Raw genomic sequence first — 57,002 nt, 5'->3', positions numbered from 1 at the left:
TTGCGCCGCCTGCCGCTCGGCCGATCCGGTGATCGGCGACCTCGCCCGCCAGCCCGGCATCCTCGCGCTGACGCTTCCCGTGACCTACTGGGACTATCTCGGCTGGAAGGACACCCTGGCCCAGCGCCCGTTCGGCGAGCGGCAGCATGCCTATTCCGGCGTGCACGGCGCGCGCCAGATGTTCACCCCCCAGGCCGTGATCAACGGCTCCGCCTCGACCGTCGCCTCGGACAGGGCCGCCCTGGAGAAGCTGCTGCGCGAGGCGAACGCCCGCGGCGGTCTCCCCGTGCCGGTCCGCGGCGAGGAGCGCGACGAGCGGATCGTGATCGAGATCGGGGCCGAGCCGGTACCGAAGGCGGATCTGAAGGGCGACGTCTGGCTGGTTCCGGTCCTGCGCAGCCGCCCGGTCGCGATCGGCGGTGGCGAGAACCGCGGCCGAACCGCCACCTACGTCAACGTCGTGCGCGGCCTGCAGCGCCTCGGGCCCTGGACCGGCCAGGCGGTGCGGTTCGAGGTGCCCCGAACGGCGGCCCGCGTCGCGGAAGCGGATGCCTGGGTCGTGGTGGTTCAGGGGACGGTCGGCGGTCGGCCGGCCAGGATATTCGGCGCCGCCAAAGGACCCGGTCTCTGAGGGACCCGGTCGCTGCGGCACGGAGCCTCGAACCGGAGCAAGCCCCGCCCGGGATCCTCAAAATCGAGCCTCACCCGCAGCCGGGTCATGCCCCGTCGTCGTCGACGCCCGGCGTCGCGGCTCGGTCCTACGGGTCGAGCCCTTCGGCGATGCGGCGGCGGGCGCGCAGCGTCTCCATGCGCGACACCGAGAACACCGAGGCCTCGTAGAGCAGCAGCATCGGCAGCGCGAGGGAGAGCTGCGAGATCACGTCGGGCGGCGTCAGCACGGCGGCGGCGACGAAGACGAGGACGATCGCGTAGCGCCGCTTCTCGCGCAGGAACTTGGCGTCGATGATGCCGATCTGCCCGAGCAGCGTGAGGATCACCGGCAGCTGGAAGGCGATGCCGAAGGCGAAGATCAGCGTCATGATCAGGGAGAGGTACTCGTCGACCTTCGGCAGCAGCGCGATCGTCGGCTCGCCGGCGACGCCGACCTGCTGCAGCGACACCGAGAACTTGATGAGCAGCGGCATCGCCAGGAAGAACACGACCAGCGCGCCGAGCACGAAGAACACCGGCGTGGCGACGAGGTAGGGCATGAACGCCTTGCGCTCGTTGCGGTACAGGCCCGGGGCGACGAAGGCGTAGATCTGCGTCGCGATCACCGGGAAGGCGAGGAACGCCGCGCCGAAGACGCTGAGCTTGATGTTGGTGAAGACCTGCTCGAGGAAGTGCGTCGCGATCAGCTTGGCGTTCTCGACCCCGACGATCGAGACGTAGGGGTGGACGAGGATGTTGTAGATCTCGCGCGAGAAGAAGAAGCACCCGAAGAACATGATCACGAACGCGATCAGCGACTTGATCAGCCGTGCGCGCAATTCGATCAGGTGGTCGAGGAGCGGCGCCCGCGACGCCTCGATCTCGGCCTCGTCCGTCTGGTCGATCATCGCTTAATGGCCTGCGGCCGGTGCGGAGGGGGCCGGGCCGTGTGGCGCGGGCGTCGGGTCCGGGGCCGGCCCGTAGGGGTCGTCGACGGAGCCCGGGACGGGAAGCGGCTCGGGGGCGGCCTGCACTTCCGCGACGGGCTGGGCGACGGGCTGTTCCAGGGCCTTCGGCACGTCGTAGGCGCCGCCGGTCGTCGGGGCCGCGCTCTCGGCCGCCTTCAGCTGCGCGGTCGCGTCGGCCAGCGTCGCCGAGCTCGGCTTCGGCGCGCGGGCCTCGACGGCGCCCTTGAGCTCGTCGCGGATGGTCTGGACCGGGTTGAAGCCGCCGCTCGCGCCCCGCACCGTGTCGCGGATGCCGTCGACCTCCTTGCGGACGTCGTCGAGCTCCGCCTCGCGGATCGCTTCGTTGAACTGCATCTGGAACTCGCCCGCCATGCGGCGGACCTTCCGCGTCACCTGCCCGACGGTGCGCAGCGCCTTCGGCAGGTCCTTCGGCCCGATGACGATGAGGGCGACGCCGCCGATCAGCATCACCTCCCCCCAGCTCATGTCCAGCATGTCGTCGACGGTCCTGCAGCCTCGGGCCCGTCGCCACGGCGCCGACGGGCCTCGGGAAATGAGCCGTGCCCCCAACGCGGGGGCGCGGGCCCGGGCCTCCTCAGACGGGCTTGCGCTCGCCCTGCGGCAGGTGGCTCGCCGGGATCGCGGTGCCGGGGCTGGTCTCGCCCGCGTGCGGGATGGTGCGGACGGGCTCGGCCGGGGCGACGGGCGGGGTCGCCGCCTGCGTCGGCGCCTCGTCCTCGGCCATGCCCTTCTTGAACGCCTTGATGCCCTTGGCGACGTCGCCCATCAGGTCCGAGACCTTGCCGCGGCCGAACAGCAGCATCACGATGACGGCGACGACGACCCAGTGCCAGATACTCATGCTGCCCATGGCAACCTCCTGCGCCACGGGTCACGCATCGTGAGAGACGTGTCCGCGTCGGCACGTGTCCGCGGTTGAATTTCGGGCAGAACCTAGGGACCGCGCCGGGTTAACACAAGCGGTCAAACCCGGATCGCCCCGGCAATCCCATGCGGGGACCGCGCCCCGTCAGGCGGCCTGCGCCAGGGCCGCGGCGAATTGCGCACGGGCCAGCGGCAGGTCGAGGCCGTCGCGGGCGCCCCCGAGCCGGGCGAGCGCCGCCTCCGCGCGGCGCAGGGCGGCACCGGCCAGCGACGGCGTGCCCTCCGCGACGGCGCGCATCTCGTCCGCGTCGCCGTTGCAGTGGAGCGCCACGTCGATGCCGGCGGCGAAGGCCGCCTCGGCCCGGGCGCGGAACGGCCCGGTCAGGGCATGCATCGACAGGTCGTCGGTCATCAGCAGGCCGTCGAAGCCGATCGCGCCGCGGATCACGTCGGCGATCACGGGCGCCGACTGGGTCGCCGGCCGGTCGGGATCGATCTGCGTGAACACCACGTGGGCGCTCATCGCCATCGGCAGGTCGGCGAGGGCGCGGAAGGGCCGGAAATCCTGAGCCGCGAGGGATTCGAGGCTCGCCTCGACCACCGGCAGGCCGTGGTGGCTGTCGCAGGCGGCGCGGCCGTGCCCGGGGATGTGCTTCATCACCGGCAGCACCCCGCCGGCCATCAGGCCCTCGGCCACCGCCCGGCCGATCTCGGCCACCTGCTGCGGCGTCGTGGCGTAGGCGCGGTCGCCGATGATGTCGTGGGCGCCGGGCTCGGGCACGTCGAGGACGGGCGCGCAGTCGACGTTGATGCCGACGTCGGCGAGGTCGTGCGCCATCAGGCGCGCGCCGAGCCGCGCCATCGCGGCGGCCGCCCCGTCGAGCCGGCGGAAGCGCCCGCCGGCCGGGTAGGCCGGCCAGTGCGGCGGCCCCATGCGCTGAACCCGACCGCCCTCCTGGTCGATCAGGATCGGCGCGTCGTCCCGGCCGATCGTGGCGCGCAGCGACGCGGTCAGCGCCCGGACCTCGTCCGGCGTGCCGATGTTGCGCTTGAACAGGATGAAGCCCCAGGGCCGCACGTCGCGGAAGAACGCGGTCTCGTCTGGCGACAGGGTCTTGCCGGCGCAGCCGAGGATCAGGGCACGGGAGGTCATCGGGGACGGTCTTCCCGGGAGGGTTGGGTTGCGGGCATCGCCTGCCCGGACGAAGAATACGAATCCGTGGCGAGCGTCCGACAGGAGATGCCCGCGCCGCAAGGCCAAACCGCGACGTCGGCCGGACCATCGGTCCGCGCACGCTCGGGTGTTGCGCCGGCGACTCAGACGCGGCCCCGGCGGATCGCCGATCTCAGGCGATCCGCCGACGCGGGTTTTGTGGAGGCGGGCTCAGTTCTTGGCGACGAAGCACTGTCCGCCGGCGCCCTGAAGCTCGGTGCAGAGGCTTGTGGCTTCCGCCTTGGCCAGCGGCCCGACGCGGACCCGGAAGATCGTCTTGCCGTTGACCTCGGCCTGGCGGATCAGCTCCGGCTTGCCGGCGAGCTGGCTGTACTTGCCCTGCATCTCGCGGAAGGCGGTCTGGGCTTCCTTGGCGCTGGTGCGGACGCCGAGCTGGACCGAGAACCCGCCGACGGCGGCGTTGCTCACGGTCGCCGTCGTGGCCGGGGCCTCGACCGGGACGGCGGCCTCGGGCGCGACGGCGGCGACGCGCTGCGGTGCCTTCGGCTTGGCCGGCGGCGGGACCGCTGCAGCGGGCGTGCGCTCGGGCGCCGGCGGCGCCTGCGTTGCGGCGGGCTGCGAGGGCGGCTGCGCGGTCGCGGTCTGGCTCGGCATCTGCGGCGTCGAAGCCGCCGCCATCCGGCCGGGCTTGGGGCGTGCGGCGGATGCATCGTCGCCCGGCAGCGTCATGGTCGGGACCGGCGAGATCGGGGACGATTCCGCCTGGGCCTCGCGCTGGACCGCCGGGGGCGGGGTGTCCGGCCGGACCACGACGGTGCGGACCTTGCGCGGCTGGCCGAACACGTCGAACGAGGCCGAGCCCGGCGTGAGGTTGGCCGTCTCGCCGCGATCCTGTGTAGGCCGATCCTGCCCTTGCGCCGCGCGGGCGGCCTGGGCCACGTCGAGGGGCTGCTCCTCGCGGTTGACGATGCGGATCTGGCTGTCCTTGGCCTTGGGCTCGTAGATCTGGCGGTTCTGGTCCGGGATCTCGACGCCGTCGGCGACCTTCGGCGCGACCTTCACCGGCGAGGTGTCGGCCTGGATCACCGGCACGCCGCCGCCGCTGCCGCCGCGGCTCAGGCCCTTGTAGGTCAGTGCGCCGGTCACCGCGACGACGACGACGGCGACGCCCGCGCCGACCGTGACCAGCCGCCGGCGCGGCTTCACCCGCTTCAGGCTGCGCTGGTCGTAGGCCTCGGAACCGCCGTCCTGGTAGGTCTGCGCGTCGCCGTAGGCCACCGGTTGGTCGGAGCCGTGGTCGACCGAGGCGAGATACTGGTCGAACGCGTCGGCCGGGGTGTTGCGCTGCGGCTCGGCGTAATCGTTCGGATGATGGGCGGCCTCGTTGCCGAAGCTCGGCTCCTGGCGGCCGCGATGGGCGGACGCCTGGGGCGCGGGCTCGCGCCGGTCGTCGCGGGCGGCGAGGAGGGCGCGGAAAGGATCGTCCTGGCCGACGATGCGGGCGAGTTCCGCCAGCGGGTCGGGCTTCTGGGCGGCAGGTTCGACGGCCCGCGGGGCCGGCGAAGGCTGCTGCAGATCGCGCGCGAAGGCGTCGAAATCGACAGGCGCACGCGAAGCGTTCGTCATAGCAGCATCCTTATCCTACGCCGACTTAGGGGGCGCACTCATCGCATCGCGTCCGGAGCGCTCACGCCAAGCACGGCGAGACCGGATGCCAGGACGCCTCGCAGCGCTTCGATCAGCGCCAGCCTCGCCCGAGTCGACTTTCGGTCGGTTGGATTAACAAACCGTAATTGCGGCAAGTCTTTGCCCTTGTTCCAGAAACTATGCAGGCTGCTCGCCGTTTCATAGAGGTGGAACGCGATCCGGTGCGGTTCGTGGGCGGCGGCGGCCGCCTCCAGCACGCGGGGGTATTGCGCGATCAGCCGCAGCATCTCGGCCTCGCCCGCATCGGACAGCAGCGCGAAGTCCGCATCACCCAGCGCCGCCGCATCGGCGGGATCGAAGTCGGGGAACGCCTCGCGTGCCTGCCGCTGCACCGAGCGGATGCGGGCATGGGCGTACTGGACGTAGAAGACCGGGTTGTCCTTCGACTGCTCGACCACCTTGGCGAGGTCGAAATCGAGGGTCGCGTCGTTCTTGCGGTAGAGCATCATGAAGCGGATCGCGTCGCGGCCGACCTCGTCGATGACCTCGCGGAGCGTCACGAACTCGCCCGAGCGCTTGCTCATCTTCACGGGCTCGCCCGCGCGCAACAGCCGCACCAGCTGGCACAGCTTCACGTCGAGGCTCGCCCGCCCGTCGGTGACCGCCTTCACCGCCGCCTGCATGCGCTTGACGTAGCCGCCGTGGTCGGCGCCGAGGACGTCGATCAGCTCGGTGGCGCCGGCGAGGTACTTCGCCCGGTGGTAGGCGATGTCGGAGGCGAAGTAGGTGTAGGAGCCGTCCGACTTCAGCAGCGGCCGGTCGGTGTCGTCGCCGAAATCCTTGGTGCGGAACAGGGTCTGCTCGCGGTCCTCCCAATCCTCCGGCACCTGCCCCTTGGGCGGCGGCAGGCGTCCCTCGTAGACGAGGCCCTTCTCGCGCAGCTCCGCGAGCAGCGCGGCGACCGCGCCGCCGCCCTCCCCCTGCAGGGTGCGCTCGGAGAAGAACACGTCGTGGTGGATGCCGATCGCGGCGAGGTCCCCGCGGATCATCGCCATCATCGCGGCGATGGCGGTCTCGCGCACCACCGGCAGCCATTCGGCCTCCGGCCGTCCGAGCAGCGCGCGGCCGTGGGTCTCGGCCAGAGCCTGGCCGACCGGGACGAGGTAGTCGCCGGGATAGAGACCCTCGGGGATCGCCCCGACCTCCTCGCCCAGCGCCTCGCGGTAGCGCAGGTAGGCGGAGCGGGCGAGCACGTCGACCTGGGCGCCGGCGTCGTTGATGTAGTACTCGCGCGTCACCTGCCGGCCGGCGGCGACGAGGAGGTTGGCCAGCGCGTCGCCGAACACCGCCCCGCGGCCGTGCCCGACATGCATCGGGCCGGTCGGGTTGGCCGAGACGTACTCGATGTTGACCGGGCCGCCCGCCATCCGTCCGCGCCCATAGCCGGCGGGATCGGCCAGCACGCCGCGCAGAACGCCGTGGAACACGGTGGGCGCGAGGCGCAGATTGATGAAGCCGGGGCCGGCGACCTCGGCTCCGATCACGCGCGGGTCCGTGCGCAGCTCGGCGGCCAGCGCCTCGCCCAACGCCTTCGGGTTGGTCTTGGCCTCCTTGGCGAGCACCAGGGCGGCGTTGGTGGCGAGGTCGCCGTGGCTCGCGTCGCGCGGCGGCTCGACCACGACCCGGGCGAGGTCGAGGCCTTCGGGCAGCGTCCCGCCGCGGACCAGCGCCTCGACGGCCTCGCGCACGCGCGCCTCGAACAGGGCGAAGATGTTCATGATCGTGTCAAATCCGCTCGCACCGGCGCCCGACGATGCGACGGTGTCTCATCCCCGCGCCATAGCAAGGGGGGGCGGAGGTGTCACGGCAGGGACGGCTCCGCGGCGCTGGTCCACCCTTGCAGGACCGTGCGCAGCGGCTCCGGCAACGCGACGGGCCGGCGGGTGGCGCGGTCGACGTAGACATGCACGAAGAAGCCCTCGGCCGCGGCCTCGTCGGCGTCGCCGCGGAACAGCCCGATCTCGTAGCGCACGCTCGACCGGCCGATCCGCGCGACGCGCACGCCGGCGGTGACCACGTCCGGGAAGGCGATCGGCGCGTGGTAGCGGCAGCCGGTCTCGACGACGAGGCCGATCACCGGGGATCGCGCGATGTCGAGCACGCCGGCCTCGACCAGCAGGCCGTTCACCGCGGTGTCGAAGAACGCGTAGTAGACCACGTTGTTGACGTGCCCGTAGACGTCGTTGTCGGCCCAGCGCGTGCCAATCGAGACGTGGCGCGGATAGGACGCCCGGTTCGTGGCGGCGCGGAGTGAGGTGGCGGCGTTCGGGGCAGGCGTCTCGCGCATCGCGGCGTCCATCGGGCAGGGCACGTGATGCCCGGTCTACCAGATCGCGGGCGGCGTTTCGCGCATCCGGGCGGCTCGATCCGCACCCAGGATCGCTTCCCGGCTAGGCGGATCGCGCGCATCGCCTGAGCAACCCGCGGAGATTTTGTGCAGAGCCGCGTCCGCGATTTGACGGGCTGGTTCGAGCGGTTACCGTTCCCCGTCTCGGGCCCGCCGCGAGCGGGTCGGGTCGCGTTCGGAAGAGGTGGCCGATGGACGAACCCGCCGCAGCGATGAATGTCGGGGTCTTCATCCCGATCGGCAACAACGGCTGGTTGCTCTCCGAGAATGCTCCGCAATACAAGCCGAGCTTCGCCCTCAACAAGGCGGTGACGTTGAAGGCCGAGGGCTACGGCCTCGACTTCGCCCTGTCGATGATCAAGCTGCGCGGCTTCGGCGGCAAGACCGAGTTCTGGGACCACAACCTCGAATCGTTCACGCTGATGGCCGGGCTCGCCGCCGTCACCTCGCGGATCAAGCTCTACGCCACCGCGCCGACCCTGTGCTTCCCGCCCGCGATCACGGCGCGGATGGCCGCGACGATCGACTCGATCTCCGAGGGACGCTTCGGCCTCAACCTGATCACGGGCTGGCAGAAGCCGGAATATTCGCAGATGGGCCTTTGGCCCGGCGACGCCTTCTTCGCCGACCGGTACCGGTACCTCTCGGAATACGCGCAGATCCTGCGCGAGCTCTGGGAGACCGGGCGCAGCGACCTCAAGGGCCAATACTTCCAGATGGACGATTGCCGCCTGAGCCCGCGGCCGCAAGGTGCGATGAAGGTGATCTGCGCCGGCCAGAGCGAGGCCGGCATGGCCTTCACCGCAACCTACGCCGACTACAATTTCTGCTTCGGCAAGGGCGTGAACACCCCTACCGCCTTCGCGCCGACGGTTGCGCGCCTCGAGGCCGCCAAGGCGAAGACCGGCCGCGACGTCTCCTCCTACGTGCTGTTCATGGTGATCTCCGACGAGACCGATGCCGCCGCCCACGCCAAGTGGGAGCACTACAAGGCGGGCGCGGACCAGGAGGCGATCGCCTGGCTCGGCGTGCAGGGCGCGGCCGACACGAAGTCCGGCGCCGACACCAACGTGCGCCAGATGGCCGACCCGACCTCGGCGGTGAACATCAACATGGGCACCCTCGTCGGCTCGTTCGAGAGCGTGGCGCGGATGCTCGACGCGGTGATGACCGTGCCCGGCACCGGCGGGGTGCTGCTGGTGTTCGACGATTTTCTGAAGGGGCTCGACGATTTCGGGCAGAAGATCCAACCGCTGATGCTGACCCGCCGGCACGTCGCCGCGGCTGCGGCGCCGCTCTCCGAGGTCGCGTGATGGAGGCGCCCGCCGGATACCGCGACGCCGCCGGCCGCTTCGGCGGCGTGACGCTGCCCGCGCGGCCCGAGCCGATCGCCTTCGCGCCCGAGGCCACCGCGCTCATCGTCGTCGACATGCAGAACGCCTACGCGACGAAGGGCGGCTACCTCGATCTGGCCGGCTTCGACGTGTCGCAGACCGGGCCGGTGATCGGCCGCATCGCCGCCGCCGTCGCGGCCGCGCGGGCGGCCGGCATCGTCGTGCTGTGGTTCCAGAACGGATGGGACGCCGACTACGTCGAGGCCGGGGGGCCGGGCTCGCCGAACTGGCACAAGTCCAACGCGCTGAAGACCATGCGCCGGCAGCCGGGGCTGAACAGCCGGCTGCTGACCCGCGGCACCTGGGACTACGACCTCGTCGACCTGCTGAAGCCGCAGCCCGGCGACATCGTGATGGGCAAGCCGCGCTACAGCGGCTTCTACAACACGGCGCTCGACAGCACCCTGCGGGCGCGCGGCATCCGCACCCTGGTCTTCACCGGAATCGCCACCAACGTCTGCGTGGAATCGACCCTGCGCGACGGGTTCTTCCTCGAATATTTCGGCATCGTGCTGGCCGACGCCACCCACCAGGCCGGCCCGCCGAGCCTGCAGGAGGGCGCGCTCCTCAACATCGAGACGTTCTTCGGCTGGGTCTCGGACGTGGCGGCCTTCGAGAGGGCCCTCTGTGCCGAGCCGCGTCGCACCGAAGCTGCCGAGTGATCGCCAACGGAAAGTCCCGAACACAATGCCCAAGACCGTCGTGATCCCGCCCGGCACCGGCAAGCCCCTGGCGCCCTACGTGCCCGGAACCCTGGCCGACGGCGTGCTCTACGTCTCGGGCACGCTGCCGCTCGACGCCGACGCCAACGTCGTCCATGTCGGAGACGCCTCGGCCCAGACCCGCCACGTGCTCGAGACGATCAAGGGCGTCGTCGCGGCCGCCGGCGGGACCATGGACGACGTGACCTTCAACCACGTCTTCCTGAAGGACTGGGCCAACTACGCGGCGATCAACGCGGTCTATGCCGAATACTTCCCCGGTGAGAAGCCGGCGCGCTACTGCATCCAGTGCGGGCTGGTGAAGCCGGACGCGCTGGTCGAGATCGCCTCTGTGGCGCATGTCGGCAGGCCGGTCGGCGCGCTTGCCGTCGACACCTCGGTCTGATGCCGGTCCATCACGACGTCGCCGGCGACGGCGCGCGGACCGTCCTGCTCTCGCCGGGGCTCGGCGGGATGGCGGGCTACTTCGCGCCGCAGATGCCCGCGCTGGTTCCGCACTTCCGCGTCCTGACCTACGACCATCGCGGCACCGGCCGCTCGAAGGGCCCGCTCGAGCCCGGCCACGACACCGCGGCGATGGCGGAGGACGCGCTGTCGGTCCTCGACGCCACCGGCACCACGAGGGCGGACGTCGTCGGGCACGCGCTCGGCGGGCTGATCGCGCTGCAATTGGCGCTCAACCACCCGACGCGCGTCGGGCGCATCGTCGTGATCAACGGCTGGGACGCGATCGATTCCGCGACGCTGCGGTGTTTTTCCGCCCGCAAGGCGCTCCTGAACCATGCCGGCCCCGAGGCCTTCGTCCGCGCGCAGGCGATCTTCCTCTATCCCGCCCCGTGGCTGTCCGAGAATGCCGCGCGGGTGGCGGCGGACGAGGCGCATGCACTGGCGCATTTCCCCGGGCCCGAGACGGTGCTCGCGCGGATCGGCGGGCTGGAGCGCTTCACCCTGGCCGGTCGGCTCGGCGCGATCCCGCACGAGACCCTGGTGATGGCCGCCCGCGACGACGTGCTGGTGCCCTACACCGCGTCCGAACGCCTCGCCGCCGGCCTCGCCAAGGCCCGCCTCGACTTGGTGTCCGAGGGCGGCCACGCCCACAGCGTCACGCGGGCGGAAGCCTTCAACCGGACGCTGCTCGACTTCCTGCTCTGATTGGGCGGAAACTCTCCGAGGCCGGCTCGAACAGCGGCACCTGGCGCATCTCCGGCACCAGCACCAGGCCCCTGTCGGTGATGCGGATCTGCGGGATCACCGAGAGCGGGATCAGGTTGAAGCCCATGTAGGGGATGGTGCAGCCGGCCCGCTCCCAGGCGACCTTCAGGGCGCGGACCTCCTCGGCGACCGCGCCGACGCGCTTGTCCGAGAGCAGGCCCGCCACCGGCAGCGGCACCATCGCGACGACCGCGCCGTCCTCGACCACGCAGACCCCGCCCTGATGCGCCGCGATGGCGTCGACCGCGACCCGCATGTCGGCCTCGTTCAGCCCGGCGACGATGAGGTTGTGCGAATCGTGGCCGACGCTGCTCGCCACCGCGCCGCGCTTCAGCCCGAAGGCGCGCAGCAGCCCGTGCGCGGCGTGGCCGCCGAGCCCATGCCGCTCCACCACGGCGACGTGGCACAGATCGTTCTCGGCGAGCGTCGTCGGCCAGTCCGCGGAAGGCGTCAGGGCCACGCGCTCGTGGACGAGCTCGATGCCGGGCAGCGTCGTGCGGATCGCGTTGACGGTGCAGGGGGCTTCCGGCAGCGTCGGGATCAGCGACGGCACCGGCACCGGCAGGTGGACGGTGGCGTAGGCGCGCGCCGGGTAGCGGTAGGGGCGCGACAGGGCCGCGTCGAGGCGCGGCGTGATCGTGCGGTTCTCGACCACCAGCTCGCCGCCGTACCAGGTCGATTGCGGCACGAGGTCGTCGTCGAGCAGCACGAGGTCGGCCCGCCGGCCGCCGCCGAGGCCGCCGACCTCCCCGTCGAGGCCGTAGCGCGTCGCGGGGTGCAGCGAGCCCATCGACCAGGCCGCCGGCTTCGGGATGCCCATCCGCACCGCTTCGCGCACCACCCAGTCGAGCCCGTAGGCGAGGAGGTCCTCGGCGTCGCGGTCGTCGGTGCAGCAGCAGACTCGCTTCCAGGCGGCGCCGTAATCGACCACCGTGCCGATCGCCTTCGGCAGCGAGTGCCACGGCGTCGTCGGCGGCCCGCCGCGCAGGAAGATCCAGATGCCGGCGTCGAGCAGGTCGTCGGCGATGTCGCGGTCGATCGCCTCGTGGGTGTCGGTGACGCCGGACGCGGCGTAGGCGGCGACGAAGTCGCGGCCGTAGATGTGGCCCGAGACCGGGCGCCCGCGCGACAGCGAAGCCGCGATGATCGCGTGGGCGCGGGGATCGCCCTCGGCGACCGCGACGAAATCCATCTTCTCGCCCAGGCCCAAGGCCTCGGGCCAGGCGTCGAACAGGGCGGCGATCTTCTCGGCGGTGAGGTCGCCGCCGGCGGTCTCCAGCTCCGGCGTCGTCGCCGGCACCGTGCTCGGCACGGTGAGGTAGATGTTGAGCGCCGCCGCGCGGGCATCCTCCAGCATCCAGGCGACGCCGTCGGCATCGAGCACGTTGCCGATCTCGTGGCTGTCGCAGACGATCGTCGTCGTGCCGTTCAGAAGTGCCGCCTCGGCGTAGGCGCAGGCGGTGATCATGCTGCTTTCGATGTGCAGGTGCGGGTCGACGAGGCCCGGCGCGATCAGCCCGCCGGCGGCATCGAACCGCGCCGCGCCGCCGCGATGGCTGCCGGCGGGTTTCACCGCGGCGATCCGGCCGCCCGCGATCCAGACCTCGCGCTCGGGCAGGATGCGGTCGGAATAAGTCGAGAGCACCCGCGCGCCGGCGATCACGAGGTCCGGCTCGGCCCGGCCCGACGCCACGTCGGCGAGGCGGCGCGTCATCTGCGCGAGCGGCGCGACGGAGAAGCGGTTGAGCGGCGCTGGGGACATCGGGTCGGACACTCTCGCGGGCGGATGGAGGCGATCCGGGCACGCATCGTGCCAGGGCGGCCGGACCGGTCGACAGGACCGAGGTTCCACCCGAGAGGCGGCGAAACCATGCCCGACTTCGATCTCGCGATCCGCGGCGGCACCGTCGTCACCGCCGCCGACACGCTGCGTGCCGAGATCGGCATCCGCGACGGCCGCATCGTCGCGGTGGCCGAGCGGGTGGCGGACGCGGCCCGGACCATCGACGCGTCCGGGCTGCTGGTGCTGCCGGGCGGCATCGACAGCCACGTCCACATCGCGCAGCCCTCGGGGCCCGGCATCGTCATGGCCGACGACTTCGCCTCGGCGACGCGGGCGGCCGCCGCCGGCGGCAACACCTGCGTGATGCCGTTCGCGTTGCAGCCGCGCGGCGGCTCCCTGCGCGCGGCGGCCGAGGCCTATCGCGGTCTGGCCGAGGGGCAATGCCACGTCGACGCGGCGATCCACCTGATCGTCTCGGACCCGACCGAGGCGGTGCTCGGGCAGGAGCTGCCGGCGCTGATCGCCGCCGGCTACACCTCGTTCAAGGTCTTCATGACGTACGACGACTTGGTCCTGAACGACCGGCAGATCCTCGACGTGTTCGACGTCGCCCGGCGCGAGGGCGCCCGCGTGATGGTCCATGCCGAGGGCTACGACGCGATCCGCTACCTCGGCGAGCGCCTGGAGAAGGCCGGGGAGACCCGGCCCTTCGGCCATGCGCTGTCGCGGCCGCAACCGGTCGAGCGCGAGGCGGCGCATCGGGCGATCAGCCATGCCGAGCTGGTCGACCTGCCGATCGTCATCGTCCACGTCTCGGGCGAGCAGGCGATGGAGCAGATCGCGTGGGCGCAGGCGCGCGGCCTGAAGATCCATGCCGAGACCTGCCCGCAATACCTGACGCTGACGGCCGAAGACATGAAGGGGATCGGCGACGACCCGATGTCGGGCGCGAAGTACGTCTGCTCGCCGCCGCCGCGGGATGCCGCGAGCCAAGCGGCGATCTGGTCCGGCCTGCAGCGCGGGATCTTCGACGTGGTCTCCTCCGACCATTGCCCGTTCCGCTACGACGACCCCCAGGGCAAGCTCAACCCGCGCGCAAGAACCTCCTTCCGCTGGATCCCGAACGGCATCCCCGGCATCGAGACCCGGCTGCCGGTGCTCTTCTCCGAGGGCGTGTCGAAGGGGCGGATCTCGCTGAACCAGTTCGCGGCGCTCACCGCGACGAACCACGCCAAGCTCTACGGCCTGTATCCGAAGAAAGGCTCGATCGGCCCCGGCTTCGACGCCGACCTGACCCTGTGGGACCCAAACCGCCGCGAGACGATCACGCAGGCGGCGCTCCATCACGGCGCCGACTACACCCCCTGGGAGGGGTTTTCGGTGACTGGCTGGCCGGTGATGACGATCGCGCGCGGGCAGGTCGTCGCCGAGGACGGCCGGGTGCTGTCCGTGCCGGGCCAGGGCCGCGTGCTCGACCGGAGCATCGTGCCGGGCTGAAGGTCAGGCCGCCCCGACATCCCGAAAAATCCGGTCCGGCGCGAACGGCGTCGCGGTGAGCCGCGCGCCGGTCGCGTCGCGGATCGCGTTGGCGAGCGCCGGGGCGACCGGGTTGAACGGGCTCTCGCTCATCGATTTCGCGCCGAGCGGGCCGATGCTGTCGTGGGTGTCGGCGAACAGCACCTCGGTCGCCGGCACGTCGGCGCAGGCCGGGATGTGGTAGTTCCGGAACGTCTGGGTGATCACGCGGCCGGCCTCGTCGAGACGCACGTCCTCGTACAGCGCCGCGCCGAGGGCCTGCGCGACGCCGCCCTCGACCTGCCCGCGGCACTGCATCGGGTTGATCACGCGGCCGGCATCGGCCGCGTGGACGCTGCGCAGGATCCGGACCTCGCCGGTCCCCGGATGCACGGCGACCCGGAACGCCTGGACGTTGAAGGCGACCGAGCGCGGCGAGCCGTCGGCCCGGCCTTTCGCTTCGAGCGGACCCTCGGCGATGAGGTCGGCCAACGCGATGCGGCCCCCCGGAACGATCACGTGGTCGCCCTCGAGGCGGCAGTCGGCGGTCGCGGCGCCCGCCTGCGCCGCCGCCCGGGTCAGGATCGCGCGCGCGAGCGCCTCCGCCGCGTTCAGCGTCGCGCGCCCCGCCACGACGATGCCGGTGCTGCCGTAGGCGCCGGTGTCGTGGCCGACCGCGTCGGTGTCGGAGGCGCGGATGCGGATGCGGTCCGGCGCGGTGCCGAGGGCGGTCGCCGCGATCTGCGCATGCACGGTGGTGGTGCCGTTGCCGAACTCCGCGGTGCCGACGGACAATTCGTAGAGCGCGGGCGCGACGGGCGAAGCGCGGGTCCCTCCCCCCTCTGCGGGGGAGGGTGGGCCTCGCGTCAGCGAGGGTCGGGAGAGGGGAGCGACAGTGCCGGAAGCGGCGCTCCCCTCTCCCCCCCTGCTGCGCAGGGTACCCTCCCCCGCAGAGGGGGGAGGGAAAAGGTGGGCCCGATCGCGTCCGTCGTCCGCGCGCAGCGCGATCCGCGCGTCCGAAAAATGCCCGCGCGGGGGGATCGTGTCGATCATCGCCATCGCCATGCCCTCGCCGACACGCCAGCCCTCCGGAGCCGGGTCGCCGCCGGGGGCCGCCATCGCGCGCTCGGCGAGGTCGAGGCACTGGTCGAGGCCGTAGCTGCCGTATTCGACGTCGTGTGGCTCCAGGCTGGTCGAGACCATCGGGTCGCCGGGCCGCACCGCGTTGCGGCGGCGCATCGCGTAAGGGTCGAGGCCGAGGTCGCGGGCGAGCTCGTCCATCGCCGATTCGACGGCGAAAATCGTCTGGCTGAGGCCGTAGCCGCGGAAGGCGCCGGCCGGCAGGGTGTGGGTGTAGACGGCGTAGCCGTCGACGCGCTTGTTCGGGCAGCGATAGGCGCCGATCACCTCGTTGGTGCCGTGGTGGAGCACGCCGCCGGCATGGTTGCCGTAGGCCCCGGTGTTCGAGACGACGTCGAGCTGGATCGCGGTGAGCGTGCCGTCGGCTCGCGCGCCGAGCTTCACCCGGACCCGCATCGGATGGCGGGTGGTGGTGGCGGTGAACTGCTCCTGGCGGGTGAGCTCCCACTTCACCGGGCGCCCGGTGCGGAGCACCGCCAGCGCGACGAGGTCCTCGGTGAGCATCTCCTGCTTGCCGCCGAAACCGCCGCCGACGCGGGCCGCCATCACCCGCACCTGCGATCGGTCGAGGCCGAACAGCGTGCAGAGCGCGTCGCGGGTCAGGAACGGCACCTGCGTCGAGGAGCGGATCACGAGGCGGCCGTCCGCGTCCCGCCAGCCGATCGCGCCGTGGGTCTCGAGATGGGCGTGCTGCACCCGCTGCGAGAGGTAGGTGCCCTCGTGGATGCGGTGCGCCTCGGCAAAACCCGCCTCGACGTCGCCGACCAGGCCGTGGGCCTCGGCCGCGAGGTTCGGACGCGACGGGTGGGGCGGCGCGTCCGCGCCCGGCTCGATCGACGCGTGGACGAGGGGGGCGCCGGGCTGCATCGCGGCCACCGGATCGAACACAGCCGGCAACGCCGCGTAGGTGATCCCGAGCGCTCGCACGCCGGCCTCGGCCGCGGCTTCCGTCTCGGCGACCACCGCGGCGACGCGCTGGCCGACGAAGCGGACGGTGTCGTCGAGCACGCGGGTATCGGGCGCGTCGTCGGCCGGGTTCTCGTGCCGGCCGGTGGAGAAACGCAGGTTCGGCACGTCCGCATGGGTGAGCACCGCGACGACGCCCGGGAGCGCCAGGGCGGCCGCGCGATCGATCGCGACGATCCGCGCGTGCGCGTGGTCTGAGCGCAGCACCCGCATGTGCAGCAGGCCCGGCATGGCGAGGTCGAAGGTGTAGCCAGCGCGGCCCGACACGATGTCCGGCGCCGCGGGCGCCGGCACGCTGCGCCCGATCGGGTCGCTCGCAGTCGCCGCCTCGGCCGAGGCGATGCCGGCGATGGCGTCGCGGATGGCGCGGTAGCCGGTGCAGCGGCAGAGATTGCCCTTCAGCGCCGCGCCGAGGTCGCGCTTCTGGCCCTGGTCGAGGGACGCCGCCGTCATGATCATCCCGGGCGTGCAGAAGCCGCACTGAAAGCCCTGGGCCGCGACGAAGGCCGCCTGCATCGGGTGCAGCGGGTCCGGCGCCTGATCCGGCACCCCCTGCCCCGGCCGGCACGGGCCGGACAGCCCCTCGATGGTGGTGACGCTGCGCCCCTCGGCCCGGAACGCCGGCAGCAGGCAGCTGTGGATCGGCTCGCCGTCGAGGTGGACCGTGCAGGCGCCGCAATCGCCGGCGTCGCACCCCTTCTTGACGCCGAACCAGCCCTGCTCGCGCAGCAGCGTGCGCAGGCACTGGCCGGGACGCGGCGCCACCTCCTCGGCATGGCCGTTGACGACGATCCTCATGCGCCCTCGCTGAGCTCGGCCCGGATCTCCTCGGCGAGCAGGCCGGTGACGTGGTGGCGCCAATCCGGCGCGCCGTGCACGTCGTCGTACCAGAGCGCGTCGTCGATCCGCGTTGCGATCGCGTCGGCGAGGTCGCGGGCGCTCGGCGGTGCCGAGAAGACGAGGCGCACCGGGCGGCGGGTCGAGGCCGTGACGGTGACGACGCGCGTGCCGTCGGCGTCCCGCGTGCCGATCAGCAGGGCGCCGGAGCGGCCGTTCGGGCTCAGCGAGATCCGTCGGAAGGCCGCGCGCCGCTTGAGGGCCGAGGCCGGCATGTCGAGGCGCAGCAGGACCTCGTCCGGGGCGAGCGCGGTCGCCTGCGGCCCGAGCACGAACTCGGCCACCGCCATCCGGCGCTCGCCGCCCGCGCTGGTGCGGATGGTGCAGACGCCGTCGAGCGCCACGGCGAGCGCGCTCATCGGCCCGGCGGGCAGCGCGAGGCAGAGGTTGCCGCCCACGGTCGCCCTGTTCCAGATCTTGAACGACCCGAGCAGCGCCCGGCAGCTCTGCCCGACGAGCGGCGCGGCGATCCAGGCGGGCGGCAGCTCGATCCGGTCCAGCTCGGCGATCGTGCAGGTGGCCGACAGGCTCAAGCCCGCTTCGGTGGCCGCGCTCGGCGGAAGCGCCAGGGCGGTGAGGTCGATCAGCCGCGCGAGATGCGGCTGCGGCTCCGAGAACAGCCAGGTGCCGCCGGCGAGCCACGCGTCGCCCGTGCGCCAGCCCGGCAGCGAGCCGGGCTCCTGCGGGGTGAGGACCGAGCTGATCGTATCGAGATCCATGCGGCTGCGCCCAAGCAAGTCTTCGTCCAACCGCCTGCGCGATCAGCGGCGTGCGTCGACGACGCCGTCCACGAGGTTGAGGCCGAGCAGCAGCTCGGACGGGAATGCGGTGCGGACCACCGGCTCCATCCGGATCTCGCGCGCGAGGCACGCGGCCTCCGCCCTGCGGGCCGCGACGGCGTCCGCGATCGAGACCGCGGCGAAGCGCAGCCGGGTGCCGGCCTGGGCCTGGGCGAGCCGCCCGAGGTCGGGGCCGATCACCGTGGCGATCTTCGGGTAGCCGCCGGTCGATTGCCGGTCGGCCATCAGCACGATCGGCAGCCCCTCGCCCGGCACCTGGATCGCGCCCATGGCGATGCCGTCGGAGACGATGTCGTGGCCGCGTGCATGGGTCAGGCGCGGGCCGTCGAGGAAGCAGGCCATGCGGTCGCCGCGCCCGGCGACCGTCCACGGGCCGTCGAGGAACGCCGCGATCTGGTCCGCCGCGAAGGCGTCGTCCTGCGGTCCGAGCACGACGCGGATCGTGTCGGCCGGCCGGTCGAGCCAGGGCGCGACCAGGGCCTGCGGATCGCCGGCGCCGGCGCGCGCCGCGTCGATCGCGAGGCTGTCGCCGGCCGCCAGCGCGCGGCCATCGAGGCCGCCGAGGCCGGACCGGGTGTGGGTCGCGGTCGAGCCGAGCACCGGCGCGACGGCGATGCGTCCGCACACCGCGAGGTAGCACCATGCCCCGGCCGAGCCCGCCCGCACCGCGAGCGTCCGGCCGGGCTCCAGCGTCAGCGCGACGGCGGCCGGCAGCGCCTGGCTGTCGAGGGCGATGCGGAAGCTCGTGCTCGCCAGGACGAGACCGAGCGGGCCGCCCTCCGCCGCGACAGTGATGCCGCCGGCCGAGACCTCGATCGCCGTGGCGCCGGGCGGGTTGCCGGCGGCGCGGTTGGCGGTGTCGAAGGCGAGCGCGTCCATCGGCCCGGCAGAGGTGATGCCGTAGCGCAGGTATCCGTGGCGCCCGGCATCCTGCAGCGTCACGCTCGGCCCGGCGGCGAGGATCGCGAGGCGCGGGCTCACGGCGCCGGGTCCCCGGCATAGGCTTCGCGCCGGGCCACGACCTCGCCGGCTGCGGCGCGCCGCTCCAGGGCCGAAAAGGTCGCGGCGTCCACCGGCGCGAAGCGGATGCGGTCGCCGGCGGCGACCGGGAAGGTCTCGTCGCGCTCGGGCACGTAGAGCCGGGCCGGGGTCCGCGCGATGACGTACCAGCCGGTCGGCATCGGCACGGTGCCGATTGCGGCGAGCCCTCCGCCGACGAGGAGCGCGTTGGCCGGATGCGGCGGGCGGGGCTTTGCCCGGCGCGGCACCGCCAGTTCCCTCGGCAGGCCGCCGAGATAGGCGAAGCCCGGCGCGAACCCGTACATGTAGACCCGGTAGGTCGCCCCCGCATGCAGGCCTGCCACCCGCTCCGCGGAAAGGCCGGTGCGCTCGGCGATGGCGGCGACGTCCTCGCCGCAGGGCTCGCCCGCGCTGGTCTCGGCGTAGCAGCAGGGCAGCGTCCAGAGCGTCGGCGCGGCCCGGCCCGCACCGGCAGCGTCCGCGAGCGCGACGACCCGCGCGGCGAGCGCCGCGCGATCGAGCACGAGCGGATCGTAGTGCATCATCAGCGAGCGGTAGGTCGGCACGGTCTCGCGGAGGCCGGCGGGCGGGTCGGCGCGCAGGGCGTCGTCGAGCGCCAGCACCCGGTCGTTGATCGCCGGATCGACCGCGCTGCCGAACTCGGCGACGAGGGCCGCCTCCCCGGCATCGAGCAGGCGCGGAGGGGGTTCCACCTCTTCAGGCCCGGAACGGGGCGAGGCGGATGCCGGCGCCCTCGAGCCGGTCGCGCACCGCCCGGGCGGTGGCGACCGCGTGCGCGGAATCGCCGTGGACGCAGACCGAGCGGATCGGCGTCGGCAGGCGGGTGCCCTGCGCGGTGACGATCGCGCCGGCCTCCACCATGGCGAGGACGCGGCCGGCGGCCTCCTCCGCGCCGTCGATCATCGCCCCGGGCCGGCCGCGGGCGATCAGCTGGCCGTCCTCGGCGTAGCCCCGGTCGGCGAAGATCTCCTGGTGGACCTCGAGGCCCGCCGCCTCGCCGGCCGGCACCTGCGCCGTCAGCGCGATGGCCAGCAGCGCCAGGTCGCGGTCGACCGCGCGCACGGCCCGGGCGATCGCGTCTGCGACGTCGCGCTCGGCGGCTGCGAGGTTGGCGAGCGCCCCGTGCGCCTTCACGTAGGCGATGCGATGGCCGGCATAGGCCGCGAGCGCCTGGGCGGCGCCGATCTGATAGGCGACGAGGCGCTCGATCTCGGGCGCGGTGAAGGGCATCCGCCGCCGCCCGAACCCCCAGAGGTCGGGAAAGCCCGGATGGGCACCCACGGCGACGCCGTTCGCCTTCGCCCGCGCGAAGGTCTCGGCCATGATCTCCGGGTCGCCCGCATGCATCCCGCAGGCGACGTTGGCCGAGGTGACGATGGCGAGCATCGCCGCGTCGTCGCCGCAGGCATAGGCGCCGAAGCCCTCGCCGAGATCGGAGTTCAGGTCGACGCTCGCCATCCGGTCGCGGATCCCGTGGAGTTCGCGGAGCCGACTATAGCGCGCCCGGAAACGGATTCCGAAGCAGGCCCCGGCCGATCCGGTTCAAGATCCGTTCCATCGGCGCGAGCGAGCGGTCACGACGAGACGGCACCGGCCGAACGCGTCCGCGTCCTGCCGATGCCGTGCGTGGGTCGATCGGGATCGCCGGGGGCGAGGCCCCGGCGCGCGTGTCGGATCAGCCGTCGTTCTTGGTCAGCGAGATCGCGACGAAGCGGGTCACGCCCTTGCTGCTCTTCACCCGCATCAGCACCGCCTTGCGCCCGCTGGATTCGGCCGTGCGGATCTGCTCGGCGACCTCCGAGGGGCGGGTCACGCTCTTGCCGGCCACGTCGAGGATGACGTCGCCCTGCTCGATGCCCTTGGCGGCGGCCGGACCGTCCGGATCGACCTGGACCACCGCGACGCCGCTGTCGGACAGGCCGACCTCCGCCGCCGGCGCCAGGCTCAGCCCGAGCCGCGGCTGGCCGCCGGCCATGCCGGTGTCCGAGGAGGCCACCTTCGACCCGTCGGTCGGGAGCGCGCCCAGCGTGATCGTCGCGTTGTCGGACTTGCCGCCGCGGAGATAGGCGATCTCAACCTTGGCGCCGGGCTTCAGCCCCGCGATCTTGCGGGACAGCTCCTTGGCGTCGTTGATCGGGTTGCCGTTGACCGACTCGATCACGTCGCCGGACTTGAGGCCGGCCTTGGCCGCCGGCGTGCCGTCCTCGGCGTGATCGATCAGGGCGCCCTTCGGCTTGGCCATGCCGAGCCCCTCGGCGATGTCCTGCGTCACCGGCTGGACCTGCACGCCGAGATAGCCGCGGGCGACCTTGCCGTCGGTCTTGAGCTGATCGACCACCGCCTGCACGGTCTCGGCGGGGATGGCGAAGGCGAGGCCGACGCTGCCGCCCGACGGCGAGGCGATGGCGGTGTTCACGCCCACGACCTCGCCGTTGACGTTGAAGGTCGGGCCGCCGGAATTGCCCTTGTTGATCGGCGCGTCGATCTGCAGGAAGTCGTCGTACGGGCCGGCGCCGATGTCGCGGCCGCGGGCCGAGACGATGCCGGCGGTCACCGTGCCGCCGAGGCCGAACGGGTTGCCGATCGCCACCACCCAGTCGCCGACCCGCGGGGCCGCCTTGCCGAACTGGACGTAGGGGTAGCTGCCGGAATCCTTGATCTTCAGGAGCGCGATGTCGGTCTTGGAATCCTTGCCGATCACCTTGGCGTCCAGCGTCCGGCCGTCGTCGAGCGTCACCTGCACGGTCTTGGCGTGGTCGACGACGTGGTTGTTGGTCACGACGTAGCCGTCGGCGGAGATGATGAAGCCGGAGCCGACGGCGCCGCGCGGGCCCTGGTGCTGCGGCTGCATGCCGGGCGGTCCACCGTTCGGGCCGTTCTGGCCGAAGCGCTTGAAGAACTCGCGCAGCTGCGGCGGAACGTTCTGCAGGTTCTGGCCCTGCTGGCCGCTCGGGCCGTCCTCGTCGTCGCTGGACGCGGAGTCGTCGAGCTTCACCTTCACCGAGACGACGCCCGGCTTCACCTTGTCGACGATGTTGGCGAACGAGCCCGGCGGGTGCTCCGGCGCGGCGATCGGGGATTGCGGCAGCGCCTGGGCGAGGGCCGGCGTGGCGGCCGGCAGATAGCCGCTGCCGAGGGCGCCGCCCGCGATGAGGGCGGCGGCGGCGACCGAGGCCAGGGCCCGGCGGCTGGTGCGGGCGGTGGTGCGGGTCTGCGGAACGGACATGCGACAAGTCTCCGGGGACATCTTCGGCGCCGCCGGCTCGGCGGGCGATGACCCTGTCCTAAGGCCCGGCGCCTCACCCGCCCGTGACGGGCGCATTACCGTTTCGACAGGTTGGCCGGACGCCGCCGGGCCGACGACGGCGCGCGCAGCGTGGCGCGAGCGTCACGGGACCGCCGTCGCGCCGGAGCGCCATTCGAGATCGAGGATGAGCCCGCGCGGCAGCGTCGCGAGCACCGGCGCGACGGGCAGGCCGGCCGCGTTGACGAGGCCGGCGGTCCAGTGGTTGCACACGTTGGTCCAGGAGAACCGGCCTGCGCCCCGGTAGAACAGGCTCGGCCCATAGAGGCCGGGGCCGACGTCGACCGGATGGCCGCCGGCGAGCGCGAAGCCGGCTTCCAGCCGCGCGAGGAGCTTTTCCAGCCCGGCGGCCGAGACCGGGATCGCCAGGATGTCGGCGTGCGGAAAGCTCGCGCGCGGGTTCGCGTCGAGGCCGACCACCTGGATCACGCCGTCGCTGCCGCCGGGCGTGAACAGGGCGCCGAGCGCCAGCCGCCAGTCGAACTCCGCCAGCGTCGGCGTCGCCGCGTAGAACCGGGCCTCGCCCCAGCCGAACTCGAGCGTCGGGTAGGCGCGGAACCGCACGGCGATGTCGCGGAGCGCCGGCCCCGCCCCCGGCCCCGTCAGCGCCGCGACTGGAAGCGCGATCCCGCTGTGCCAACCGTGGCTGACCACGTGGATCACCTGCGGCGCCGCCTCCGCGGGCGGATAGAGGGCCGGGTCGCCCGGCCGCGCCGTGAGGATCACGGCAAGGACGAGCGCTCCGACGATGCCGGCCAGCGCCTTCGCCAGCCGGCGCAAGGCTCAGGACGCCGGGTCGCTCAACCGCGCCAGCGCCTCCTGAAGCTTGGCCAGCCGCTCGGCCTCGGCCTCGCGCCGCTCGCGGCTCTCCTCGATCACCTCCTCGGGGGCGCGCGCCACGAAGTCGGCGTTCCCGAGCTTGCCGTCGAGCTTCCTGATCTCGCCCTCGGCCTTGGCGGCCTCCTTCTTCAGGCGCGCCACCTCGGCGCCGAGGTCGACGATGCCCTCCAGCGGCAGGGCCGCGACGCTGCCGCGGACCAGCAGTTGCACCGCGTTCTTCGGCGCGGCGTCGTCGAACCCGATCTCGGAGAGGCGGGCGAGGCGCACCAGCGTGTCGTGCCAGGCGCCGATCCGCGCCCGCACCGCCGCATCGGCCCCGACGATCACCAGCGGAACCTGCGCGCCGGCCGGAACCCCGGTCTCGGAGCGGGCCGAGCGCACCTCGGAGACGAGGTCGACCACGAAGCCGATCTCGGCCTCGGCCTCGGCATCCGCCAGCCCCGACAGGTCGGGCCAGGGCTGGAGCGTGAGCAGGCCGCGATTGGGCAGCGCCGCGCCCTTGATCGCCCACAGCTCCTCGGTGAGGAACGGCATGAACGGATGCAGCAGCTTCGCGATCTGGTCGATCAGGAAGGCGATGGTCGCTTGCGTCTCGCCCTTCAGCGCCGGGTCGACGCCCTCGCCCTGGAGCACGGGCTTGGCCAGCTCGATCGTCCAGTCGCAGAAGATGTTCCAGACGAAGCGGTAGGCGGCGGCCGCCGCGTCGTTGAAGCGGTAGGCCTCCAGAGCGGCGGTGACCTCGGCGACGGCACGCGCGGCCTCCCCGAGCGCCCAGCGGTTCAGCGGCTCCCGCACCGCCTTCGGATCGAAGGCGGGATCGAGGGCGCAGCCGTTCATCTCGGCGAAGCGCGCGGCGTTCCAGAGCTTCGTCGCGAAGTTGCGGTACCCTTCCACGCGGGCCGGGCTGAGCTTGATGTCGCGCCCCTGCGCGGCGAGCGCCGTCAGGGTGAAGCGCAGCGCGTCGGCGCCGTACTGGTCGATCAGCCCGAGCGGGTCGACGACGTTGCCCTTCGACTTCGACATCTTGGCGCCGGAGGCGTCGCGCACCAGCGTGTGCAGGTAGACCGTGTCGAACGGGACCTCGTCGGTGACGTGCAGGCCGAGCATCATCATGCGGGCGACCCAGAAGAACAGGATGTCCTTGCCGGTCACCAGCGTGTTGGTCGGGTAGTAGCGCGCGAGCTCGGCGGTCTTCTCCGGCCAGCCCAGCGTCGAGAACGGCCACAGGGCGGAGGAGAACCAGGTGTCGAGGACGTCCTCGTCGCGGCGCAACGCGACCGGCGAGCCCTGCTTGGCCGCGGCCTGCGCCTCGGCTTCCGCCTCGCTGCCGGCGACGTAGGTGCCACCCTCCGCGTCGTACCAGACCGGGATCTGGTGACCCCACCAGAGCTGACGCGAGATGCACCACGGCTCGATGTTCTCGAGCCACTGGAAGAAGGTCTTCTCGGAATTCTCCGGCACGAAGCGCGTGCGCCCGTCGCGCACCGCCTGGAGCGCGCGCTCGGCCAGCGGCTTCACGTTCACGTACCACTGGTCGGTCAGGTAGGGCTCGATCACCACGCCCGAGCGGTCGCCGTGCGGGACGGCGTGGGTGTTGGCCTCGATCTCGCGCAGGCGGCCCGCCGCCTCCATCAGCGCGACGACGGCCTTGCGGGCTGCGAACCGGTCGAGGCCGTGGAGGGCCAGCGCCTCCGCATCCGGGTTCGCGTCGGCCAGGAAGTCGGCGTTGCCGTCGAGGGCGATCCGCGCCTCGCTGTCCAGGATGTTGATCGGGCGGCAGCCGTGGCGACGGCCGACCTCGAAGTCGTTGAAGTCGTGCGCGGGCGTGATCTTGACCGCGCCGGTGCCCTTCTCGGGATCGGAATAGTCGTCGGCGACGATCGGGATCAGGCGCCCGACCAGCGGCAGGCGCACGTGCTTGCCGACGAGCGCGGCGTAGCGCTCGTCCTCGGGGTGGACGGCGACGGCCGTGTCGCCGAGCATGGTCTCGGGGCGCGTCGTTGCGACCGTGATGATGTCGCCCGTCTCGATGCCGGCCGCGTCGACCACCGGATAGTCGAAGTGCCAGAGGTGGCCCTTCACCTCGACCTGCTGGACCTCGAGGTCCGAGATCGCGGTCTGGAACTTCGGGTCCCAGTTCACGAGGCGCTTGTCGCGGTAGATCAGCCCCTGCGCGTGCAGGTCGACGAACACCTTCGTGACCGCGCGGACCATCTGCTCGTCGGGCGCGCCGCGCTCGCCCATGGTGAAGCGCTCGCGCGACCAGTCGCAGGAGGCGCCGAGCCGCTTCAACTGCGAGACGATGGCGCCGCCCGATTCCGCCTTCCAGGCCCACACCTTGTCGAGGAAGGCCGCGCGGCCGATCTCGCGGCGGCCCGGCTCCTGCGCCTCCATCATGCGGCGCTCGACCACCATCTGCGTGGCGATGCCGGCATGGTCCATGCCCGGCTGCCACAGCACGTCGCGGCCGCGCATCCGCTCGAAGCGGGCGAGGATGTCCTGCAGCGTGTTGTTGAGGGCGTGGCCGATATGCAGCGAGCCCGTCACGTTGGGCGGCGGGATGACGATGCAGTACGGCTCGGCACCGGCCCGGTCGGGCCGCCCGGCGCGGAACGCGTCGGCGCTCGTCCACGCGGCGCTGGCGCGCGCCTCGGCGCCGGCCGGGTCGAAGGTCTTGTCCATCATGGGCGGGCGATCGCGGGTCCATCTCGAGAATTTCGAGCCCGCTTTCAACCCGTCACGGGCCTCCCGTCAACACGGGCGGCGACACGCGCGACCTCAGCGGCCGCGGGCGACCCGCTCGATCTCGACGCGCACCAGCCGCTCGACCATCACCGGCAGGTTGTCGTCGAGCCAGGCCTTGAGCATCGGCTTCAGCATGTCCTGGACGAGGTCTTCCAGGCTGCGCGCGTTCTGGCATGACACCGTGTTGGCGAGCAGGTTGAAGGCCTGGTTGACGCTGGCGCCGGCCGCGGACGAGATCAGCCCGGGCTCCGGCGCGGGGTCGGGCCTGCGCGCCGGCTCCGGCGCGGCGGCCCGCGGCGCGGGGGCCGGCTCGGGCTCGGGCTCCGGCTCCATCGCGTCGAAATCGATCGCGTCGAAATCGAGCGTTTCGAGCTCCAGCGGCACCGGCTTGGCGGCCGGGCGCGGCGGCGGCGCGGGTTCTTCCATCTCGGCAAGGTCGAGCACGTCGTCGTTCTCGTGCGAGGGGGGGCGAACCGCGGCCGGCTCGGGCGGCTTCACCGCCTGATCGTCGGCGATGATCCGGCGGATCGACGCCAGGATCTCCTCCATGGAGGGCTCGTGCGCCTTCTCCGCCGCCTTGTCCTGGATCTTGGGGCTCGCTGCACTCATCCGGACGGCGCTCGAGAGGGTTGGGAGGAACGAAAAACGGCTGTCGAATGGAGTATTCCACGCCGCGTGCACGCGACAAGCGCAGCCGGAGCACAGTCCTCGGGAAATCACCCGCCGGGCGCCGTTATTCCGCCTGCCCGTATTCCGCTTGCCCGCGCCCGCCCGAACCCTCGGGTCGCGGGCGCGAATCACGGCGCCTCAGCGGCCGTCCGGCGAGCGGACGCCGTACCAGAGATCCTTGACCTGGTCGTAGTGGACCTTGGCGCTGTAGACCGCCACCGGCACCGCGGTGTAGCGCACCGTCAGCCGGCCGATCGCCTGGACCACGCCGTAGGAGAAGATCACCCGGTCGCGCTGGGCGGTGATCAGGTTCACGCGGGCATTGAGCAGTTCCTGCTGCGCGTTGAGCACGTCGAGGGTCGTGCGCTGCCCGACGCGGGCTTCCTCGCGGACGCCGTTCAGCGCGACCTCGTTGGCCTGGACCTGGGCCTGGGCGGCGATCACCTGTGCCTTGGCGGCCTCGAGCCGGCCCCAGAAGTCGACCACCTGCGCGCGGACCTGATCGCGGACGAGGTCGGCCTGGATGCGGGTCTGGCCCACGACTTCCTTCTGCTGGCGGATCTGTGCGTATTCCTGGCCGCCCTGGTACAGCGGGATCGTCACCCGCCCGACGATCGACGCCGACACGAAGTTGTCGCCGGGGAAGGTCTGGTCGTAGCGCTGCTGCACGCTGCCCTGCAGGCCGACGGTCGGATACAGCGCGGCCTCGAGCACCTTGACCTGCGCCTCGGCCGCGTCGACCGCGTGCAGCGCCGAGAGGATCTGCGGATGCTCCTGCAGGCCGATCGCAATCGCCGAATCGAGGTTGGCCGGCACGTAGCGGTCGAGCGGGCGGCCCGGGGCGAGCTGGCGCGGCTCGACGCCGATGTTCTGGCGATAGGTGCCGATGCTGGTGCGCAGGGCCGATTCCGCGACGCTGACCTGCGAGCGGGCGCCGGCGAGGCGCGCCTCGGCCTGGGCGACGTCGGTGCGGGTGACCTCGCCGACGTTGAAGCGGTCGCGGGTCTGGCGGAGCTGCTCCTCCAGCACCTCGACGTTGTTGCGGTTCAGCTCCAGCGTCGCGGTGTTGCTGAGCACGTTCATGTAGGACTGCACGCCGCCGTACAGCACCGACATCTCGGTGGAGCGCAGGCTCTCGCGCTGGCTGTAGACGTTCGACTCGGCGCGGCGGGTGTTGTTGTCGGTCTGGAACCCGTTGAACAATGTCTGGTTGACGGTGAGGCCCGCACCGCCCGGCGTCGTCGTCTGCGCGAGCTGCGCACCGGAGACGCGGCCTTCGAGGTACTGGGAGCCGATGTCGGCGCTGATGCTGGCGGTCGGGCGATAGCCGGACTTCGCGATCGCGACGCCCTCGTCGGTCGCGCGGACGCCGGCGCGGCTGGAGTTGAGCTGCGGGTTGCCGCCGTAGGCCTTGGCGAGCGCCGATTCCAGCGTCTCGGACGCTGCCGGACCGGCCGTCAGCCCGGCGGCGACGGCGAGGCCGGCCAGCCGAAGCGCGGGGCGCGTCGCAGGTTTGCGTTGTGTCACGTCGATCAGCCCTTGCGGTTTCTCGAAGACCATCTTGCCCGTCTTGCGACGGCCACGGCGCATGAGCACCGGCCCGGTCACGCCCGCCCCGGGGCAGACCTTAACCCATTCACGAAGACGTGGCCCAGGGCGAGGACGGCCCATCCCTCGAATCGTCGGGACGTGGCGCATAAAAGCGACACCTCCCCCGCGCGATCGGAGCGCGGTTCCGAGAGCGCGCCGAGCGCTCAGAACGCGAAGCCAGCCTCTTCGCGGAACGCCGCCAGGCCCGGAAGCGCCGCGTCGAACAGCGGGCGTGCGCCGAAGGCGTCGCCGGCGCGGACGAACAGGGTCGCCTTGGCGGACTTGTCGCGACCGAGGACGCAGACGAGGCGGCCCTCGTCCTTCAGCTGGTCGAGCAGCGCCTGCGGGCGCACCTCGACGCGGCCGTTGATCAGGATCGCGTCGTACGGGCCGGCCTTCGGCAGGCCGGCGGCGAGGGGCCCCTCCACCACCTCGACCTGCGTCCCGTCGAGGCGCTCGCGCGCCGCCTCCGCCAGGGCGGGGTCCGATTCGAGGGCGGTGACCCGGCCGCCGAGGCGCGCCATCACGGCGGCGGCGTAGCCGTATCCGGTGCCGACATCGAGCGCCCGGACGCCGCCGCCGATGCGCAGCGCCTGGATCATCCGCGCGAGCAGCATCGAGGCCGGCATGTAGCGCAGGTCGCCGTCGCTGCCGCCGAGCTTCAGGTTCTGGTCGATGTAGGCGAAGGGCTCCGCCCCCGGCGGCACGAAGTTCTCGCGCGGCACCGCGTCGAACGCGTCCAGCACCGCGATGTCGTTCACGTCGAAGGTCCGGAGCTGGCAGTCGACCATCAGGCGTCGGGCCTGCGCGTAATCGAGCATGGAGACGGGTTCCTCGACGCGGTTCGAACGAGCCGGTTCCGCGAGACGCCCGCCGAGGCCGCGCTCACGCTTCCGGATCAGCCGGTTTCTCGGGGATCGGGTGCCAAAAGGCAAGGTTGCGCCGGGCGGGCCGCCGGCCCGCGAACCGGTTCGGTGAGACATCCGCGCCCGCTCGACATGCCGCAGCGGCGCCGGGATGCAACCGGTGGTGACGGTGCGGGGAACCTGTTTCCCGGGGCGCTCGCCTTCGCCGATCGGAGCGTGAATAACGGATCCGATGACGAGCGGGAGCCGGCGCGACGCGCCGAGATCCCGCCGAGCCCGGGAGACGCCGCGTGACACCCGTCCTGAGCCGAAGCCTCGCCGCGCTGGCGTTGACGACCTGCCTCGCCGCGCAAGGCGCCCTGGCGCAGCAGCCGGCGAGCCGCGCCCCGGCTGCCACCGCCCCCGCGGCCCCTGCCGTCGACAAGGGCTCCGCCCTCTACGGGCGCCCCGAGGGCGGGGACGCCGCCAAGCTCGCACCGATCTCCGGGCCGCCGCTCGCGACGCCGCTGGCGAAGCTCCCGCTCGACAAGCTGACGGTGCCCGACGGCTTCAAGATCGAGGTCTATGCCAGCGGGCTCGCCAACGCCCGCTCGATGCGCCAGAGCCCGGACGGGACTCTGTTCGTCGGCACCCGCGCGGTCGGCAAGGTCTACGCGATCCCGGCGAAGGTCGGGCCTGACGGCAAGCGCGAGGTCAAGACCATCGCCACCGGCCTGCACCGGCCGAACGGGCTCGCGTTCCACGACGGATCTCTGTTCGTGGCCGAGCTCTCGAAGATCTGGCGCTACGACGGCATCGAGGCGCATCTCGACGAGGTGCCGAAGCCGGTGCTGGTCTACGACGACCTGCCCAAGGACGAGGCGCACGGCTGGAAGTTCATCGCCATCGGCCCCGACGACAAGCTCTACGTCCCGGTTGGATCGCCCGGCAACATCACGATGCCGCCCGACACCCACGCCCAGATCCGGCGGATGGACCTCGACGGCAAGAACGTCGAGGTGATCGCCCGCGGGGTGCGCAACACCGTCGGCTTCGACTGGAACCCGATCACGAAGCAGCTGTGGTTCACCGACAACGGCCGCGACTGGGTGTCGGAGGACATCCCGAACGACGAGCTCAACGTGCTGACCGAGCCGGGCAAGCAGCATTTCGGCTTCCCGTACTGCCACCAGGGCACCTTCACCGATCCGGAATACGGCTGGGGCCATTCCTGCGCCGAGTTCACGGCGCCGGCGGCGCTGCTGGGCCCCCACACCGCCTCGCTCGGCCTGCGCTTCTACACCGGCGCCATGTTCCCGGCGGACTACAGGAACGCAATGTTCATCGCCCGGCACGGCTCGTGGAACCGAACGCGCAAGCTCGGCGGCGACGTGGTGGTGGCCCGCCTCGGTTCCGACGGCAAGGTCGCCTCGGTGGAGCCGTTCCTCTCCGGCTTCCTGCAGGACAACAAGTATGTCGGCCGCCCCGTCGACGTGCTGGTGGCTGACGACGGGGCGCTCCTGGTCTCGGACGACTACAACGGCGCGATCTACCGGATCAGCGCCGCGCAATGAGCCGCGCGATCGCCCCGGCCCTCCTCCTCGCGACGCTCCTCCTCGGGACGGCGACGTCCGCCCCGCTGGGGGAGCGGCTGGTGCCCTGCCTCGCCTGCCACGGCGAGCGCGGCACCTCCGGGACCGAGGGCGTGCCCTCGCTCGGCGGGCAGATGCCGGACTACGTCGTCACGCAGCTGTTCCAGTTCCGGGAGCGGCAGCGCGAGGCGCCGCCGATGAACGACATGGCGTCGGCTTTGTCCGACGACGACCTGCGCGGCTTCGCCGACGCGGTGGGCGCCCTGCCCGCACCGGTCCCTGCCGGCGGCCCGCCCGATCCAGCACTCCTCGCGCGGGCGCAGGCGCTGGTGTCCAAGCACCAGTGCAAGTCCTGCCACGGGGCCGAGCTGACCGGGCGCGACGCGCTCCCGCGCATCCGCGGCCAGCGCGAGGACTACCTCAAGGCGGCGCTCACGGCGTATCGCTCGAACGCCCGGCCCGGCTACGACCCGGCGATGAACGAGGTCGCGCAGACGCTGAAGGACGACGAGATCGCCGACCTCGCCGCCTACATCGCGCGGCTCTGAGCGAGGCTTCAGCCGGTGCGGATCGCCGCGACCGCCCCGCGGGCCGTGGCGAGGAAGCCCGGCTTCAGCTCGAGGGCGAGGAAGCGGGCCGGGTCGACCGGGCCGGGCAGGACCAGATGCTCGGCCAGCACCGGCGAGAACCCGAACCGGGCATAGAACGGCGCGTCGCCGACCAGGATCACCAGGCCCTCGCCGGCCGCCGTCGCCGTTGCGAGGCTCGCCCGCATCAGCGCCGTGCCGACGCCGCGCCCGGAGAAGCTCGGATCGACGGCGAGCGGCCCCAGCGCGAGGAAGCCGGCGCCGCCGGCCGTCACCGGCGCCATCCGCACCGAGCCGACGAGGAAGCTGCCGACCGAGGCCGTGACGCTGAGGTCGGCCCGGTGCGCCGAGCCCTCGCGCAGCCGGAACGCGGTGCGCGCGTAGCGCCCAGGCCCGAAGGCGCGGGCGTGCAGACGCTCGATGGCGTCGCCATCGTCGGGGTTCTCGGGGCGGATGACGAGGGAGAGGGCTGGCACGAGGTTCGGCGTAACAGGTTTCGACGGCGCCCGCAGCCGCTACGCGGCGGCGGCGAGAACGGGCTGCGCGTCGCTCCGCACCAGCCGGTAGAACCCGAACGCGGCGACCCAGATCAGGCCGCCGAAGGCCGCCGCCGTCCCGAGCACGAGGCCGAAGCCGCCACGGTCGTGCAGCAGGGCGATCAGGGGCACCACGAAGCCGCTCGCGGTGAAGCCCACGAAGTAGCGCAGGCTGTAGGCCTTCGCGCGCTGGTGCGCCGGGACGTAGCGCGCGATCATCGCGTCGTTGATGACGACCTGCCCGTAGATCGCGGCGATCGCCAGCACCAGCCCGAGCAGCAACAGGGGGCCGGAGGACGCCGCCGCGAGACCGAGGCCGAGCGGCTGCAGCACCGACAGGCCGAGGAACAGGCTCGGCAGGCCGAAGCGGTCGACGAGGCGGCCCATCAGCAGCTGGGTCAGCGCGCCGAAGACGAAGACCGCGGTGGCGATCGAGCCGATCAGGGTCAGCGACAGGGCCTGCCCGACGCCCTCGTCGATCACCTTCGGCAGCGAGATCGTGGTGACGTTGAAGGTGATGCCGCCGGCGAAGATCGCCACGCCGAACATCGCCAGAAGCGCCATCGGCCGCGTCACCGGGATGATTGCCGCCCCGCCGGCCTTGCGCGCCTCGCCGTCCCCGTCCCCCGGCACCATCGCGACGAAGGCGGTGCCGCAGGCGAGGCACACAAGGCCGGGCACCACGAAGGCGGCCTGCCAGCCGAGCGTCGTGGCGAGCAGCGCCGTCGCGCCCGAGGCGCTGGCGGCGCCGAAATTGCCCCAGACCCCGTTGATGCCGAGGTCGTGCCCGAGGCGCCGCGCGTGGGTGACCAGCATGGTCGAGCCGACCGGGTGGTAGATCGCCGAGGCGAGGCCGAGCACGCACAGCCAGATCACGAACGCGGTCGGCGTCGCGGCGCTGGCGACCCCGAGGCAGGACAGCCCGTAGCCGAAGAAGAACACAGCGAGCATGTTGCGCCGCCCGAAACGGTCGGCGAGCGAGCCCATCGGCAGCGAGCACAGCCCGAAGGCGACGAAGGCGCCGGTTGCGAGCCCGATCAGCTCGCCGTAGCCGAGGCCGGTCTGGCTCGCGATGGCGATCACCGCGGTCGGGTAGATCAGCAGCACGAAGTGGTCGAGGGCGTGCGCCACGTTGACGAAGCGCAGGGTGCGGCTGGAGAGATCGTCCGGGCTCATCGCGGCGTATCCTTCGGGACCGCCGCCTCATACCCTGACCCGCTGGACGGTGTCGGGCCGCAAATGTACGCTCCCGGGCCATTCTTCGACGCGCCCGTGCATGCGCGGACGGAAAGCGACCCTTTGCGAGGATGGGCCATGCCGCCGCGCTCGACCGATGCCGCCGACTACCAGGACGTGCCCCGGTCGGTCGCGGTGATGCCCAAGGCCTTCGCCGCCGCGAGCCGGACCGACCGGCACTTCCACCCGCGCGCACAGCTGCTCTACGCCACCGCCGGGTTGATGATGGCCTCGGCCGACGACGGCACCTGGGTCGTGCCCGAGGGGCACGCGCTGCTGATCCCGCCGCGGCTGCCGCATGCGGTCGCGATGCACGGGGCGGTGGCGATGTGCTCGGCCTATCTCGATCCGCGCGCCTTCGCCGTCCCGGATCGCTGCCGGGTGATCGCGGTGTCGCCGCTCCTCGTCGCGGCGCTGGCGGCGCTGGCCGAGGAGCCGGTGCTCTACGACGAGGCCGGCCGCGGCGGGCATCTCGCCGCCCTGGTGCTCGACGAGATCGGCCGGGCCCCGGAGACGCCGCTGGCGCTTCCGCTGCCGCGCGACGCGCGCCTGCGCCGGGTCTGCCTCGGGCTGATCGAGGATCCGGGCTCGGCCGACGACCTCGATGCCTGGGCGACGCGCGCGGGCGCGAGCCGGCGCACGCTGACCCGCGGGTTCCGCCAGGAGACCGGTCTCAGCTTCGGCGATTGGCGCGCGCGGGCGCGGGTGATCCGCGCGCTGGCCCTCGCCGCCGACGGCCGCCCGGCCGGGCACGTCGCGGCGGCGGTGGGGTATCGCAGCCGCCACGCGCTGCGCGCGACGGTCGGGCGGGTGCTGGGCCCGCACGGCGCGCGGCCCCATATCCCCGGCTGATCAGCCGGAGGCCGATGGGCATGCTCTACGAACTTGCCGCGCTCTCATGCCCCCTGAACGCGCTCGATCGCGCCTCCGAGGGGGCGGCGGCCTGGGTCGGCGCGCCCGCGGCCGGCGGCAGCGTGCTCGGGAGCTGGCGCACCGAGATCGGGATGCTCGGCCGGCTCCTGGTCCTGCGCGGCTTCGAGGCGCCGGAGGCCATGAGCGCCGAGCGCCGTCGCGCCCTCATGAGCGCGAGCCCGTTCAACGCCGGCGGCGTCGCGACCGCCCTGGAGATGGACAGCTACGCCGCCTTTCCGTTCCTGCCGCCGGTGCGCACCGGCGCCCGCGGCGGCGTCTACGAGTTCCGCACCTACCGCCTGAAGCCGGGCGGCCTGCCGCCGACGCTCGACGCCTGGGAGGCGGCCGTGCCGCCGGCCAAGCCCTACACCGACCACCTCGTGACCAACCTGTACGCGCTCGACGGCGCGCCGCGGATCACCCACATCTGGGGCTTCCCGAGCCTGGGGGAGCGGGCGTCCCTGCGCCGCGCGGCGCAGGGCTCGGGGCACTGGCCGCCGAAGGGCGGCCCCGACCACATCGCCGAGGCCGTCTCCAGCATCGGCCTGCCCGAGGCCTGGTCGCCGCTGACCTGATCGTTGCCGCTCAGGTGGCGCGGGCGGAAAAGTCGATGCGCGGGTCGATCCAGACGTAGATCAGGTCGGAGAGCAGGTTCACCGCCAGCCCGAGCAGCGAGAAGATGTACAGGGTGGCGAACACCACCGGATAATCGCGCCCGACGATCGCCCGGAACGAGAGCTCGCCGAGGCCGTCGAGCGAGAAGATCGTCTCGATCAGCAGCGAGCCGGTGAAGAAGGCCGAGATGAACGCGCCGGGAAAGCCCGCGATGACGATCAGCATCGCGTTGCGGAAGACGTGGCCGTAGAGCACCCGTCGCTCCGACAGGCCCTTCATCCGGGCGGTGAGCACGTACTGCTTGCGGATCTCGTCGAGGAACGAGTTCTTGGTCAGCAGCGTCGAGGTCGCGAAGGCGCCGATCACCAGGGCGGTCAGCGGCAGCACCATGTGCCAGGCGTAGTCGCCGATCTTCTGCCAGGTCGAGAACGTCTCCCAGCCCTCGCTGGTCAGCCCGCGCAGGGGGAACCACTGGAAGAACGAGCCGCCGGAAAACAGGATGATCAGCATCAGCCCGAACATGAAGCCCGGCACGGAGTAGCCGACGATGACGACGAACGAGGTCCAGCGGTCGAAGCGGGCCCCGTCGGAGACCGCCTTGCGGATGCCGAGCGGGATCGAGATCGCGTAGGACAGGAGCGTCATCCACAGGCCGAGCGAGATCGAGACCGGCAGCCGCTCCTTGATCAGCTCGATGACGGTGACGTCGCGAAAGTAGCTGCGGCCGAAATCGAAGCGGACGTAGTCCCACAGCATCTTGGCGAAGCGCTCGGGCGCCGGCTTGTCGAAGCCGAACTGCTTCTCGAGCTTTGCGATGAAGTCGGGGCTCAGCCCCTGCGCCCCGCGGTAGCGCGAGCTCGCCTCGCCGCCCGAGGCCGGCCGGCTCGCGCCGCCGAGGTCGCCGGTGCCGCCGGTGACGCGCGAGAGCGTGCCGTCGCCCTGCCCCTGCATCTGCGCGAGCACTCGCTCCACCGGCCCGCCCGGGGCGAACTGCACGATGGTGAAGGTGATCAGCATGATCCCGAACAGGGTCGGGATCATCAGGCCGATGCGGCGCAGGATGTAGCCGAGCAACGAAGGTGTCTCCTGTGTCGCCGACGCCCCGAGGGCCGGGGCTCGGCGGTCCGGCGCCGCGCGTCAGTTCCGGCCGATCCGCTTGGCCTTGTCGGCGTCGAACCACCACACGGCCGGGGCGCCGAGATCGTATTTCGGGCCCTCCGCCGGATGGCCGTAGACGTCCCAGAGCGCGAGCTTGTGCGTGCCGGCATACCACATCGGCACCCAGTAGCGCCCGGCGCGCAGCACCCGGTCCAGCGCCCGGCACGCGGCGTTCAAGGCGTCGCGGGATTTCGCGTCGGCGATGGCGGTGAGCAGCGCGTCGATCGCCGGGTTCGCGATGCCCGACAGGTTGTTGGAGCCCGCCGTGGCGGCCGAGCGCGAGCCGTAGGTCTCGCGCAGCTCCGCCCCGGGGGTGACGCCGCTGGCGTAGCGCCGCGAGGTCATGTCGAAGTCGAAGTCCTTGAGACGCGACTGGTATTGCGAGGCGTCGACCGTGCGGATCGTCGCCTTGATCCCGAGCAGGCCGAGGTTGCGGATGAAGGGATGGGTATGCGGCTCCAGCGCCGGGCTCGAATCGAGGAACTCGATCTCGAACGGCTTGCCGCCGGGCAGCGTGAGCAGGCCGCCGTCGCGGGTGCAGCCGGCCTCGCGCAGCAGCGCGTCGGCCCGCCGCAGCAGCGTGCGGTCCTGCCCCGACCCGTCCGAGACCGGCGGCGTCCACGGCTCGCCGAACACCTCCGCCGGCAGGTCCTTGCGTAGGGGCTCGAGCAGCGCCAGCTCGTCCGGGGACGGCGTGCCGGTCGCCTTCAGGACGGAGTTCTCGAAGAACGAGGCCGTGCGCGTGTAGGCGCCGAACATGATGTTCTTGTTCGTCCACTCGAAGTCGAAGCACAGGCCGATCGCCTCGCGCACCCGCGGATCGCGGAACTGGGGCCGGCGGGTGTTGATCCACCAGCCCTGCGTGCCGGAGGGACGGGCATCCGGCACGGTGGTGCGCACCACGCGGCCCTCTGTCGCCGCCGGGAAGCCGTAGCCGGTGGCCCAGACCCGCGCGGTGAACTCCTCGCGGAAGGTGAAGGCGCCGCCCTTGAACGCCTCGAAGGCGACGTTGCGATCGCGGAAATACTCGTACCGGATCGCATCGAAGTTGTTCTGCCCGACCATCACCGGAAGGTCCGCGGCCCAGTAGTCGCGCACCCGCTCGAACTCGATCGCGCGGCCGACGTCGACGCGGCCGACCTGGTACGGCCCCGAGCCGAGCGGCGGCTCGAGGCTGGAGGCTGCGAAGTCGCGCTTGGCGTAGTAGGCCGCCGAGAAGATCGGCAGCTGCGCCACGGCGAGCGGTAGGTCGCGGGCGCGGCCGGGGGCGAAGCTGACGACGACGGTCTCGTCGTCGAGCGCCCGCGCATCCGTCATGTCCCGGATCACCTCCGAGATTTCCGGGTGGCCCTTCTCGCGCAGCAGCGTGAGGCTGAAGGCGACGTCCTTCGCCGTCAGCTTGGAGCCGTCGTGGAACCGCGCCTGCGGGCGCAGGGCGAAGGTGTAGGCCAGCCCGTCCTCGGACACCGTCACCGCGCGCGCCACGAGGCCGTAGAGCGCGTCCGGCTCGTCCAGCGCCCGCACCATAAGGCTGTCGAAGGTGAGGTTCATGCCGGCGGCCCCCTCCCCCTGCAGCACGTAGGCGTTCAGGGTGTTGAAGGTGTCGGGCGCCTGGTTTCCGAAGGTCTGGCTCAGCTGCGACGAGAAGCGGCCGCCCTTGGGCGCCATCGGGTTCACGTAGTCGAAGCGCTGGAAGTCCTTGGGGTATTTCAGCTCGCCGAAGCTCGACAGACCGTGCGAAGCTTGGGTCTCCGCGGCCGCCGCGCGGGGAAGGGCTACGCCGGCCGTCAGCGCGCCCGCGCCGAGGACCAGGGTGCGGCGGGAGACGCCGCTCAACGCGGCGCCCCGGTCTTGGCGGCCGCCGCCGCGTCGTACCACCAGGTCGTCGGGAAGCCGGACGAGCCGTAGAGCGGCAGCACGGCGGGGTGCGTGAAGCGGTTCCAGCGCACCGTCCGCGAGACGTTCGAGGCCCATTGCGGCACGACGAACTCGTGGGCGAGCAGCACCCGGTCGAGGGCGTGGGTCGCCGTCAGGACGGCCGGTCGGTCCTTGGCGAAGATCACCGTCTCGATCAGCGCATCGATCGCGGGATCCTTGATGCCGATGAGGTTGCGCGAGCCCGGCTTGTCGGCGGAGGCCGAGCCCCAGAACTCGCGCTGCTCGTTGCCGGGGGAAAGCGATTCCGGCCAGGAGCCGGTGGTGACGTCGAAGTCGAAGTTGCGCATCCGGTTCTGGTACTGCGCCTGGTCGATCACCCGCAGGGTGGTGCCGATGCCGATGAGCTTCAGCTGCGCCGAGAACGGCAGGATCACCCGCTCGAAGGTGTTCTGGAACTCGAGGAACTCGACGGTGAGCGGCTCGCCCGTGGCCTTGTTCACCATTTGACCGTCGCGCTGCTCGTAGCCGGCCTCGCGCAGCAGGCGCACCGCCTCGCGCAGGTTCGTGCGCACGGCTTCGGGCGTGTCGCTCACCGGATTCTTGTAGGGCGCGGTGAAGACGGAGGGCGGCACCTTGTCCTTCACCGTTTCCAGCAGCGCCTTCTCCTCGCCCTCGGGAAGGCCGGAGGCGGCGAGCTCGGAGCCGTAGAAGTACGAGTCGATGCGCTTGTAGAGGCCGTAGAACAGGGCCCGGTTCATCTCCTCGAAGTTCATCGCGAGGTTGAAGGCGCGCCGCACCCGCGGGTCCTTGAACTTGTCCCTGCGCGTGTTGAAGATGAACGCCTGCATGTTGCCGTTGCCGCGATCGGGGAAGGCCTCCTTGATCAGGCGCCCGTCCTTCACCGCGGGGACGTCGTCGTAGGCGGTGGCCCAGTTGCGGGCGATGTTCTCGACGCGGAAATCGTAGAGGTCGCCCTTCAGCGCCTCGACGAGCACCGTCCCGTCGCGAAAGTACTCGTAGCGCTGAGTGCCGAAGTTGTTGCGCCCCGCATTCACGGGCAGGTCCTTGCCCCAGTAGTCGGCGACGCGGGTGTAGGTCGCCGAGCGGCCGGGATCGAATTTTTCCAGCTTGTACGGGCCGGAGCCGAGCGGCGGCTCCAGCGTCGTCTCCGTGACGTTGCGCGGGCGCCCCTGCGCATCCTTGCCCGTCCACCAGTGCTTGGGCAGCACGCGCAGCTGCCCGATCACCTGCGGCAGCTCGCGGTTGCCGGTCTCGGAAAAGGTGAAGGTCACCTCGCGCGGGCCCGTGGCCTCGGCCTTGGCCACGGTCTGGTAGTAGGCGGCGTAGAACGGGCTGCTCGCCTTGAAGGTCTCGAACGACCAGACCACGTCCTCGGGGGTGATCGCGACGCCGTCGTGCCACTTCGCGGTCTCGCGCAGGCGGTAGGTCACCGAGCCGAGGTCGGGCGCGACGCGCAGCGCCTCGGCGAGCAGCCCGTAGGAGGTGAAGGGCTCGTCCAGCGACTCGGTGGTGAGCGTGTCGTAGAGCAGCGCGATCCCGCCCTCCAGGTCGCCCTTCAGGCCCGAGACCACGAGGTTGAAGTTGTCGAACCCGCCCTGCGCCCCGAGGCGCACGAGACCACCCTTGGGGGCTGCCGGGTCGGCGTAGTCGAAATGCTTGAAGTCCGGGCCGTATTTCGGCTGGCCCATCAGCGTCACCGCGTGCACCCAGCCGGCACCCGCCGCCGGCGGCGCCGGCTCGGATTGCGCGCCCGCGGGTCCTGCGAGGCAGGCGAACGCCATAGTGGCGGCCAAGGTGCCTGCGAACAATCGTCCGATCACGGGATGCGCTGTCACGAGGGGGCAGTCTCCGGTTCGTCGGTCATCGGCCGTTCGGCGGGCCGTTCCCGCCTGCTTAGGACGGACCGCACCGCCACGCCAACCCGGCGCGTCCGCGCACGCCCTGCCGGCCCGGTGACAACCCGACGGCCTCCGGCGCGTTGGAGGCGATCAGGACAGGAACACCGATGCCGAGCATCCGCCACGACACCATCCCACTGAATGGCCTCGACATGCACGTTGCCAGGCTCGGCAGCGGCCCCCCGCTGCTGCTGCTTCACGGCTGGCCGGAATTCTGGCTGACCTGGGAGCCGGTGATGGCGCGGCTGTCGGACCGCTTCACCTGCATCGCGCCGGACCTGCGCGGCTTCGGCGCGACCGGGAAGCCCGATGCGGCGCCGAACGACGGGGTCGGCGTCAAGGTCCACACGCAGGACATCCTCGCCCTCCTCGACGCGCTCGGCGTCGCCCGCGTCGGCGTGGTCTCGCACGACGTCGGCGCCTACGTCGCGCAGGGGCTCGGGCACATGGCGCCGGAGCGGCTCCGGAAGCTGTTCTTCTTCGACTGCCCCTACGGCGGCATCGGCCCGCGCCTCGGCGCGCCCGAGAAGCTGCGCGAGATCTGGTACCAGTCCTTCCACCTGATGCCCTACGCGGCCGATCTCGTCGGCTCGTCGCGGGAGGCCTGCCGGACCTATATCGGCGGCATCCTGCGACACTGGTCCGGCCCGAACCCGCACGCCTTCGACGACGTGCTCGACGCCTTCGTCGACAACTTCCTCGCGCCCGGCAACCTGCAGGGCGGGTTCGACTGGTATCTCAGCCAGAACGAAGGGCGGCTCGCGATGATCCGCGGCGAGGCGCCCGCGCCGAAGCCCATCGCGGTCCCGACCTGCATCCGCTGGGGCGATTCCTCGCCGCTCTTCCCCTACGCCTGGACCGACCGCCTGTCGGACTACTTCACCGACCTCGACCTCGCGCCGTTCCCCGGCGCGGCGCACTTTCCGCATCGGGAGAAGCCCGACGCGGCAGCGGCCGAGATCGCGCGGTTCTTTTCGGATCTGCGCGGCTGAGCGGCTGCTGAGGTGATCTTCGGCGCGAGCAGGAGTGAAGCCACCGCCTCTTCCCTCCCCCCTCTGCGGGGGAGGGTGGCCCGCGAAGCGGGTCGGGAGAGGGGAGCGCGTTGTTCGGAGAGGTCGCTCCCCTCTCCCGACCCTCGCTGACGCGAGGCCCACCCTCCCCCGCAGAGGGGGGAGGGAAACGCGCTGATGCTTCGATATCGACGCGAGAACTCGTCGCCTACGCCGCCCGCCCGCGCCGGCCTTCCACCAGCCACATCGCCAGCACGGCCGCGGCCAGCAGCGCCAGGGCTGCCAGCCCGAGCGCCAGGGGATACACCTCGACGCCGCGGATCACCGCGCTGTCGCTCGGGCGGAAGCCGATCCAGTCGGCGCCGGAGAGGCGGCCGCCGCGCACGCTCTGGAGCCGGGGCACCGCGACGGCCCCCGACGCGTCCGCCACCCGCCGGATCGAGCCGCCGGAGGCGTCGGCCACCGGCTTCAGGCGCTCGGTATCGCTGAACACGTCGGCGAGCTCGCGCGGGTTCGGCGGGCCGACGCTGACGAAGGCGGCCAGCGTGCCCGAGCGCAGGGTGTGCAGGCCGAGCTCGGCCGCCTCGAAGGTCGCGCCGAACAGTCCCGGCTCCGAGGGCTTCAGGGTCAGGGTGCTCACCTTGCCGGTCGGGCTCGTGACGGTGACCGGATCGGTCGCCTCCGCCATGGTCTGGCGCTCGACGCGGACCTCGCGGCCGCGCCCGGTCATCTGCGCGCGCAGCGCTTCCTCCTCGAGCGCCGGCTCCTTCATCAGCCAGTGCGCGAGGCGGCGCAGCAGGTCGAGATAGGGGCCGCCGTCCTGGTAGCCGCGCGCCCAGAGCCAGGCGTGATCGGACAGCATCAAGGCGACGCGGCCCTTCTCCTCGCGCGAGAGCGCGAGCAGCGGCAGGTTCTCGGCGCCCGACAGCAGCGGCTGGTTGCCGGCCCGCGGCTGCGCCGCGACGATGCGGAGCCAGTCGCCCCAGGCCGGCGGCGTGGCGTCGCCCCCGGGCAGCGCCCGCGTCACCGGATGGCGGTTGCCGGTGGCCGTCGCCGTCGGCTTGTAGGGCTGCTCGACGACCCGCCCGTTCGGGTCGCCCGGCAGGATGCCGGCGAGCCGGGTGCGCGCGAGGCTCGCCGGGCCGGCGAATTCCGGGCCCGCCGCGATCAGCAGCGCGCCGCCCTCGCGGACGTAGCGGGTGATGTTGTCGAAGTAGGCCGAGGGCAGCACGCTCTGGTTGGCGTAGCGATCGAAGATGATCAGGTCGAAGTCCTTGATCTTCTGAACGAACAGCTCGCGCGTCGGGAAGGCGATCAGCGAAAGCTCGGAGATCGGCGTGCCGTCCTGCTTCTCCGGCGGGCGCAGGATGGTGAAGTGCACCAGGTCGACGTTGGCGTCGGACTTCAGCAGGTTGCGCCAGGTGCGCTCGCCCTGGTGCGGCTCGCCGGAGACCAGCAGCACGCGCAGCTTCTCGCGGATCCCCTCGATCGGCAGCACGGCGCGGTTGTTGACCGTGGTCAGCTCGCCCGGCAACGGCTCGACCTCGATCTCGACGACGTTCGGGCCGCCGTGCTCGATCTTGACGGTGAGGTCGAAGGGCTTGTCCGTCGGCACGGTGCGCCGCCCGATCTCCTCGCCGTCGCGGCGCAGGGCGACGACGGCCGAGCCGGTGCCGCCGCGCTCCATCACCTCGGCCCGGATCGTCAGGTCCTTGCCGACGATGCCGAAGCGCGGCGCCTCCAGCAACTTGATCTGCCGGTCGCGCTCGTCCGGGTGGCCGGTGACGAGCACGTGCAGCGGCGCCTTGATGCCGAGCGCGGCGAGCGAGGCCGGGATGTCGTGGACCACGCCGTCGGTGAGCATGACGACGCCGGCCAGCCGCTCCGGCGGCACGTCGGCGAGCGCCTGCCCGAGCGCGGAGAACAGCTTGGTGCCGTCGTCGCCGGCGGCGTCCGGCACGTTGATGAAGCGCGGCTCGATGTTGGCCAGCGCGCCGAAGCGGCGCTGCAGCTCTGACCGGACCTGGTCGGTTACCGCCGGCCGATCGCCGAGCGCCTGCGACCCGGACCGGTCGACGATCACCGCGGCGATGTCCTTCACCGGCTCGCGATCCTCGCGCACCAGCGCAGGGTTGGCCAAGGCCGCGAGCACCAGGCCGAGCGCCAGCGCCCGGAGGATCGCCGTGCGGCCGCGCGCCAGCAAGGCGAGGACCGCGAACAGCACCACAACGACGGCGAGCACCGCGAGCACCGGCCAGGGCAGCAGCGGCGTGAAGCTGAGGCTCAGCATGGGGTGAGAGCCTTGTGTCCTGGGCGCGCGCACCGCGCATGCTCCCTCCCCCCTCCGCGGGGGAGGGTGGGCCTCGCGTCAGCGAGGGTCGGGAGAGGGGAGCGCCGTATCCGGCACTGTCGCTCCCCTCTCCCCCCCTGCTGCGCAGGGTACCCTCCCCCGCCGAGGGGGGAGGGAGAAGAGCTGGCCTGAACGCGAAGAGATCTCACTGTCCCAGCCGCTCCAGCAGGGCCGGCACGTGGACCTGGTCCGCCTTGTAGTTGCCGGTCAGCGTGTACATCACGATGTTGACGCCGCCGCGGAACGCCATCTCGCGCTGGCGCTGGTCGCCGCCGACCACCGGGTAGAGCGGGTCGCCGCGACGGTCGATCGCCCAGGCGGCGGCGAGGTCGTTGCCGGTGATGACGATCGGGCTGACGCCGTCCCCGGCCCGCGCCGGGCGGCGCTCGGTGCCCTCGGCGGCCGGCGGCAGCGCCTCGACCCAGGTCTGGCCGGTGGCATAGCGCCCGGGAAAGCTGTCGACGAGGTAGAACGCCTTCGTCAGCACGTGGTCGGACGGCACCGGCTCAAGCTCCGGGATCTCCAGCGTCGCCAGCATCTTGCGCAGGTAGGCGGCCTCCGGCGTCGGTGGCCCACCGGCCCGCGCCGTCAGCGCGTCCCGGGTGTCGAACAGGACGGTGCCGCCGTTGCGCATGAACGCATCGACCCGCCGGATCGTCGCTTCCGAGGGCTGGGGCCGGCCCGGCGCGATCGGCCAGTAGATCAGCGGATAGAACGCCAGCTCGTCCTTGGCCGGGTCGAGGCCGGCGGGCTCTCCCGGCTCCAGGGCGGTCCGCGAGGCCAGCATCTGAGTCAGGCCGGTGAGACCGGCCCGGCTCGCGTCGTCGACCGCCGCGTCGCCTGTGACCACGTAGGCGAGCCGCGTGACCAGCGCCGACTCGATGCCGTTCGGGCGGTTCGCCGGCGGCTCCTCCGCCCGCGCCGGCGGCGCGCCGAGGCCGCCGAGCACGAGCACGCCCGCCATCGCGAGCATTGCCGCGCGGCCGCGCAGGCGGCCGACCAGTCCGCCCGAGCCGCGGTTGAGGAAGCCGCCGAGCCAGAGCCCGGCCAGCGTGTCGAGCACCAGAAGCAGCAGCGCCAGCGTGAACAGGCTCGGGCGCAGGTCCAGGGTCTCGGCACCGGCGAGCGTCCCGGTGCGGGCGCCGTTCAGCGGCGCGAGGTCGAGCGCCCTGAGGCGGTCTTCGGTCCGCAAGGCGTTTACCGCGGTGCCGCCGTCGGCGGGACCGTAGAAGCCCGGGGGGTGCTCCGGCGAGGCGCGGTCGGCGTAGTCGGCCGGCACCGCGGTGGCTGAGGCCGGCGGGGTACCGAGCGCGCCGAAGCCGTCGAGCGCCAGCCGCGGGGCGAGGATCGCCGCGGCCGGGCGCGGGCCGCCCTCGGCGGGGGCGGCCGAGGAACCCGCCAGCGCCACCACCCGGCGCAGCATGTCGATGAACAGGCCCGACAGCGGCAGGTTCGACCACGTCGTGTCGGCAGTGACGTGGAACAGCACCACGAGCCCCTGCCCGCGATGCTCGGCGGTGACGATCGGCGTTCCGTCTTGCAGCGAGGCCCAGGTGCGGCCGGGCAGGTCGCCGTCGGGCTCGGCCAGGATCTGGCGGCGCACGCCGATGTCGGCAGGCGGCGCCAGGCCCGCGAACGGGCTCTCGGGCGCGAACGGCGCCAGCGTCTTCGGGCTGTCCCACGAGAGGGTGCCGCCGAGCGTCCGCCCGCCGCGGCGCAGGCGCACCGGCACCAGCGGATCGCTGCCGGCGGCGAGCCGCGGACCGGCGAAGCGCAGCAGGAGGCCGCCATTCTCGACGAACGTCTGCACGCGGGCCGCGGTGCGGTCGTCCATGGCGCCGACGTCGGCGAGCACCAGCACCGTCACCTGGTTGTCGAGCAGCTGCCCGACCTGGTCGGCGATGCCCTTGGCGCCGCGCGCCTCCTGAACGTCGGCGAAGGGTTGCAGCGCGCGGGAAAGATAGTAGGTCGGCGCCAGCAGCGGCTGCGCCTGGTCGTTGGTGCCGCCGAAGACGAGGCCGACGCGGCGGCGCTTGCCGCGCTCGTCCACCAGCGTGACGGCGCCGGCCGAGCGCTCGCCCGCGATCTCGATGCGGCTGACGCCGTTGCGCAGCTCGATCGGCATGTCGAAGGCGATTTCGGTGTCGGTGGCGTCGGGTGCGAGGGCGAAGTCGTGCTCGGCGAGCGGCAGGCCCTTCGGGTCGAGCGCCCGCACCAGGCCGGCGTCGCGGCCGTTGGCGGCGGCGCGCAGCACCCGGGCCGTGAGCTTGCCCCCGGTCTCGGACGCGGTCAGCGCCAGGGCCGGCGGCGTCTCGGCGCGCAGGATCGTCAGGGCGGCGCCCGACGACGCGACGAGCTCGGCGAGACGGCCGGGGAAGCCGGCGGGCTCGATGCCGGCGACGCCGTCGCTGATCCAGACGATGCCCGCGCCGGCATTGCGCTCGAGGAAGCCGGCCAGGACCTGGAGATGCGCGTCCCGGTCGGCCAGGTGCGGGCGCGGCGCCAGCGCGCGCAGCCGCTCCAGGCTGGCAGCGGGCGTCCGCGCCTCGATCGCGGCGGCTGCGTCCGCCAGCCCGACCACGCCGACGGGGCGGCCGTCGCGGGCGGCGCCCTCGACGGCATCGGTCGCGACCCGCATCCGGTCGCGCCAGTCGTGGGCGGCGGAGACGCCGTTGTCGACCATCACCAGCAGCGCCTTGCGTCCGCCGCCGGCGCCGACGCCGCTCGGGTTCCAGACCGGGCCGGAGACGGCGAGGATCAGGGCGGCGGCGGCGAGCAGGCGCAGGATCAGCAGCCAGGGCGGCGTCCGCGCCGGCGTCTGGCGCTGCGCAGCCAAGTCGGCGACGAGCTTGAGCGGCGGGAAATCGATCCGGCGGGGGCGCGGCGGCGTCACCCGCAGCAGCAGCCACAGGGCGGGCAGGCCGATCAGCGCGGCGAGCGCGAAGGGGGCGGCGAAGGTCAATCCGAGCACGACGCCCTCCTAGCCCGTGCCGCGGGCGGCGGCGACCAGCGTCGCGAGGCGAAGCGCCGCCTCGCTCGCGGGGCGGTCGGTGCGGTGCAGGGTCAGCGTCCAGCCGATGCCGCGGGCGATCTCGGACAGGCCGGCCCTGTGCGCCCGGATGCGCCCGCGATAGGCGTCGCCCCAGGCGGCGGCGTCGCCGACGTCGAGCGAGAACCCGGATTCGAGGTCGTGCAGCACCGCCTGTCCCGCGAACGGAAACGTCTCCTCGATCGGGTCGGCGACGACGACGAGGTGGCCGCGGCTGCCGCGGCCGGCGATTTCCTGGACGGCCGCGGCGACGCGGTCGAGGGGGGTGAGGAAGTCGCTGATCAGGATCACCTCGTCGAAGCGGGCGGGGGCCGCGCGGGGCGGAAGGTCCTGGGTCAGGCCGGGCACGTCCGCGACGAGCGCCTGCGCCATCGCCTCCACGATCTTCCGCGATGCGGTCGCGCGGGTGAGGCCCAGCAGCCCGACCCGCTCGCCGCCGTCGACGAAGGCGTCGGCGAGCGCCAGCCCGAGGACGAGCGCGCGCTCGACCTTCGCGGCCTGCGCGAGATCGGACGCGAAGCCCATCGAGGCGGAGCGGTCGATCCAGAGCCAGATGTTGTGGGCGGCCTCCCACTCGCGCTCGCGCACGTAGAGCCGGTCGTCGCGGGCCGAGCGGCGCCAGTCGATCCGCGCCGCCGCCTCGCCGTTCACGAAGGGCCGGAACTGCCAGAAGCTCTCGCCGGGCCCGGCGCGGCGACGGCCGTGCAGCCCGTGCGCCAGCATCGACGAGACGCGGCGGGCTTCCAGCACGAGCCGCGGCATGCGGTCGGAGAGCGCCACCGCGCCCTCGTTCTCCCGCCGGCCCGGGACGCGCGGGATCGCTTCGAGGGCGCGGGCGGCCGCCACGCGCTAGAGCTTCTCGGCGAGCTTGGCGATCAGCCCCTCGACGGTATCGCCGTCGGCGCGCGCGGCGTAGCTCAGCGCCATGCGGTGCTTCAGGACCGGCTCGGCCAAAGCCTTCACGTCGGCGATCGAGGGGGCGACGCGGCCCTCGATCAGCGCGCGGGCACGCGCCGCCAGGGTCAGGGCCTGGCTGGCGCGGGGGCCCGGCCCCCACATCAGCTTGCCCTTCACCAGCGGATCGCCGCTGTCGGGGCGGGCCGAGCGGACGAGGTCGAGGATCGCGTCGACCACCGCCTCGCCAACCGGCAGGCGGCGCACGAGGCGCTGCGCGGTCAGCAGCGCGTCGGTCGACATCACCGCCTTGGCGCCCTGGTCGGCGATGCCGGTCGTCTCGATCAGGATGCGGCGCTCGGCGGCGCGGTCGGGATAGCCGACATCGATCTCCAGAAGGAACCGGTCGAGCTGCGCCTCGGGCAGCGGATAGGTGCCCTCCTGCTCGATCGGGTTCTGGGTGGCCAGCACGTGGAACGGCCGCGGCAGGTCGTGGCGCTCGCCGGCCACCGAGACGAAGTTCTCCTGCATCGCCTGCAGCAGCGCCGACTGCGTGCGCGGGCTCGCCCGGTTGATCTCGTCGGCCATCAGGAGCTGGGTGAAGACCGGGCCCTTGACGAAGCGGAACGACCGGCGCCGGTCGGCATCCTCGTCCAGGATCTCGGTGCCGAGGATGTCGGACGGCATCAGGTCGGGGGTGAACTGCACCCGGCGGGCGTCGAGGCCGAGCACCGTGCCCAGCGTCTCGACGAGCTTGGTCTTGGCCAGGCCCGGCAGCCCGACGAGGAGGCCGTGGCCGCCGGCCAGGATCGTGACGAGGGCGAGGTCGACGACCTTCTCCTGCCCGAAGATCACCCCGTGAATCGCCTCCCGCGCTTGGCCCACGGAAGCGAGGCAGCTTTCGGCGGTGGCGACGATGCCGTCGTCGAGGGAGGTGGCGGACGAGCCCTGACTCATGCCGATGGGGTTTCCGTCTCGATTGTCGGGCCTTGCGGCCGGGGGGCGACGCTGGCGTCGTTCTGGGCTCGGAGTGTGCGGCGGTTCGTGACCGGCTGGCAAGGCCGGCATCGCCGCAGGTTCGCCGGGCGCGGCCCGCGGCGCTTCAGCCGCGGTCTGGTGCCGCCACCCGGGCCAGTCCGTCCGAGGCCTCGACCGCATCGCAGGAAAACGGGTTTTCCGGCGCGTTCACCCCGCGCCAGCGCGCGTAGCGCCAGGGCAGGAACCAGCGCGCCCGCGGCGGCAACGCGTCGGGCACGAGGTCGATGCCGTGGGTGCCGAAGGGGCCGCAGCGGCAGATCCGCGAAAACCCCATCCAGGCGCCGGGCCAGAGCCCGTGCCGGGCGATCGCCGCGTCGGCGTAGTCCGAGCAGCTCGGCCAGTGCCGGCACTGACGGCCGACGAGGCCCGACAGTGTGAGCTGGTAGCCGCGGATCGCGACGTGGGCGGCCCGCCGCAGCATCGCGTCAGGCGGCGGCTTGCTTGCCGGCCTCGATCCGGTCGAGGGCGTCCACCACCGCGTCGAAGGTCAGCAGAGTCGAGGCGTGGCGCGCCTTGAACTCGCGCACCGGCTCCAGCACGGAGAGGTCGGCCCAACGGCCTTCCGGAGCCGGGCCGTTCGCCTTCAGCATCGCGCGCATGGTCTCGCGCACCGCCCGGAGCTCGCCGGGGCTGGAGCCGACCACGTGCCGCCCCATCAGCGAGGACGAGGCCTGGCCGAGCGCGCAGGCCTTCACGTCGTGGGCGAAATCGGCCACCGTCCCGTCGGGGCCGAGCACGAGGTCGACGGTCACCGTCGAGCCGCAGAGCCTCGAATGCGCCGTCGCGCTGGCGTCCGGCGCGGGAAGCCGGCCGAGCCGCGGGATGTCGGCGGCGAGTTCGAGGATGCGCCGGTTGTAGATGTCGTCGAGCATGGGCGCCTGCCGATCCTTGTCCTCGGTTTCGATCGTCGCGCGGTCGATCCGTGCGATCGCCGCGCTTCGTCCCCGGACGGTCCGGGCCTGCCCCGCGCGCCGTGCATTGCGCGATCGTGCAAGAACGACGATATAGGCCGCGTGACGCCGTTTCGCGAGGAGGCGGCTCGTCGACCAGGGTCGCGCCCACGGCCACGGACACCGTAACAACCGGGGCGCCGGCCCGGAGCCTTCCGGGCTCCGAGACGGTTCGACCGCATGTATGCCAAGCCGGACAGTACCACGATGAAGGCCCGTGTGGCGCGGGCTGGAGATGCCATGGATGCCGCGCTCAAATCCCTGTCCTACGGCGCCAGCCGGCCCGTTCCCGAGGCCGAGCCGAGCTTGAGCGTCATGCGCAACGACAACGATCGCGTGGTGGCGAGCCTCGCCGAGCGCCGTGCCGAGACGGCCGCGCTGGAGGTTGCGGAGGATGCCACGAAGGACATTGCCAGAAAGCCCGCATCCGCGACGCGCGTGCCAGAGGGCATCGCGCTGGCGCGCCCGAGCCGCGAGGAGGCCGAGGCCGCCGTGCGCACGCTCCTGCGCTGGGCCGGCGACGACCCGAACCGCGAGGGGCTGCTCGACACCCCGGCCCGCGTGGTCAAGGCCTACGGCCAGCTCTTCGGCGGCTACGACGTCGACGCCGACGCCCTGCTCGAGCGGGTGTTCGAGGAGGTCGAGGGCTATTCCGACATCGTGCTGGTGCGCGACATCCCGTTCTACTCCCATTGCGAGCACCACATGGTGCCGTTCATGGGGCTGGCGCACATCGCCTACTATCCGACCAAGGGCGTCGTCGGCCTGTCGAAGCTCGCCCGCGTCGTCGACACCTTCGCTCGCCGCCTGCAGACGCAGGAGACGATGACAGCGCAGATCGCCGACGTGATCGAGAGCATCCTCAAGCCCCGCGGCGTCGCCGTCCTGGTCGAGGCCGAGCATCTCTGCATGGCGATGCGCGGCGTGCAGAAGGCGGGCGTCTCGACCATCACCACCCAGTTCCGCGGCGCCTTCCGCGAGGACGCCAGCGAGCAGGTGCGGTTCCTGACGCTGGTCCGCGGCGGGAAGGCGTAAGGTTCAGGCGCTCTGCGCGGAGATGGTCGTCCATGGTCCCGTTCGATCCGCCCGGTAGCCGTGCCGAGGTCGAGGAAGGCACGGCCTTCACCCCGCGCTTCGACCGCGACGGGCTCGTGGCCTGCATCGCCGTCGACGCGCAGGACGGCCGCGTGCTGATGCTGGCGCACATGAACGCCGAATCCCTGCAGCGCACGCTGGAGACCGGCGAGGCCTGGTACTGGTCGCGCTCGCGCCGCGAGCTCTGGCACAAGGGCGCGACCTCGGGGCAGATCCAGCGCGTCGTCGAGATGCGCACCGATTGCGACCAGGACGCGCTGCTGATCACCGTCGCGGTCGGCGGCGACGGCGGCTGCTGCCACACCGGGCGCCGGGCGTGCTTCTACCGCGGCGTCACCCTCGATCCCGACGGCCGCGCGGTTCTGCATCCCGCCGGCGCATGAGCGGCGCGCACGCCCTGCTGCGGCACGCCGCACCCGCCGCGATCGCCCCCGGAACCGTCGAGCCGACCCGTGACGCGGCGCCCTGGGAACCGCGGATCGGGCTGGCGCTCGGCGGCGGTGCGGCCCGGGGCTGGGCGCATATCGGCGTGATCCGCGCCCTCGACGAGGCCGGCATCCATCCGGCGGTCGTCGCCGGCTGCTCGATCGGCGCCGTGGTCGGCGGCTGCTTCGCGGCGGGCAAGCTCGACGCGCTGGCCGAGTTCGCGCTCTCCCTCACCCGCCGCCGGGTGCTCGGCCTTCTCGACCCGCGCCTGTCGGGCTCCGGCCTGATCGGCGGCGACCGCCTGCGCCGGCGGCTGGTGCGCGACCTCGGCGACCGTCTTGTCGACGACCTGCCCGTGGGTTTCGCCTCGGTTGCCACCGAGCTCGGCACCGGGCATGAGGTCTGGCTCACCCGCGGGTCGCTGATCGAAGCCTTGCGCGCCTCCTACGCGCTGCCCGGGCTGTTCGCGCCGGTGGAGCGCGACGGGCGCCTGCTGATGGACGGGACGCTGGTCAACCCGGTGCCGGTGACGTTGGCCCGCGCGATGGGCGCCGACCTCGTCATCGGCGTGAGCCTCGCCTGCGATCCGCGGCTGCGGGGCGGCGTGATCGAGCCCGAGGCGGTCGATCCGGTCGAGCAGGTCGTCACCGCCGTCGGCGCACGCCGCTGGAACCTGCTCGCCGGCCTGCGCAACCGCCGGGTCGCGCCGTCCGGGCCCGGCATCGGCCGGGTGATGTTCGACGCGTTCAACATCACGCAGGACCGCATCTCCCGCGCGCGCCTCGAGCGGGACCCGCCCGATTGCGCGATCGGGCCCGATCTCGCCGCCATGGGCCAGTTCGAGTTCCACCGGGCGGCCGAGGGGATCGCCGCCGGCCATGCGGCGACGCGGGCCGCCCTGCCCCGCATCCGGGCGATGGTGCAGGCCGCGGCCGCGCGGGCCTGATACGTCACGCAACTGTCGTCTCGGCCTGCGATGCGGCCTCACGTCGGGGATCGGCACCGTGCCCGCCCGCCGCGAGGAGCCGACCCGATGGTGTCCAGCCGCCGCCAACTCCTGCTGACCGGCGGGGCCGGGCTCGTCGGGCTCGCCTCCGGCCTCGCCAGGCCGGGCTTCAGCCGCGCCGCCGACCGGCCGATCCTCACCCACGGGCTGCAATCGGGCGACGTCGGCTCCGACTCCGCGATCGTCTGGGCGCGTGCCGACCGGCCGTGCCGCGCGATCGTCGAATGGTCCACCACCGAGAGCTTTTCCGAGATCCGCGGCGGCACGGTCGCCGACGCGCTGCCGGAAACCGACGGCACCGTGAAGGTCGCGCTCACCGATCTGCCGCCGGGGCAGGACATCCTCTACCGGATCCGTCTGGAAGACCTGGCCGCCCCGACGATCCGCGGGCCGGCCCAGGTCGGCCGTTTCCGCACCGCGCCGGCCGACCGTCGCTCGGTCTCGTTCTGCTGGTCCGGCGACACGGCGGGCCAGGGCTGGGGCATCGACGAGGCCCGCGGCGGCATGACGATCTACAAAGCGATGTTGGGCAACCGCCCGGACTTCTTCCTGCATTCCGGCGACACGATCTACGCCGACGGGCCGATCGCAGCCGAGGTGACGCTGCCGGACGGCACCCTCTGGCGCAACCGCGTCACCGAGGCGGTGGCGAAGCCGGCCGAGACGCTCGCCGAGTTCCGCGGCCGCTACAAGTACAACCTGACGGACTCGAACGTGCTGGCGATGAACGCGGCCGTGCCGATCCTGGCGCAGTGGGACGACCACGAGGTCACCAACAACTGGTGGCCCGGCGAGCCGCTGACCCGCGCCGAGCACCTCAGGAAGAAGTACGCCGACCCGAACGTGCGGGCCCTCGAGGTGCGGGCGTCCCGCGCCTTCCACGAATACATGCCGATGCGCTTTGAGCCGGCCGAGCCCGGCCGCGTCTACCGCAAGATCGCCTACGGCCCCCTCGTCGACGTGTTCATGCTCGACATGCGCTCGTATCGCGGGCCGAACGGCGAGAACCGCGAGACCCGCTACGGTCCGGACTCGTACTTCCTCGGGCCGGTGCAGCTCGCCTGGCTCAAGCGAGCGCTGGCGGAGTCTCGTGCGACCTGGAAGGTGATCGCTGCCGACATGCCGCTGGGGCTCGTCGTCACCTACGATCCCGAGCGGAGCTTCGGGTCGGAGGCGGTGGCGCAGGGCGACGGGCCGCCGCTCGGGCGCGAGCTCGAGATCGCCGACCTGCTGCGGTTCATCAAGACGGCGAACATCCGCAACACGGTGTGGCTCACGGCCGACGTGCATTACACGGCGGCGCACCATTACGATCCGAACAAGGCCCGCTTCCAGGAGTTCGAGCCGTTCTGGGAGTTCGTCTCCGGCCCGCTGCACGCGGGCACGTTCGGCCCGAACAAGCTCGACGACACGTTCGGGCCGCAGCTGCGCTTCGTGAAGGCGCCGCCGGAGGGACAGGTGAACCTGTCGCCGGCGGCGGGCTACCAGTTCTTCGGCCACGTCGCCGTCGACGGGCGGACGGAGCAGATGACGGTGACGCTGAAGGACGCGGCCGATGCCGACCTCTGGCACTTCACCCTCGACCCCGCTCGCGGATGAGCGCGGCCCGATCCGGCCTCAGGCCATCGTGATGTAGTCGCGCATCGCCTGATGCTCGGCCTCGACCGCCGCGATCCGGCGCTTGACCACGTCGCCGATGGAGATGAGGCCGACCAGGCAGCCGTCCTCGCAGACCGGGACGTGGCGGAAGCGCCCGTCGGTCATCAGCTGCATCACGTCCTCCACCGTCGTGGCGCGCTTGCAGGTGACGACCTCGGCGGTCATGTGCGCGGAGACCGGCGCATCGAAGGCGCCGCCGCCGAGCTTGGCCAGCGCCCGCATGATGTCGCGCTCGGAGATGATGCCGGCGACCGACCCGTCGCCGTGGGTGACCACGAGGGCGCCGATCCGCTTCTCGGCCAGCAGGTGGATCGCCTCGTCGAGGGTCCGCTCGGGGGTGATGGTGACGATGTCCCCGCCCTTCTCGGCGAGGATGCGTGCGATGGTCATGAAGATCCCTCCCAGGAGGTGAAGCCGCGCGCGCCGTCAGCCACGGTGCGCGCCGACCGCGACGTGCCCGGGTTGATCCCGGATCGCGCCTGCGCTCCGCGCGAGTGTGTGGCGGATGCCGCGTCATGGCAAGGCCGGGCACGACCGTCTCGGGGGTCCGTTCGCTACGCCAATGCTGATCTCGCCGACCGAGACCGGCGGCGGAACAGTCGTGCCCGCCCGCACCCGGACTATTGCGCGACCGGTTCCCGCGGATCGACGAACGGAAACATCAGGAAGCCGACGACGAAGCCGCCCAGATGCGCGTCCCACGCGACGGCGGCGCTCTCGGCGCCGAGCGGCAGGCTGATCAGGCCGAACAGCAGGTTCGTCGCCATCCAGATCACCAGGAAGGTCACCGCGGTGCGGTTGCGCAGGAGTTCCGGCACCGTCTCGACCGGCCGCCGGGGCGGCAGCTGCCAGGGCTGGGTGCCGTAGCCCGGCAGCGGCGGCTGGAACACGAAGCGGGCGGCGGCCGCCATCAGCGCCGACACGCCGGCCGAGGCGCCGATCAGCGGCGCGGTGCTCAACGGGTCGATCGCCACGTGCAGCGCGCCGCCGGCGACCGTCCCGGCGAGCCCGATCAGGCCGTAGCGCCAGGCACCGCAGCGCCGCGCCACCGGCGAGCCGAAGGCGGCGAGCCAGACGGTGTTGAAGATCACGTGCATCCAAGAGCCGTGCAGCAGGCCGTAGGTCGCGAAGCTCCACAGGTACGGGCCGGGATCGGTCAGCACGTAGCGGGCGAAGGCCTCGCGCGCGGCCGCGAACTGGGCGTCGCCGACCTCGCTCGCCGCCCGCATCACCGCGTCGGCCTGGGCCGGGTCGAGCCACGTCGTCCAGCGGGACGGCACCAGCGCGAGGTCGAGGACCAGGCGGATGTCCCAGCTGTCCGGCAGCAGGATCTCGCGGACCGCGTGGATCGCGAGCAGGAGGCCGATCGAGACGGTGACCACGCCCGGCATGTTGAAGACGGGCACGCGGCCCTGGCGCGGCAGATCGGGCGAGGCATCCATGGCGCCACATGTCGGCGCGGCGGCCCGCGGGGCAAGGGCCTGCGGCGACGGCGGCGGCCGGAATGCCGGTCGGCGAACAAAAAAAGGGAGGCGGCCCGGTGATGGACCCCCTCCCTGAAGCGATGGATCTCCGAGCCCGCATCGGGTTCGGGCGCCGTCCGGACCAGGAGACGGCGGGGCGCCGAGCGCCCGATCCCTCCGTGCCCCTCGCAAAGGCGACCCGGAGGCGTGGCCGGCGCGGGGCGAACCCGAGCCGTCACGCTGTCGTGATCACTGTCGTGCGGCGGCGCGCGTCACGCAACGTCAACCTCTTCTTAACCTTAACGAAGGGTTGCGCGAGCTTGGCCGCGGCCGGGGGCATAGGCTGTGCGCCGTGGGTCTCGAACTGCCGCCGGATGCATCGCGCCTGATCGCAGGTGTTCCGAAGCGGCACCCATCGTCACGCCGCCGTGCATCGTTCCGGGACACTCATGAAGCATCCGACGAGCCGCATGCTCCACAGCTACTGGGATCGGATCCGCGGCCAGCGCTGTGCGCCGGAGCGCGCCGAAATCGAGCCGGGAGAGATCCGCCACCTGTTGGCCGACAGCCTGATCCTCGAGATCGACATGCCGCACCGGACCGCGACCCTCCGGCTCGCCGGCACCCGGGTCTGCGCCCTGTTCGGGCGGGAGCTGCGCGCCTCGCACCTGTCCGATCTCTGGGGCACGGCGCCCGCCGACCCCTGGCGGATGGTCGAGATCGTGGCGCACGACGCGCTCGGCGTCGTCGCGGGGCTGCGCGGCACCAACAGCGCCGGCGAGGCGATCGACCTCGAGTTCCTGCTCCTGCCGCTGCGCCACCGCGGGCGCACCCAGGCGCGGGCGCTCGGCACCCTGAGCCCGGTGAGCCCGCCGGCCTGGCTCGGCCTGCGGCCGCTCGTCCGCCTCGACACGCTCTCACTCCGGGTGCTGAACCGGCCCGAGGCCGGCCTGTTTCGGGGTGATTCGGCCGACGGCGATGCCGGCCTCGCGATCCTCGCCTCGGAGGCCGGCTCGTTCGGTGCCCTCCCCCCGCCGGCCAACGACGGCAGCCCCTTCCGTCGCGGCCATCTCCTGGTCCACCGCGGCGGCCGAATCTGACCTGAGATTGCGTCATCCGAAAAAAGGGTTTCGTAACGAGACCGCGTTAGGTTTTGAGTCCGATCACCAACGGATCAAGCCGGCTTCGGAATGAACACGGCGCAGACACCAGTGGGAACTACCACGCTGCGCCTCGCGCAGGCCTCCGATCTGCGCCGCCACCAGCGCGTGCCGGTGGCGCTGCTCGGTCGCTACATGCTGTCGGATCGCCGCGAATACCCGTGCCAGACCGTCGACATGTCGCCCGGCGGGGTCCGCCTGACCTGCGCGGTCGTGGGCGAGCTCGGCGAGCGCGTGGTGCTATACCTCGAGCATATCGGCCGGATCGAGGGCGTCATCGCCCGGCATCCGCCGGGGGGATTCGCCGTGCAGCTTTCGGCGACGCCGCGCAAGCGCGACAAGATCGCCTCGCAGCTCACTTGGCTCGCCAACCGCGAGATCCTCGGCCTGCCGGAAGGCCGGACCCACGAGCGCGTCGTGCCCAAGCAGCCGGCGGTGATCGTGCGTCTGGAGAGCGGGCGCGAGATCAAGGCGCGGGTCATCGACATCTCGATGTCGGGCGTGGCCCTGGCCAGCCTGAACGTTCCCCCGCTCGGCGCGACTGTCACGATCGGCAGCACGCCGGGGAAGCTCGTGCGCTACTTCGAGGGCGGCTTCGGCGTCCAGTTCATGCTGCCGCTCTCCCCCGATCGCTTCCACGACGGCATGACGCTGTAGACGCCGCGCGCCCGAGACCTCGGACAGCCGCCATCGCAGGCGACCGGCGCGCGCCTCGCGTCGCGTGATCGGCCGATCCCGAGCGATGCCGTCATCGCAGGCGCGCCGCCGACCCGATCCGCCAGCGGCCAGCGCTGCGAGGGGCCGACTCACGCCCGCGGCGTTCGCTCCGATTCCCCATCGGCGTGCGGCTGCGACATCGGGCGGTCGCGATCCGGCGGCACAAGGTTTCCCGATCCTCAACCCGATGCCGACAATCCGCGGCGTCGCCACAGCGTCCAGTTCGGGCTGTTGCGAGCCGGTCCGGTCGCACCGGGGAATCGATAAAATTGCGCGGATCGGCTTCAGCGCCGCGGAGGGCGAGCGGCCCCATCCTGCCTCCATCGACGGAGGGTTGTGGCGATGGGCCGGGTGTTCAGCAGCAAGGGGACGGTGATCCGGGCGCTCGGCCTCGGACTGTTCGCACTTCTCGCCCCCGCCGTCGCCCCGGTCGCGGCGCAGACCCTGGCCTCGCTGCCCGCCCCCACCATCGCCGCCGCGTCGGTCGGCGCCGCCAAGCCGATCCTCGCCTGGGTCGCCTTCTGCCAGGGCTACCCGGCCGAGTGCGCGGTCGACCC

General features: G+C 72.4%; 49 protein-coding genes and 1 pseudogene (1 of these 50 running past the window's edge). 18 read left to right on the top strand and 32 right to left on the bottom strand.

All coding sequences use genetic code 11. The annotated features are described in order from the left end of the window. A protein-coding gene (locus tag MKK60_RS23755) for a DUF1223 domain-containing protein (protein WP_243988810.1) crosses the window boundary here: on the top strand, positions 1-631 show its 3' portion. Its footprint begins 137 nt before the window's first position; only the last 631 of its 768 coding nucleotides appear in the window; its start codon lies off the left edge, out of view; the stop codon is at positions 629-631. Between the two features lie 127 nt (positions 632-758). On the opposite strand, the gene tatC is transcribed toward MKK60_RS23755, so the two are convergent. The 7 genes from tatC to MKK60_RS23720 form a co-directional block, all read right to left on the bottom strand. After that, the gene (tatC, locus tag MKK60_RS23750; RefSeq protein WP_147727046.1) at positions 759-1,559 is read right to left on the bottom strand and encodes a twin-arginine translocase subunit TatC; all 801 of its coding nucleotides are present in this window, start codon (positions 1,557-1,559) and stop codon (positions 759-761) included. 3 nt (positions 1,560-1,562) lie between these two features. Next, positions 1,563-2,114 (bottom strand): Sec-independent protein translocase protein TatB, encoded by a 552-nt coding sequence (gene tatB / locus MKK60_RS23745; protein WP_147727045.1) that lies wholly within the window; start codon positions 2,112-2,114, stop codon positions 1,563-1,565. Positions 2,115-2,214: 100 nt separating this feature from the next. Next, entirely contained in the window at positions 2,215-2,490 is a 276-nt protein-coding gene (locus tag MKK60_RS23740) for a twin-arginine translocase TatA/TatE family subunit (RefSeq protein ID WP_147727044.1), read from the bottom strand. A gap of 159 nt (positions 2,491-2,649) precedes the next feature. Further along, positions 2,650-3,657 (bottom strand): beta-N-acetylhexosaminidase, encoded by a 1,008-nt coding sequence (nagZ, locus tag MKK60_RS23735; RefSeq protein ID WP_243937491.1) that lies wholly within the window; start codon positions 3,655-3,657, stop codon positions 2,650-2,652. A gap of 231 nt (positions 3,658-3,888) precedes the next feature. After that, positions 3,889-5,304: an SPOR domain-containing protein gene (locus MKK60_RS23730; protein ID WP_243988809.1), complete on the bottom strand. Its 1,416-nt coding sequence runs from the start codon at positions 5,302-5,304 to the stop codon at positions 3,889-3,891. A 38-nt stretch (positions 5,305-5,342) separates the two neighbouring features. Next, positions 5,343-7,103: an arginine--tRNA ligase gene (gene argS / locus MKK60_RS23725; RefSeq protein ID WP_243988808.1), complete on the bottom strand. Its 1,761-nt coding sequence runs from the start codon at positions 7,101-7,103 to the stop codon at positions 5,343-5,345. Positions 7,104-7,186: 83 nt separating this feature from the next. Further along, positions 7,187-7,672 carry a thioesterase family protein gene (locus MKK60_RS23720; RefSeq protein ID WP_210248631.1) on the bottom strand — a complete coding sequence of 162 codons (486 nt, stop codon included), beginning with the start codon at positions 7,670-7,672 and terminating at the stop codon, positions 7,187-7,189. A 272-nt stretch (positions 7,673-7,944) separates the two neighbouring features. Between MKK60_RS23720 and rutA the strand changes: the two genes are divergently transcribed. Genes rutA through rutD form a run of 4 tightly spaced genes read left to right on the top strand, consistent with a single transcriptional unit; the run spans position 7,945 to position 11,000 of the window. After that, on the top strand, positions 7,945-9,045 hold the full coding sequence (gene rutA, locus MKK60_RS23715; RefSeq protein ID WP_243988821.1) for a pyrimidine utilization protein A: 1,101 nt from the start codon (positions 7,945-7,947) through the stop codon (positions 9,043-9,045). Continuing rightward, on the top strand, positions 9,045-9,788 hold the full coding sequence (rutB, locus tag MKK60_RS23710; RefSeq protein ID WP_243988820.1) for a pyrimidine utilization protein B: 744 nt from the start codon (positions 9,045-9,047) through the stop codon (positions 9,786-9,788). Before rutA ends, rutB begins: the two co-directional genes overlap by 1 nt. A 25-nt stretch (positions 9,789-9,813) precedes the next feature. Beyond that, positions 9,814-10,233 carry a pyrimidine utilization protein C gene (rutC, locus tag MKK60_RS23705; RefSeq protein ID WP_243988807.1) on the top strand — a complete coding sequence of 140 codons (420 nt, stop codon included), beginning with the start codon at positions 9,814-9,816 and terminating at the stop codon, positions 10,231-10,233. Continuing rightward, positions 10,233-11,000, top strand: coding sequence for a pyrimidine utilization protein D (rutD, locus tag MKK60_RS23700; protein ID WP_243988806.1), 768 nt, complete (start codon positions 10,233-10,235; stop codon positions 10,998-11,000). Before rutC ends, rutD begins: the two co-directional genes overlap by 1 nt. On the opposite strand, the gene MKK60_RS23695 is transcribed toward rutD, so the two are convergent. Continuing rightward, positions 10,969-12,822 carry an adenine deaminase C-terminal domain-containing protein gene (locus MKK60_RS23695; RefSeq protein WP_243988805.1) on the bottom strand — a complete coding sequence of 618 codons (1,854 nt, stop codon included), beginning with the start codon at positions 12,820-12,822 and terminating at the stop codon, positions 10,969-10,971. The two genes, rutD and MKK60_RS23695, sit on opposite strands and share 32 nt — an antisense overlap. 108 nt (positions 12,823-12,930) lie before the next feature. Between MKK60_RS23695 and hydA the strand changes: the two genes are divergently transcribed. Continuing rightward, positions 12,931-14,340 carry a dihydropyrimidinase gene (gene hydA, locus MKK60_RS23690; protein WP_243988804.1) on the top strand — a complete coding sequence of 470 codons (1,410 nt, stop codon included), beginning with the start codon at positions 12,931-12,933 and terminating at the stop codon, positions 14,338-14,340. 3 nt (positions 14,341-14,343) lie between these two features. Here the strand turns inward: hydA and MKK60_RS23685 are convergent, their stop codons facing one another. The 11 genes from MKK60_RS23685 to MKK60_RS23635 all read right to left on the bottom strand — a co-directional run bounded on the left by MKK60_RS23685 (position 14,344) and on the right by MKK60_RS23635 (position 29,171). Beyond that, positions 14,344-17,262 carry a molybdopterin-dependent oxidoreductase gene (locus MKK60_RS23685; RefSeq protein WP_243988803.1) on the bottom strand — a complete coding sequence of 973 codons (2,919 nt, stop codon included), beginning with the start codon at positions 17,260-17,262 and terminating at the stop codon, positions 14,344-14,346. Beyond that, positions 17,259-18,080: an FAD binding domain-containing protein gene (locus tag MKK60_RS23680; protein ID WP_243988802.1), complete on the bottom strand. Its 822-nt coding sequence runs from the start codon at positions 18,078-18,080 to the stop codon at positions 17,259-17,261. Before MKK60_RS23680 ends, MKK60_RS23685 begins: the two co-directional genes overlap by 4 nt. 42 nt (positions 18,081-18,122) lie before the next feature. After that, the gene (locus MKK60_RS23675; RefSeq protein WP_243988801.1) at positions 18,123-19,142 is read right to left on the bottom strand and encodes a biotin-dependent carboxyltransferase family protein; all 1,020 of its coding nucleotides are present in this window, start codon (positions 19,140-19,142) and stop codon (positions 18,123-18,125) included. Then, positions 19,139-19,894 carry a 5-oxoprolinase subunit B family protein gene (locus MKK60_RS23670; protein WP_243988800.1) on the bottom strand — a complete coding sequence of 252 codons (756 nt, stop codon included), beginning with the start codon at positions 19,892-19,894 and terminating at the stop codon, positions 19,139-19,141. Before MKK60_RS23670 ends, MKK60_RS23675 begins: the two co-directional genes overlap by 4 nt. Before the next feature lie 4 nt (positions 19,895-19,898). Next, positions 19,899-20,660: a 5-oxoprolinase subunit PxpA gene (locus MKK60_RS23665; RefSeq protein WP_147843867.1), complete on the bottom strand. Its 762-nt coding sequence runs from the start codon at positions 20,658-20,660 to the stop codon at positions 19,899-19,901. A gap of 217 nt (positions 20,661-20,877) precedes the next feature. Next, positions 20,878-22,428, bottom strand: coding sequence for a Do family serine endopeptidase (locus MKK60_RS23660; RefSeq protein ID WP_243945486.1), 1,551 nt, complete (start codon positions 22,426-22,428; stop codon positions 20,878-20,880). A 162-nt stretch (positions 22,429-22,590) separates the two neighbouring features. After that, positions 22,591-23,286, bottom strand: coding sequence for a DUF2459 domain-containing protein (locus tag MKK60_RS23655; RefSeq protein WP_243988799.1), 696 nt, complete (start codon positions 23,284-23,286; stop codon positions 22,591-22,593). A 3-nt stretch (positions 23,287-23,289) separates the two neighbouring features. After that, on the bottom strand, positions 23,290-26,031 hold the full coding sequence (locus MKK60_RS23650; RefSeq protein WP_243988798.1) for a valine--tRNA ligase: 2,742 nt from the start codon (positions 26,029-26,031) through the stop codon (positions 23,290-23,292). 93 nt (positions 26,032-26,124) lie between these two features. Next, entirely contained in the window at positions 26,125-26,700 is a 576-nt protein-coding gene (locus MKK60_RS23645; protein WP_243988797.1) for a PopZ family protein, read from the bottom strand. Between the two features lie 198 nt (positions 26,701-26,898). Next, positions 26,899-28,320, bottom strand: coding sequence for a TolC family outer membrane protein (locus MKK60_RS23640; RefSeq protein ID WP_243988796.1), 1,422 nt, complete (start codon positions 28,318-28,320; stop codon positions 26,899-26,901). A 194-nt stretch (positions 28,321-28,514) separates the two neighbouring features. Next, positions 28,515-29,171, bottom strand: a complete 657-nt coding sequence (locus MKK60_RS23635) for a protein-L-isoaspartate O-methyltransferase family protein (RefSeq protein ID WP_147729888.1) — start codon at positions 29,169-29,171, stop codon at positions 28,515-28,517. 335 nt (positions 29,172-29,506) lie between these two features. On the opposite strand from MKK60_RS23635, the gene MKK60_RS23630 reads away from it, so the two are divergent. Both MKK60_RS23630 and MKK60_RS23625 read left to right on the top strand, forming a co-directional pair. Beyond that, on the top strand, positions 29,507-30,769 hold the full coding sequence (locus MKK60_RS23630) for a PQQ-dependent sugar dehydrogenase (RefSeq protein WP_409567448.1): 1,263 nt from the start codon (positions 29,507-29,509) through the stop codon (positions 30,767-30,769). Continuing rightward, the gene (locus MKK60_RS23625; RefSeq protein WP_243938315.1) at positions 30,766-31,335 is read left to right on the top strand and encodes a c-type cytochrome; all 570 of its coding nucleotides are present in this window, start codon (positions 30,766-30,768) and stop codon (positions 31,333-31,335) included. The genes MKK60_RS23630 and MKK60_RS23625 overlap by 4 nt, the downstream gene beginning before the upstream one ends. Before the next feature lie 8 nt (positions 31,336-31,343). Here the strand turns inward: MKK60_RS23625 and MKK60_RS23620 are convergent, their stop codons facing one another. Next, the gene (locus MKK60_RS23620) at positions 31,344-31,850 is read right to left on the bottom strand and encodes a GNAT family N-acetyltransferase (RefSeq protein ID WP_243988795.1); all 507 of its coding nucleotides are present in this window, start codon (positions 31,848-31,850) and stop codon (positions 31,344-31,346) included. Between the two features lie 39 nt (positions 31,851-31,889). Further along, positions 31,890-33,086, bottom strand: coding sequence for an MFS transporter (locus tag MKK60_RS23615; protein WP_243988794.1), 1,197 nt, complete (start codon positions 33,084-33,086; stop codon positions 31,890-31,892). 138 nt (positions 33,087-33,224) lie between these two features. On the opposite strand from MKK60_RS23615, the gene MKK60_RS23610 reads away from it, so the two are divergent. Continuing rightward, positions 33,225-33,998, top strand: a complete 774-nt coding sequence (locus tag MKK60_RS23610) for a helix-turn-helix domain-containing protein (protein ID WP_147860107.1) — start codon at positions 33,225-33,227, stop codon at positions 33,996-33,998. A 20-nt stretch (positions 33,999-34,018) separates the two neighbouring features. After that, on the top strand, positions 34,019-34,633 hold the full coding sequence (locus tag MKK60_RS23605; RefSeq protein ID WP_243988793.1) for an NIPSNAP family protein: 615 nt from the start codon (positions 34,019-34,021) through the stop codon (positions 34,631-34,633). A gap of 10 nt (positions 34,634-34,643) precedes the next feature. On the opposite strand, the gene MKK60_RS23600 is transcribed toward MKK60_RS23605, so the two are convergent. From MKK60_RS23600 to MKK60_RS23590, 3 genes are all read right to left on the bottom strand, one after another. Continuing rightward, complete coding sequence (locus tag MKK60_RS23600) at positions 34,644-35,747, bottom strand: microcin C ABC transporter permease YejB (RefSeq protein WP_147843590.1); 1,104 nt, start codon at positions 35,745-35,747, stop codon at positions 34,644-34,646. A gap of 63 nt (positions 35,748-35,810) precedes the next feature. Further along, positions 35,811-37,667, bottom strand: coding sequence for an extracellular solute-binding protein (locus tag MKK60_RS23595; RefSeq protein ID WP_243988792.1), 1,857 nt, complete (start codon positions 37,665-37,667; stop codon positions 35,811-35,813). After that, on the bottom strand, positions 37,664-39,565 hold the full coding sequence (locus tag MKK60_RS23590) for an extracellular solute-binding protein (RefSeq protein WP_243988791.1): 1,902 nt from the start codon (positions 39,563-39,565) through the stop codon (positions 37,664-37,666). The genes MKK60_RS23595 and MKK60_RS23590 overlap by 4 nt, the downstream gene beginning before the upstream one ends. Positions 39,566-39,735: 170 nt before the next feature. Between MKK60_RS23590 and MKK60_RS23585 the strand changes: the two genes are divergently transcribed. Then, positions 39,736-40,620, top strand: coding sequence for an alpha/beta fold hydrolase (locus tag MKK60_RS23585; protein ID WP_243988790.1), 885 nt, complete (start codon positions 39,736-39,738; stop codon positions 40,618-40,620). 226 nt (positions 40,621-40,846) lie between these two features. On the opposite strand, the gene MKK60_RS23580 is transcribed toward MKK60_RS23585, so the two are convergent. From MKK60_RS23580 to MKK60_RS23555, 6 genes are all read right to left on the bottom strand, one after another. Beyond that, positions 40,847-42,928, bottom strand: coding sequence for a hypothetical protein (locus MKK60_RS23580; RefSeq protein WP_243988789.1), 2,082 nt, complete (start codon positions 42,926-42,928; stop codon positions 40,847-40,849). A gap of 205 nt (positions 42,929-43,133) precedes the next feature. Continuing rightward, the gene (locus MKK60_RS23575; RefSeq protein WP_243988788.1) at positions 43,134-45,959 is read right to left on the bottom strand and encodes a DUF4159 domain-containing protein; all 2,826 of its coding nucleotides are present in this window, start codon (positions 45,957-45,959) and stop codon (positions 43,134-43,136) included. Between the two features lie 9 nt (positions 45,960-45,968). Further along, positions 45,969-46,883, bottom strand: a complete 915-nt coding sequence (locus tag MKK60_RS23570) for a DUF58 domain-containing protein (protein WP_243988787.1) — start codon at positions 46,881-46,883, stop codon at positions 45,969-45,971. A gap of 3 nt (positions 46,884-46,886) precedes the next feature. Continuing rightward, positions 46,887-47,888, bottom strand: a complete 1,002-nt coding sequence (locus tag MKK60_RS23565; RefSeq protein WP_147728534.1) for an AAA family ATPase — start codon at positions 47,886-47,888, stop codon at positions 46,887-46,889. Between the two features lie 145 nt (positions 47,889-48,033). After that, positions 48,034-48,390 (bottom strand): membrane protein insertion efficiency factor YidD, encoded by a 357-nt coding sequence (gene yidD / locus MKK60_RS23560; protein WP_147728535.1) that lies wholly within the window; start codon positions 48,388-48,390, stop codon positions 48,034-48,036. Positions 48,391-48,394: 4 nt separating this feature from the next. After that, positions 48,395-48,841, bottom strand: coding sequence for an iron-sulfur cluster assembly scaffold protein (locus tag MKK60_RS23555; RefSeq protein ID WP_147842289.1), 447 nt, complete (start codon positions 48,839-48,841; stop codon positions 48,395-48,397). 258 nt (positions 48,842-49,099) lie between these two features. On the opposite strand from MKK60_RS23555, the gene folE reads away from it, so the two are divergent. The 4 genes from folE to MKK60_RS23535 all read left to right on the top strand — a co-directional run bounded on the left by folE (position 49,100) and on the right by MKK60_RS23535 (position 53,045). After that, positions 49,100-49,954 (top strand): GTP cyclohydrolase I FolE, encoded by an 855-nt coding sequence (folE, locus tag MKK60_RS23550; RefSeq protein ID WP_147842278.1) that lies wholly within the window; start codon positions 49,100-49,102, stop codon positions 49,952-49,954. A 32-nt stretch (positions 49,955-49,986) separates the two neighbouring features. Then, positions 49,987-50,397, top strand: a complete 411-nt coding sequence (gene hisI / locus MKK60_RS23545) for a phosphoribosyl-AMP cyclohydrolase (RefSeq protein ID WP_147728538.1) — start codon at positions 49,987-49,989, stop codon at positions 50,395-50,397. Next, positions 50,394-51,386, top strand: a complete 993-nt coding sequence (locus MKK60_RS23540; protein WP_243988786.1) for a patatin-like phospholipase family protein — start codon at positions 50,394-50,396, stop codon at positions 51,384-51,386. Before hisI ends, MKK60_RS23540 begins: the two co-directional genes overlap by 4 nt. A gap of 87 nt (positions 51,387-51,473) precedes the next feature. Next, positions 51,474-53,045, top strand: a complete 1,572-nt coding sequence (locus MKK60_RS23535; protein ID WP_243988785.1) for an alkaline phosphatase D family protein — start codon at positions 51,474-51,476, stop codon at positions 53,043-53,045. Between the two features lie 18 nt (positions 53,046-53,063). Here MKK60_RS23535 and MKK60_RS23530 read toward each other — a convergent pair whose 3' ends face one another. Then, on the bottom strand, positions 53,064-53,495 hold the full coding sequence (locus MKK60_RS23530) for a CBS domain-containing protein (protein WP_243988784.1): 432 nt from the start codon (positions 53,493-53,495) through the stop codon (positions 53,064-53,066). Between the two features lie 230 nt (positions 53,496-53,725). After that, on the bottom strand, positions 53,726-54,547 hold the full coding sequence (locus MKK60_RS23525; RefSeq protein ID WP_147728268.1) for a rhomboid family intramembrane serine protease: 822 nt from the start codon (positions 54,545-54,547) through the stop codon (positions 53,726-53,728). Between the two features lie 470 nt (positions 54,548-55,017). Between MKK60_RS23525 and MKK60_RS23520 the strand changes: the two genes are divergently transcribed. From MKK60_RS23520 to MKK60_RS23510, 3 genes and pseudogenes are all read left to right on the top strand, one after another. Beyond that, positions 55,018-55,668, top strand: a complete 651-nt coding sequence (locus tag MKK60_RS23520; protein WP_147728269.1) for a PAS domain-containing protein — start codon at positions 55,018-55,020, stop codon at positions 55,666-55,668. 90 nt (positions 55,669-55,758) lie between these two features. After that, a complete protein-coding gene (locus MKK60_RS23515) occupies positions 55,759-56,385 on the top strand; it encodes a PilZ domain-containing protein (RefSeq protein WP_147728270.1) in 627 nt (208 codons plus the stop codon). A 402-nt stretch (positions 56,386-56,787) separates the two neighbouring features. Then, positions 56,788-57,002: pseudogene (locus tag MKK60_RS23510) on the top strand (transglutaminase-like cysteine peptidase); the annotation flags it as partial.

This window comes from Methylobacterium sp. J-092 (assembly GCF_022829325.1).
In the GTDB taxonomy this organism is placed as follows: domain Bacteria; phylum Pseudomonadota; class Alphaproteobacteria; order Rhizobiales; family Beijerinckiaceae; genus Methylobacterium.
Note: the sequence above shows the minus strand (reverse complement) of the source record. Positions and strands in the feature narration are given on the sequence as shown.

Coding starts and splice junctions, on each gene's coding strand:
- tatC (WP_147727046.1), bottom strand. CDS start 1,559: ATGATCGACCAGACGGACGAGGCCGAGATCGAGGCGTCGCGGGCGCCG.
- tatB (WP_147727045.1), bottom strand. CDS start 2,114: ATGCTGGACATGAGCTGGGGGGAGGTGATGCTGATCGGCGGCGTCGCC.
- MKK60_RS23740 (WP_147727044.1), bottom strand. CDS start 2,490: ATGGGCAGCATGAGTATCTGGCACTGGGTCGTCGTCGCCGTCATCGTG.
- nagZ (WP_243937491.1), bottom strand. CDS start 3,657: ATGACCTCCCGTGCCCTGATCCTCGGCTGCGCCGGCAAGACCCTGTCG.
- MKK60_RS23730 (WP_243988809.1), bottom strand. CDS start 5,304: ATGACGAACGCTTCGCGTGCGCCTGTCGATTTCGACGCCTTCGCGCGC.
- argS (WP_243988808.1), bottom strand. CDS start 7,103: ATGAACATCTTCGCCCTGTTCGAGGCGCGCGTGCGCGAGGCCGTCGAG.
- MKK60_RS23720 (WP_210248631.1), bottom strand. CDS start 7,672: ATGCGCGAGACGCCTGCCCCGAACGCCGCCACCTCACTCCGCGCCGCC.
- rutA (WP_243988821.1), top strand. CDS start 7,945: ATGAATGTCGGGGTCTTCATCCCGATCGGCAACAACGGCTGGTTGCTC.
- rutB (WP_243988820.1), top strand. CDS start 9,045: ATGGAGGCGCCCGCCGGATACCGCGACGCCGCCGGCCGCTTCGGCGGC.
- rutC (WP_243988807.1), top strand. CDS start 9,814: ATGCCCAAGACCGTCGTGATCCCGCCCGGCACCGGCAAGCCCCTGGCG.
- rutD (WP_243988806.1), top strand. CDS start 10,233: ATGCCGGTCCATCACGACGTCGCCGGCGACGGCGCGCGGACCGTCCTG.
- MKK60_RS23695 (WP_243988805.1), bottom strand. CDS start 12,822: ATGTCCCCAGCGCCGCTCAACCGCTTCTCCGTCGCGCCGCTCGCGCAG.
- hydA (WP_243988804.1), top strand. CDS start 12,931: ATGCCCGACTTCGATCTCGCGATCCGCGGCGGCACCGTCGTCACCGCC.
- MKK60_RS23685 (WP_243988803.1), bottom strand. CDS start 17,262: ATGAGGATCGTCGTCAACGGCCATGCCGAGGAGGTGGCGCCGCGTCCC.
- MKK60_RS23680 (WP_243988802.1), bottom strand. CDS start 18,080: ATGGATCTCGATACGATCAGCTCGGTCCTCACCCCGCAGGAGCCCGGC.
- MKK60_RS23665 (WP_147843867.1), bottom strand. CDS start 20,660: ATGGCGAGCGTCGACCTGAACTCCGATCTCGGCGAGGGCTTCGGCGCC.
- MKK60_RS23660 (WP_243945486.1), bottom strand. CDS start 22,428: ATGTCCGTTCCGCAGACCCGCACCACCGCCCGCACCAGCCGCCGGGCC.
- MKK60_RS23650 (WP_243988798.1), bottom strand. CDS start 26,031: ATGATGGACAAGACCTTCGACCCGGCCGGCGCCGAGGCGCGCGCCAGC.
- MKK60_RS23645 (WP_243988797.1), bottom strand. CDS start 26,700: ATGAGTGCAGCGAGCCCCAAGATCCAGGACAAGGCGGCGGAGAAGGCG.
- MKK60_RS23640 (WP_243988796.1), bottom strand. CDS start 28,320: ATGGTCTTCGAGAAACCGCAAGGGCTGATCGACGTGACACAACGCAAA.
- MKK60_RS23635 (WP_147729888.1), bottom strand. CDS start 29,171: ATGCTCGATTACGCGCAGGCCCGACGCCTGATGGTCGACTGCCAGCTC.
- MKK60_RS23625 (WP_243938315.1), top strand. CDS start 30,766: ATGAGCCGCGCGATCGCCCCGGCCCTCCTCCTCGCGACGCTCCTCCTC.
- MKK60_RS23615 (WP_243988794.1), bottom strand. CDS start 33,086: ATGAGCCCGGACGATCTCTCCAGCCGCACCCTGCGCTTCGTCAACGTG.
- MKK60_RS23610 (WP_147860107.1), top strand. CDS start 33,225: ATGCCGCCGCGCTCGACCGATGCCGCCGACTACCAGGACGTGCCCCGG.
- MKK60_RS23605 (WP_243988793.1), top strand. CDS start 34,019: ATGCTCTACGAACTTGCCGCGCTCTCATGCCCCCTGAACGCGCTCGAT.
- MKK60_RS23585 (WP_243988790.1), top strand. CDS start 39,736: ATGCCGAGCATCCGCCACGACACCATCCCACTGAATGGCCTCGACATG.
- MKK60_RS23580 (WP_243988789.1), bottom strand. CDS start 42,928: ATGCTGAGCCTCAGCTTCACGCCGCTGCTGCCCTGGCCGGTGCTCGCG.
- MKK60_RS23565 (WP_147728534.1), bottom strand. CDS start 47,888: ATGAGTCAGGGCTCGTCCGCCACCTCCCTCGACGACGGCATCGTCGCC.
- yidD (WP_147728535.1), bottom strand. CDS start 48,390: ATGCTGCGGCGGGCCGCCCACGTCGCGATCCGCGGCTACCAGCTCACA.
- MKK60_RS23555 (WP_147842289.1), bottom strand. CDS start 48,841: ATGCTCGACGACATCTACAACCGGCGCATCCTCGAACTCGCCGCCGAC.
- folE (WP_147842278.1), top strand. CDS start 49,100: ATGTATGCCAAGCCGGACAGTACCACGATGAAGGCCCGTGTGGCGCGG.
- hisI (WP_147728538.1), top strand. CDS start 49,987: ATGGTCCCGTTCGATCCGCCCGGTAGCCGTGCCGAGGTCGAGGAAGGC.
- MKK60_RS23540 (WP_243988786.1), top strand. CDS start 50,394: ATGAGCGGCGCGCACGCCCTGCTGCGGCACGCCGCACCCGCCGCGATC.
- MKK60_RS23535 (WP_243988785.1), top strand. CDS start 51,474: ATGGTGTCCAGCCGCCGCCAACTCCTGCTGACCGGCGGGGCCGGGCTC.
- MKK60_RS23530 (WP_243988784.1), bottom strand. CDS start 53,495: ATGACCATCGCACGCATCCTCGCCGAGAAGGGCGGGGACATCGTCACC.
- MKK60_RS23525 (WP_147728268.1), bottom strand. CDS start 54,547: ATGGATGCCTCGCCCGATCTGCCGCGCCAGGGCCGCGTGCCCGTCTTC.
- MKK60_RS23520 (WP_147728269.1), top strand. CDS start 55,018: ATGAAGCATCCGACGAGCCGCATGCTCCACAGCTACTGGGATCGGATC.
- MKK60_RS23515 (WP_147728270.1), top strand. CDS start 55,759: ATGAACACGGCGCAGACACCAGTGGGAACTACCACGCTGCGCCTCGCG.